Source organism: Thainema salinarum CENA647, assembly GCF_057732415.1.
The window spans coordinates 3,395,439-3,453,109 of record NZ_JBYJZJ010000022.1; the positions used below are offsets into that span (position 1 = coordinate 3,395,439).

The 57,671-nt window shown below is 51.0% G+C and carries 43 protein-coding genes, 1 tRNA gene and 1 pseudogene (2 of these 45 cut by a window edge); 29 read left to right on the forward strand and 16 right to left on the reverse strand.

The annotated features are described in order from the left end of the window. Positions 1-251, reverse strand: partial view of a coiled-coil domain-containing protein gene (locus AC286M_RS21740; RefSeq protein WP_488206383.1) — the 5' portion only. 925 nt of this gene lie to the left of the window's left edge; 251 of the gene's 1,176 nt are visible here — the first part of the coding sequence; its start codon is at positions 249-251; its stop codon lies beyond the left edge, outside the window. 523 nt (positions 252-774) lie between these two features. Here AC286M_RS21740 and AC286M_RS21745 point away from each other — a divergent pair. The 6 genes from AC286M_RS21745 to AC286M_RS21770 all read left to right on the forward strand — a co-directional run bounded on the left by AC286M_RS21745 (position 775) and on the right by AC286M_RS21770 (position 6,049). Continuing rightward, positions 775-1,734 carry a glycosyltransferase family 2 protein gene (locus tag AC286M_RS21745; RefSeq protein ID WP_488206384.1) on the forward strand — a complete coding sequence of 320 codons (960 nt, stop codon included), beginning with the start codon at positions 775-777 and terminating at the stop codon, positions 1,732-1,734. Positions 1,735-1,989: 255 nt separating this feature from the next. Then, entirely contained in the window at positions 1,990-2,976 is a 987-nt protein-coding gene (locus AC286M_RS21750; protein WP_488206385.1) for a glycosyltransferase family 2 protein, read from the forward strand. 257 nt (positions 2,977-3,233) lie between these two features. Further along, a complete protein-coding gene (locus tag AC286M_RS21755) occupies positions 3,234-3,470 on the forward strand; it encodes a hypothetical protein (RefSeq protein WP_488206386.1) in 237 nt (78 codons plus the stop codon). Between the two features lie 187 nt (positions 3,471-3,657). Further along, entirely contained in the window at positions 3,658-4,281 is a 624-nt protein-coding gene (gene hpsU / locus AC286M_RS21760) for a hormogonium polysaccharide biosynthesis acetyltransferase HpsU (protein ID WP_488206387.1), read from the forward strand. Between the two features lie 375 nt (positions 4,282-4,656). Next, positions 4,657-5,358 carry a phosphatase PAP2 family protein gene (locus tag AC286M_RS21765; protein ID WP_488206388.1) on the forward strand — a complete coding sequence of 234 codons (702 nt, stop codon included), beginning with the start codon at positions 4,657-4,659 and terminating at the stop codon, positions 5,356-5,358. 118 nt (positions 5,359-5,476) lie between these two features. After that, positions 5,477-6,049: a hypothetical protein gene (locus tag AC286M_RS21770; protein ID WP_488206389.1), complete on the forward strand. Its 573-nt coding sequence runs from the start codon at positions 5,477-5,479 to the stop codon at positions 6,047-6,049. 137 nt (positions 6,050-6,186) lie between these two features. On the opposite strand, the gene AC286M_RS21775 is transcribed toward AC286M_RS21770, so the two are convergent. Further along, entirely contained in the window at positions 6,187-6,741 is a 555-nt protein-coding gene (locus tag AC286M_RS21775) for a hypothetical protein (protein WP_488206390.1), read from the reverse strand. Between the two features lie 324 nt (positions 6,742-7,065). Between AC286M_RS21775 and acs the strand changes: the two genes are divergently transcribed. Further along, positions 7,066-9,036 carry an acetate--CoA ligase gene (acs, locus tag AC286M_RS21780; RefSeq protein WP_488206391.1) on the forward strand — a complete coding sequence of 657 codons (1,971 nt, stop codon included), beginning with the start codon at positions 7,066-7,068 and terminating at the stop codon, positions 9,034-9,036. A gap of 56 nt (positions 9,037-9,092) precedes the next feature. Here the strand turns inward: acs and recJ are convergent, their stop codons facing one another. After that, the gene (recJ, locus tag AC286M_RS21785) at positions 9,093-12,185 is read right to left on the reverse strand and encodes a single-stranded-DNA-specific exonuclease RecJ (RefSeq protein ID WP_488206392.1); all 3,093 of its coding nucleotides are present in this window, start codon (positions 12,183-12,185) and stop codon (positions 9,093-9,095) included. Between the two features lie 473 nt (positions 12,186-12,658). On the opposite strand from recJ, the gene AC286M_RS21790 reads away from it, so the two are divergent. Next, the gene (locus tag AC286M_RS21790) at positions 12,659-14,071 is read left to right on the forward strand and encodes a NupC/NupG family nucleoside CNT transporter (protein WP_488206393.1); all 1,413 of its coding nucleotides are present in this window, start codon (positions 12,659-12,661) and stop codon (positions 14,069-14,071) included. Between the two features lie 153 nt (positions 14,072-14,224). Here the strand turns inward: AC286M_RS21790 and AC286M_RS21795 are convergent, their stop codons facing one another. Next, a complete protein-coding gene (locus AC286M_RS21795) occupies positions 14,225-15,727 on the reverse strand; it encodes a DUF2927 domain-containing protein (RefSeq protein WP_488206394.1) in 1,503 nt (500 codons plus the stop codon). A gap of 815 nt (positions 15,728-16,542) precedes the next feature. On the opposite strand from AC286M_RS21795, the gene AC286M_RS21800 reads away from it, so the two are divergent. Continuing rightward, positions 16,543-18,354 carry an aspartate kinase gene (locus AC286M_RS21800; RefSeq protein ID WP_488206395.1) on the forward strand — a complete coding sequence of 604 codons (1,812 nt, stop codon included), beginning with the start codon at positions 16,543-16,545 and terminating at the stop codon, positions 18,352-18,354. Between the two features lie 88 nt (positions 18,355-18,442). Here AC286M_RS21800 and AC286M_RS21805 read toward each other — a convergent pair whose 3' ends face one another. From AC286M_RS21805 to AC286M_RS21820, 4 genes are all read right to left on the reverse strand, one after another. Beyond that, the gene (locus AC286M_RS21805; protein ID WP_488206396.1) at positions 18,443-19,339 is read right to left on the reverse strand and encodes a M48 family metallopeptidase; all 897 of its coding nucleotides are present in this window, start codon (positions 19,337-19,339) and stop codon (positions 18,443-18,445) included. Between the two features lie 100 nt (positions 19,340-19,439). Then, positions 19,440-20,162, reverse strand: a complete 723-nt coding sequence (locus tag AC286M_RS21810; RefSeq protein WP_488206397.1) for a cupin domain-containing protein — start codon at positions 20,160-20,162, stop codon at positions 19,440-19,442. Then, positions 20,159-22,507, reverse strand: a complete 2,349-nt coding sequence (locus tag AC286M_RS21815; RefSeq protein WP_488206398.1) for an NACHT C-terminal helical domain 2-containing protein — start codon at positions 22,505-22,507, stop codon at positions 20,159-20,161. The genes AC286M_RS21810 and AC286M_RS21815 overlap by 4 nt, the downstream gene beginning before the upstream one ends. A gap of 223 nt (positions 22,508-22,730) precedes the next feature. Continuing rightward, the gene (locus tag AC286M_RS21820) at positions 22,731-22,859 is read right to left on the reverse strand and encodes a hypothetical protein (protein ID WP_488206399.1); all 129 of its coding nucleotides are present in this window, start codon (positions 22,857-22,859) and stop codon (positions 22,731-22,733) included. Positions 22,860-22,891: 32 nt separating this feature from the next. Between AC286M_RS21820 and AC286M_RS21825 the strand changes: the two genes are divergently transcribed. Further along, positions 22,892-24,313, forward strand: coding sequence for a serine/threonine protein kinase (locus tag AC286M_RS21825; RefSeq protein WP_488206400.1), 1,422 nt, complete (start codon positions 22,892-22,894; stop codon positions 24,311-24,313). A 30-nt stretch (positions 24,314-24,343) separates the two neighbouring features. Continuing rightward, positions 24,344-24,895 carry a glycine-rich domain-containing protein gene (locus tag AC286M_RS21830; RefSeq protein ID WP_488206401.1) on the forward strand — a complete coding sequence of 184 codons (552 nt, stop codon included), beginning with the start codon at positions 24,344-24,346 and terminating at the stop codon, positions 24,893-24,895. Positions 24,896-25,046: 151 nt separating this feature from the next. Here the strand turns inward: AC286M_RS21830 and AC286M_RS21835 are convergent. Next, positions 25,047-25,135: transfer RNA gene (locus tag AC286M_RS21835), tRNA-Thr, on the reverse strand. 359 nt (positions 25,136-25,494) lie between these two features. Between AC286M_RS21835 and AC286M_RS21840 the strand changes: the two genes are divergently transcribed. From AC286M_RS21840 to lepB, 3 genes are all read left to right on the forward strand, one after another. Then, positions 25,495-25,863 carry a hypothetical protein gene (locus tag AC286M_RS21840; protein WP_488206402.1) on the forward strand — a complete coding sequence of 123 codons (369 nt, stop codon included), beginning with the start codon at positions 25,495-25,497 and terminating at the stop codon, positions 25,861-25,863. 9 nt (positions 25,864-25,872) lie between these two features. Beyond that, positions 25,873-26,409: a thermonuclease family protein gene (locus tag AC286M_RS21845; RefSeq protein WP_488206403.1), complete on the forward strand. Its 537-nt coding sequence runs from the start codon at positions 25,873-25,875 to the stop codon at positions 26,407-26,409. A 148-nt stretch (positions 26,410-26,557) separates the two neighbouring features. Next, positions 26,558-27,121: a signal peptidase I gene (lepB, locus tag AC286M_RS21850; protein WP_488206404.1), complete on the forward strand. Its 564-nt coding sequence runs from the start codon at positions 26,558-26,560 to the stop codon at positions 27,119-27,121. Here lepB and AC286M_RS21855 read toward each other — a convergent pair. Both AC286M_RS21855 and AC286M_RS21860 read right to left on the reverse strand, forming a co-directional pair. Next, complete coding sequence (locus tag AC286M_RS21855) at positions 27,085-28,179, reverse strand: sensor histidine kinase (RefSeq protein ID WP_488206405.1); 1,095 nt, start codon at positions 28,177-28,179, stop codon at positions 27,085-27,087. The two genes, lepB and AC286M_RS21855, sit on opposite strands and share 37 nt — an antisense overlap. An 82-nt stretch (positions 28,180-28,261) precedes the next feature. After that, on the reverse strand, positions 28,262-28,978 hold the full coding sequence (locus AC286M_RS21860) for a response regulator transcription factor (RefSeq protein ID WP_488206406.1): 717 nt from the start codon (positions 28,976-28,978) through the stop codon (positions 28,262-28,264). A gap of 345 nt (positions 28,979-29,323) precedes the next feature. Between AC286M_RS21860 and AC286M_RS21865 the strand changes: the two genes are divergently transcribed. The 4 genes from AC286M_RS21865 (at position 29,324) to AC286M_RS21880 (ending at position 34,232) form a co-directional block, all read left to right on the forward strand. Further along, a complete protein-coding gene (locus tag AC286M_RS21865; protein WP_488206407.1) occupies positions 29,324-29,920 on the forward strand; it encodes a hypothetical protein in 597 nt (198 codons plus the stop codon). A gap of 229 nt (positions 29,921-30,149) precedes the next feature. Then, entirely contained in the window at positions 30,150-32,309 is a 2,160-nt protein-coding gene (gene ltrA, locus AC286M_RS21870) for a group II intron reverse transcriptase/maturase (protein ID WP_488206408.1), read from the forward strand. A 169-nt stretch (positions 32,310-32,478) separates the two neighbouring features. Further along, positions 32,479-32,865, forward strand: coding sequence for a hypothetical protein (locus AC286M_RS21875; protein WP_488206409.1), 387 nt, complete (start codon positions 32,479-32,481; stop codon positions 32,863-32,865). Further along, positions 32,862-34,232 carry a hypothetical protein gene (locus AC286M_RS21880; RefSeq protein WP_488206410.1) on the forward strand — a complete coding sequence of 457 codons (1,371 nt, stop codon included), beginning with the start codon at positions 32,862-32,864 and terminating at the stop codon, positions 34,230-34,232. The genes AC286M_RS21875 and AC286M_RS21880 overlap by 4 nt, the downstream gene beginning before the upstream one ends. A gap of 62 nt (positions 34,233-34,294) precedes the next feature. On the opposite strand, the gene istB is transcribed toward AC286M_RS21880, so the two are convergent. Then, complete coding sequence (istB, locus tag AC286M_RS21885) at positions 34,295-35,092, reverse strand: IS21-like element helper ATPase IstB (RefSeq protein WP_488206411.1); 798 nt, start codon at positions 35,090-35,092, stop codon at positions 34,295-34,297. A gap of 379 nt (positions 35,093-35,471) precedes the next feature. Continuing rightward, positions 35,472-36,584, reverse strand: a pseudogene (gene istA, locus AC286M_RS21890) (IS21 family transposase); the annotation flags it as partial. A 132-nt stretch (positions 36,585-36,716) separates the two neighbouring features. On the opposite strand from istA, the gene AC286M_RS21895 reads away from it, so the two are divergent. The 5 genes from AC286M_RS21895 (at position 36,717) to AC286M_RS21915 (ending at position 48,901) form a co-directional block, all read left to right on the forward strand. Next, complete coding sequence (locus AC286M_RS21895) at positions 36,717-39,257, forward strand: CHAT domain-containing protein (RefSeq protein ID WP_488208858.1); 2,541 nt, start codon at positions 36,717-36,719, stop codon at positions 39,255-39,257. Positions 39,258-39,427: 170 nt separating this feature from the next. Beyond that, entirely contained in the window at positions 39,428-44,866 is a 5,439-nt protein-coding gene (locus AC286M_RS21900) for a tetratricopeptide repeat protein (RefSeq protein WP_488206412.1), read from the forward strand. Between the two features lie 38 nt (positions 44,867-44,904). Continuing rightward, positions 44,905-45,786 carry a Uma2 family endonuclease gene (locus AC286M_RS21905; RefSeq protein WP_488206413.1) on the forward strand — a complete coding sequence of 294 codons (882 nt, stop codon included), beginning with the start codon at positions 44,905-44,907 and terminating at the stop codon, positions 45,784-45,786. A 207-nt stretch (positions 45,787-45,993) separates the two neighbouring features. Beyond that, positions 45,994-46,899 (forward strand): tetratricopeptide repeat protein, encoded by a 906-nt coding sequence (locus AC286M_RS21910; RefSeq protein WP_488206414.1) that lies wholly within the window; start codon positions 45,994-45,996, stop codon positions 46,897-46,899. Continuing rightward, positions 46,880-48,901, forward strand: coding sequence for a CHAT domain-containing protein (locus tag AC286M_RS21915; RefSeq protein WP_488206415.1), 2,022 nt, complete (start codon positions 46,880-46,882; stop codon positions 48,899-48,901). Before AC286M_RS21910 ends, AC286M_RS21915 begins: the two co-directional genes overlap by 20 nt. A 9-nt stretch (positions 48,902-48,910) precedes the next feature. Here the strand turns inward: AC286M_RS21915 and AC286M_RS21920 are convergent, their stop codons facing one another. Beyond that, positions 48,911-49,558 (reverse strand): Uma2 family endonuclease, encoded by a 648-nt coding sequence (locus AC286M_RS21920; RefSeq protein ID WP_488206416.1) that lies wholly within the window; start codon positions 49,556-49,558, stop codon positions 48,911-48,913. A 122-nt stretch (positions 49,559-49,680) separates the two neighbouring features. Between AC286M_RS21920 and AC286M_RS21925 the strand changes: the two genes are divergently transcribed. Beyond that, a complete protein-coding gene (locus AC286M_RS21925; RefSeq protein WP_488206417.1) occupies positions 49,681-51,951 on the forward strand; it encodes a caspase family protein in 2,271 nt (756 codons plus the stop codon). Here AC286M_RS21925 and AC286M_RS21930 read toward each other — a convergent pair. Then, on the reverse strand, positions 51,936-52,151 hold the full coding sequence (locus tag AC286M_RS21930; protein WP_488206418.1) for a hypothetical protein: 216 nt from the start codon (positions 52,149-52,151) through the stop codon (positions 51,936-51,938). The genes AC286M_RS21925 and AC286M_RS21930 overlap by 16 nt on opposite strands. Beyond that, entirely contained in the window at positions 52,148-52,444 is a 297-nt protein-coding gene (locus tag AC286M_RS21935; protein ID WP_488206419.1) for a BrnT family toxin, read from the reverse strand. The genes AC286M_RS21930 and AC286M_RS21935 overlap by 4 nt, the downstream gene beginning before the upstream one ends. 24 nt (positions 52,445-52,468) lie before the next feature. On the opposite strand from AC286M_RS21935, the gene AC286M_RS21940 reads away from it, so the two are divergent. From AC286M_RS21940 to AC286M_RS21960, 5 genes are all read left to right on the forward strand, one after another. Beyond that, positions 52,469-52,630, forward strand: a complete 162-nt coding sequence (locus AC286M_RS21940) for a hypothetical protein (RefSeq protein WP_488206420.1) — start codon at positions 52,469-52,471, stop codon at positions 52,628-52,630. Next, positions 52,623-52,883, forward strand: coding sequence for a CHAT domain-containing protein (locus AC286M_RS21945; protein ID WP_488206421.1), 261 nt, complete (start codon positions 52,623-52,625; stop codon positions 52,881-52,883). Before AC286M_RS21940 ends, AC286M_RS21945 begins: the two co-directional genes overlap by 8 nt. A gap of 132 nt (positions 52,884-53,015) precedes the next feature. Further along, positions 53,016-55,709: a CHAT domain-containing protein gene (locus AC286M_RS21950; protein WP_488206422.1), complete on the forward strand. Its 2,694-nt coding sequence runs from the start codon at positions 53,016-53,018 to the stop codon at positions 55,707-55,709. After that, on the forward strand, positions 55,699-56,349 hold the full coding sequence (locus AC286M_RS21955; RefSeq protein WP_488206423.1) for a HepT-like ribonuclease domain-containing protein: 651 nt from the start codon (positions 55,699-55,701) through the stop codon (positions 56,347-56,349). Before AC286M_RS21950 ends, AC286M_RS21955 begins: the two co-directional genes overlap by 11 nt. Before the next feature lie 56 nt (positions 56,350-56,405). Next, positions 56,406-57,671 carry the 5' portion of a S8 family peptidase gene (locus AC286M_RS21960; protein WP_488206424.1) on the forward strand. Its footprint extends 903 nt past the window's final position, so the window shows 1,266 of its 2,169 coding nt (coding positions 1-1,266); the start codon lies at positions 56,406-56,408; the stop codon falls past the right edge of the window.

Sequence of the window (57,671 nt, forward strand, 5' to 3'; positions counted from 1 at the left end):
AGTCGCTCAATTTGAGCCTGTGGCGTTAGATCTCCATTGCGCAGCGGAATACCCCAGCGCAATCGCTTCGTCAGATTTGGCTTATTATCCAGATTGGACAAGCTAGCCAGATCCACGGATGCGTTCGCCCCCAGTTTTCCCTTGTTGGGCTGTATGGCATCAGACGTGACATAGCTCTCGATCCCAAGATTCAAAGAGAGCTGCTGATTACTATCTGCTCCATACTCCGGCATGGGATCAGTTGTGGCCACAGAGACCTCCTAACAATACAAAATGAAGCCTCCGCTGAACCAACTCTAGAGCTGTGTTCAACGCGGCTATCATTATCTTCCAGCCACGTTATCATAACCTCTCCTATTCTGAGCTAAGACTCAGGAAAGAAATAGCAACTCTGGATCAAATTCACGCTGTGCGACACACCTTAACAAAATTTTCGGGTTTGAATCATCGAAACTTAAAGTTGAAATAATTTGAGAACTTGTACAGTGGCTATGTTGGATACGGGAGCATTGGGGTGGGGAGCGGGGGAGTAGGGGAGAAAGGAAGTAGGGGAGCAGGATGATAGTCACGCTATCGATACATCATCATCGATACATTTGATGGCAAATTGGGCAAGCTGAGCATGACGTTTGATTGACGTTTGATTGACATTGGTTGACTGAAAGATGGATCGCAGACTTGACACCCAGTAAGAGCGTGAATGACTGGATTGAGTCGTGCTAACCCTAACCGATAGGTGAATCTGTTGTAATCCTCCACCTGTGCTTAAACTCTATGGCTGACTTATCTGACGTATTGCAAGATTCTCCAGTGTTGATTTCAGCAATTATCTGTACCCATAATCGGGAAGAGTACTTGGGCGCAGCGATTGATAGCTTGCTGAAGCAGCAGTTTGCCGGATTTGAAGTAATCGTGGTGGACAATGCCTCCTGCGATCGCACTTCGGACATCGTCAAAGAACGGTTAGCTGATCCCCGATTACATTACGTCTACGAGCCGAACTTGGGCTTATCGGTGGCGCGAAACACAGGTGCTCAGGCCGCTCAGGGTGAAATTTTGGCCTACCTCGACGATGACGCCGAAGCGAGTCCGACCTGGCTGGAGACAATTTATCAGGCGTATCAGGCCAATGAGAAACTTGCGATCGCAGGTGGAAAAGTGACGCTGATCTGGCCGCCGAATCAGTCTGCGCCAGCCTGGCTGTCAGATGGGCTGGCAGGCAATTTGGGACTATATGACCTGGGCGATCAGCCTATGTCGATTACCGAACCAGGACTGACGCCGCGCGGTTTGAACTATTCGATCCGCCGCTCGTTTCTAGAGCAGATTGGTGGCTTTGACCCCAACTTAGGTCGGGTGGGTAAAAACCTGCTGTCCAACGAAGAGCTACACATGACCGAGCTGGCGCTGACGCTGGGCTGGCAGGTGTTTTACTTACCGGATGCTATCGTCGCGCATAACGTGGCACCGGAGCGCCTACAGCGGGGCTGGTTCCTGCGGCGAGGCTGGTGGCAGGGCATTAGCGAGTGCTACCGGGAGCAGTTAGCCGGGCGCTCAGGCTGGCTACAAATGCGGCAGGGTAGCGAGTACATCCTGCGCGGGCTGTACAAGTCGGTGAAGTATTTCTCTGATCCGGCTGAGCGCTTCGAGAACTTAGTATTTGCCTATGGGCAGGTGGGATATCTGCGATCGGCTGTTGCCGGAATGATGTTTGGCAACGAGAAAAAATCCTAGGGGCGACGCGCTGGGTTGCAAGGGAAATGTATTGGGGCAAAATGGATGTGTCCGTATCGAAATGTACGGCCCAATGCATCGCCCCTACAGATGTCCCGGTATGCAGGTTGTATAAACGTTAGGAAACCATAATCAAATTTCGGAATTTTGTAAAAGTTGCCACCTTGCGTATAGTTTTGCTGCGATCGCGGGAATCTTGGGTAAAGATAAATAACCCAAAGTCCCGTTTTTCTAGCCAACGTTCTAACTGAGATTATGACTGAATCATTTGCCAAGCTCCCGGTTTCTGTGCTGATTCCTGCCAAAAATGAGGAGGAAAATCTCGTCGCTTGCCTAGAGAGCGTCGCTAGAGCCAATGAAGTCTTTGTGGTCGATTCCCAAAGCACCGACGAAACCTGCGCGATCGCAGAACGCTATGGCGCTCAGGTGGTTCAGTTTCACTTCAACGGTCGCTGGCCGAAAAAGAAAAACTGGGCACTCGATAATCTGCCGTTCAGCAACGAGTGGGTGCTGATCGTAGACTGCGATGAGCGAATCACCCCAGAACTGTGGGACGAAATTGCGATCGCAATTCAAAACGAGCAGCACAGTGGTTACTACCTGAATCGCCGCATCTTTTTCCTGGGCACCTGGTTGCGGCACGGCGGACGCTATCCCGACTGGAATCTGCGCCTGTTCCGCCATGCCAAGGGGCGCTACGAGAACCTAAAAACCGAGGAAATTCGCAACACGGGCGATAACGAAGTGCATGAGCACGTTGTACTGGATGGGCCAGTTGGCTATCTGAAGCACGACATGCTCCACGAAGACTATCGGGACATGTACCAGTGGCTGGCACGCCACAATCGCTACTCCAACTGGGAAGCTCGGGTTTATCTCAACCTGCTGACCGGCATGGGTGAACAGGACACAATTGGCGCAAACCTGCTGGGCGATGCGGTGCAGCGGAAGCGCTTCCTGAAGAAGATCTGGGTACGGTTGCCGTTCAAACCGTTTTTACGATTCATCCTGGTGTACATCCTGCAGCGCGGCTTTCTGGATGGCTTTGCGGGCTACACTTATGCGCGGTTGATTAGCCAGTACGAGTACCAAATCGGCGTTAAGCTGTTTGAATTGCGCCAGTTTAATGGCCGCTTGAATGTAACGCCTGGTGGGGCTACCACAGAGGCCACCACAAATGTAGCAGAGTCGATGACACCGAGTTCAGAGGCAGCACCGAGCCAAGCCAACACAGTTTCATAACCATAGGCCCCGAAAAATCTTCATAGGTTAACAGATTCATGTTTTGCGCCTTACGCATTGAGAACTTGAAGGAATGATTTTGCCGCCGCAATGCGGCGGCAAAATCATTCTTCTGGGTTTTGGTGCAAGGTTTGAATAATGTACCTGTGAGGTTTCACATTTAGTTTGGGGAGCAACTGTAAAAAGTGAAAATAGCCAAATTTTCGATTCAGTTGTTGATCCGCATTGTTCTACTGCTTTGGCTACTGTGGTGGTGGTTGGCAGCGAATACGCCTTTTAATGAATACGAGAATTCAATACTAGACTGTAGTACGGATGGTGAATTGGTTGCTGCACTAGGTATGTGGATCATCTGGTTAACAACAGTATTAGTTTTAGGGATAAGTATTCGCCTTAAGTTTTGGCATCAAGCGAAAGCATTATGGGGAATCAATATCATTGCTGTATTAATTTCAGTTGACTGCATGATGAGATATCGCGAACTGATCAAATAAAGTGAACAGCTACAGCAATATTGCAGATGATTTAAATCAGTCTGTAGGTTGGGCAGTGCCCACCCAATCCACATTTGATGAGTCTGTAGGTTGGGTTGAGCAACGCGAAACCCAACGATTGCAAGGGGTTGTTAGATCTCACAAGCTCGACACCAACCTACGAAATCCACTCTACGAGATTGTTCCGATGACTGCTGATCCGTCGCTTTCTTCATCGCAGCGTCCCAAACTGGATGCGCCGCCGCTGGTTGATCTGCGCCAGTATGACCAATCCTGGTTTGATCGGGGTCGCCCCGGCTGGTATATCCTGCTGTGGTGGCTGGTTCAGGCCGTGGTGTTTCCGCTGACTCCGCACTCGGCCCATACGCCGCGCCGCTGGCTGCTGCGCCAGTTTGGAGCCACAATTGGTCAAGGCGTGGCAATTCGGCCTACGGCTCGGTTTACCTATCCTTGGAAAGTGACCATCGGCGACTATTCTTGGATTGGCGATGATGTCGTGCTGTACAGCCTAGACAAGATTTGGATTGGCGCTCACTGCGTGATTTCGCAAAACACCTATCTCTGCACGGGTAGCCACAACAGCCAAGATCCAACCTTTAATTTGGAGACAAGTGCGATCGCAGTTGGCAATGGAGCCTGGATCGCCGCAGATTGTTTTATCGGCCCCGGTGTGGTGATTGGAGCAAATGCCCTGATTGGTGCCAGAAGCACGGTATTCAGCGATCAGCCAGAACAGCAAATCTGCTGGGGCACCCCCTGTCGGCCTCGACAGCTCCGCCAAGTTAACGAAAAGCATGACGTAACGAAATAATTTTCTCTGAACTCTAGGAACCGGGTTTCTGTAGTTGGATGTTTAGTTCTACTGAACACTGAGCACAGAAACCCTTTTTTGATGTCAAGATCACCCCGTACCAAGCAATCGGCACAACTCTTGCGCTTTGAAACCTTCATGTTACTTTTTGGCGGCATGATCGACATTGATCCATCAACTGGAACTGCGATCGCACATAGAGGCCGGAGGTAACTGCCGATGGAAGCTAGTCCTGTACCATGCTAATCACGTGCTGATTGCCATATCGGCAAGGCTTGTGATTAGGGCAAGTCAGATTGTTGCGTCATCGAAAATTAACGATATTCGGTGCAATCAGTAAGCTGACTAACGCTACAGATAGCGGAGGAATCACCCATGCAGCAAAATCTCAGAAAACTGGCCAGGTTGTGGATACATGAAGTGCATCCCCGACTAATGTCCTTTGTGGCAACCGCTGGGTTTGTCTGGTTAGGGATTTGTTTGCTGCTTCTATTCGGATTGGCCAATCTGGCTGAGGAGGTACTGGAACAGGAAGCCTTTGCCTTTGACGAATCAGTTCTACTCTGGATCAACCAGTTTTCTAATCCTGTACTCGATCAGGTGATGCTAGCTGTAACCCGTCTGGGCGATCCTCATGTAGTTGTTCCGCTCACCTGTATCGGGTTTATCTGGTTTTGGTGGCAGTGGCGATGGCGAGTTGCCGTCATCTTTGCCGTCAACTGCTTGGGAGGAGCCGTATTGAGTAATGGGTTAAAGCTATTTTTTAGCAAACCCCGGCCTCAATTGTGGGCTCAGCTCATTACCGAAACCAGTTACAGCTTTCCCAGTGGCCACGCCTTAGGGTCGATGGTTCTCTACGGGTTCTCTGCTTTTCTCCTGGCCCAGCACTTTGCGGAATACAAGCATTTGATTTATGGCCTAGCGGTTTTGCTGATTAGCAGCATTGGCTTCAGCCGTCTTTATCTAGGCGTTCATTGGCCAACCGATGTGCTGGCAGGCTACAGCGTAGGATTCCTCTGGATTAGCGCTTGCATCAGTTTGTTTCAGTTAGCCACCCGGAGGTTAAGCCGCCAGTAGATGCTACCCTCACCCTCACCCAACTAGCTGGTGTAATCTGAATTCGCAGTCGCGTTGTCAACTAGCCGCCTGACTTCTATGTCCCATCTATTGCAAGCTTTCAAGCCTTGTTGTGACGATGACAGAAAATAATTCTCATACGCTTTCTTCACCTCAATTTCAACCACTATCCGTTACTCCACCTGCTCAGTTTGAATCAGCCCTGGGCATTCGCACCTCGGCTCGATGGTTGGGCTTGTACTGGGAGCCACAGCTGAATCAGGTTTGCTATACGGATGGAGACACAGTCAGCACGGGCAATGCCCACGCTTGGCAACTGTTTTGTGCTCATCCCCAGATTCAGCCACTGCTGGCACCTTATCAGCTTGGCGATTATGACCATTCTGCTCAACATGCTTTGCTGCTCGATCGCCAGAATCACCGTTTTTACATTGGTGAGAGTGCTCTAGTTGAAGACTACTTGAAGCATCCAGAAACTCTAAACCTGTTGGCTCAGTTAGATGCACCTACAGATGCGCCTGTGGACTTGCCGTACAGGCTACGCGAAAGGCTCTGGAACTTCCGTTTACCCAATATCAAAAACCGATGGTTGCTGTTTCTAATTGGAGTTCCGGTTGTTGCGATCGCAGTTATCTTGCTCCACGAAGTCGGCGATTTTATCTTCGACCTGTTGGAGTTTTTTGATGACTGATCGGATGAGACGACGGTTTAATGCCGATTTGCACTGGATTAAACACTGGAATACACATAGCGTTTAGATCGTGAAAGAGCGATACACAATGCGTATCGCTCTTTCACTGTTGTTCAAAAGTCAGTTACGAAATAGCGCTAGCTGATTGCACTGCCGACCGCGCCTTTCACGGCTGCGATCGCTTGTTCCAGGCTGCCGATCAGACCCATATCGGGTTCTTTGCCTGCCATTTCACGAGTACCGACGAAGTAGAGAACGCCTTTGAGTACTTCTTGGTGAGCGCGGTTTTCAAAGTTGACTTTGTTCAGCGGCTCCATCGCGTCCTGAAGATCGTCGTTGAGAGATTGAGCGACCTTGTGGATCACCAAACCGTTCATGGTTTGCTGGTGCTTCAGCAGTTCGAGCTGGAAGAACTTGTCATATTCCGTCAGCTCGGAACCGTTAACCATCTGGCCTACTTTTTCCGCGTGCTTTTGGGTAATGTCGCGCGGCTGGGCATTGGTGCCGGACTTGGAAATAGCCTGGTCAATCACGCTCAGATTGTCGCGATCGCTGTCGAGCATGTTGGACAGTCGCTTCCGAATCGTCTCGTCATCGGTTGCCGCCATCAGCTTTTGTTCCATGTCGATTAGGACGTTTTGAAACAGCTTCAGGTCAGCCAGCTTCGTTGCTAAAGTTGTCATGTCAGCCATATTGATTGATATCTCCTATCTAAATCTGAAAATTGAAGCAGTCACGTCTAGGCCATGATTGGTGTAGCGCGGGTAAAACCCTGTATGCCAAACCCTGACCGTCGGGGACTACCAAAATTGTTTTTATGCGATCGCACATTCTTCATGGTTCCGTGAGATCTGGATCGTCTCCTCCCTCATCGGAAGGATTGCCCGGTGAGATTAAAGAGTGAGATCAGATTGGGCAAAAGATTAAGTAACCCATACGACGATGACATTCAGCGCTTCAAAACCAGTAAGGTGGTTTGATGTAGCCTCCTTTGAGTTAGATAAAGGTTTAAAGCAATGACACAACCGGCGATTGAGTCGATTCTGCAAGAAAAGCGTTTATTTAATCCTGCCGCTGACTTTTCCCAGCAGGCGCATATCAAGAGTTTGGCTGAATACGAACAGCTTTATGAGCAGGCCAAGGCCGACCCAGCGGCGTTTTGGGCCAAGCTAGCCGAAGAGGAACTGGACTGGTTCCAAAAGTGGGATACGGTCATGGACTGGCAGCCCCCCTTCGTCAAGTGGTTTGTCGGCGGTAAACTCAACATTTCCCACAACTGCCTGGATCGCCACCTCACGACCTGGCGACGCAACAAAGCCGCGCTGATTTGGGAAGGCGAACCGGGCGACACCCGCACCTACACCTACGCGCAACTGCACTACGAAGTGTGCCAGATGGCGAATGTACTCAAAGGTCTGGGCGTCGGCAAAGGCGATGTGGTGGGCATCTACATGCCGATGATTCCGGAAGCTGCGATCGCAATGTTGGCCTGCGCTCGGATTGGCGCACCCCACACGGTTGTCTTTGGTGGCTTCAGTGCTGAGGCGCTGCGCGATCGGCTGGTGGACGGCAAGGCTAAGCTGGTGATCACCGCTGACGGTGGCTTCCGCAAAGATAAAGAGGTGCCGCTGAAAATTCAGGTAGATCGGGCGCTGGCTGACAATGCTGCACCGACGGTAGAAAACGTGCTGGTGGTGCAGCGCACCAAGCAAGACGTGGAAATGCAGCCGGGACGCGACCACTGGTGGCATGAACTCCAGGCCGACGCCTCGGCAGACTGTCCGGCTGAACCGATGGATAGCGAAGACACCCTGTTTATCCTCTACACCTCCGGCAGCACGGGCAAACCAAAAGGCGTCGTTCACACCACGGGCGGCTACAACCTCTACACCCACATGACCACCAAGTGGATCTTTGACTTGAAAGATACCGATGTCTACTGGTGTACAGCAGATGTGGGCTGGATTACCGGACACAGCTACATTGTCTATGGCCCCTTGTCCAACGGTGCCACCAGCATCATGTACGAGGGTGCGCCCCGTCCCTCCAATCCGGGCTGTATGTGGGACATCGTCGAGAAATACGGCGTCAACATTTTCTATACCGCCCCGACGGCGATTCGGGCTTTCATCAAGATGGGCGATCACCTGCCCAATGCACGCGATTTGTCTTCGCTGCGGGTACTCGGCACCGTGGGCGAACCGATTAACCCCGAAGCCTGGGTGTGGTACCACAAGGTAATCGGCAAAGAGCGCTGCCCCATCGTCGATACCTGGTGGCAAACGGAAACGGGCGGCATCATGATCTCGTCGCTACCGGGCGCAATTCCCACCAAACCGGGTTCCGCCACCAAGCCCTTCCCCGGCATCTTGGCCGACATTGTTGACCTGGAAGGCAATTCGGTGGAGGGCGATCAAGGGGGGTATCTGGTGGTACGTCATCCCTGGCCCAGCATGTTGCGCACCGTCTACGGCGATCCGGATCGGTATCGTCGCACCTACTGGGAGCACATTCCGCCTAAAGATGGTCAGTACCTCTACTTTGCGGGCGACGGCGCACGACGCGACGAAGACGGCTATTTTTGGGTGATGGGTCGCGTAGACGACGTGATTAACGTTTCCGGCCACCGTCTCGGCACAATGGAAATTGAGTCGGCGCTGGTGTCTCATCCAGCAGTGGCCGAAGCCGCAGTCGTGGGTAAACCCGATGAGGTGAAAGGCAGCGAGATCGTCGCCTTTATTACGCTGGAAGGTGACCAAGAACCCACGGATGCGCTGATTGCTGAGCTGAAGCAGCATGTGGTCGGTGAAATTGGTGCGATCGCACGTCCAGGTGATATTCGCTTTGCCGATGCACTGCCCAAAACCCGCTCCGGCAAAATCATGCGGCGCTTGCTGCGGACAATTGCCTCTGGCGAAGAGATCGCAGGCGACACGTCAACGCTAGAGGATCGGTCGGTGTTGGACAAGTTGCGGCAAGGAGCGTAGGTGATAAATAGCGCATTGGTCGCAGGCTGTAACCTGCGACCAATGCGCTATTTGAGTTAAACCCCGTAAATCTCATTAAAAATTCCCTGCTGTTGCGTGGCACCCATGACTAGCGATCGCAACAATTCGAACTGCCACGCATAGAGAAAGCTTTCGGCGTGGGCGGCGGTGTTGCGCAGTTTGCTGATTTGGTCAATGTGGGAAGCAGCGAGGGCTTCTTTTTGCTGGAGCCAGGTTGCGATCGGGTGTTGCCAGTCGGCGATGAACTGCTGAATGAGTTTGTGATCGGCACGATTGATACCAGTGGCTGAAACGGAGCAGTACAGCTTATCTTGAGGAATTTGGCTGCGGTGCTTCAGGCTTTCGTCGCGGAGGGACTGCCATTCTGAGGCCAGGAGCGGCGGCAGCATACCCAGGGTGTATTTTTTCTTGGGGCTGAGCCGCAGGCCGCCGATTTCAGTGCCGCCATTGACCAGCAGGAAGTCCTGCAAATCGCGGAAGAACGGCTGCACGATTTCTCGCTCTACGGCGAAACCCAGTCGCAGACCCGCTTCCGAGTAATCGGCTAGCTGCGAAGTGAAGCCCTCGGTGTGAATCATCATGTAGTTTTTGTGGGCCGCACAGAGATCGCGCTGGCTGCGGTTGTGGAGCTGCCGCCAAATGGCATCTCCGAGCTGCTCTTTCACATTGCGGCGAATTTCGCGCGGATCAAGGTTGGCTCCACTCTGCTCTAGCTGGGTTTGCAGCTCAGCAATATGGGCTTCATGACTGCGGATGGCGCTTTCCTGCATATGCAACTCACTTTGCAGGTTGCGGAACCGCTGCTGCTGAGCGGTCGAAAGCTGGTTGATTTTTTCCTCCAGCAGGGCCAACTGCTGCTGGAGCATATTCACCTGCTTATCTTTTTCGCTGACTAGCTGGTCTTTTTCGAGCAGGATCTGCGTTTTCTGGCGGAGCTGGAGGGCATCCAGCGCGGCCCGAATCAGGTTGAAGTAGTGGGGATGGGAAACATCGACTTCTTTAGCTTCTTCACGTCGCTTACCCAACAGTCCCCGGCGCTGCTGGAGCTGAATCGCAAGTACCTGACCTTCCGGATTGCGGATGCGCAGTTCCTTGGAAGCTGGATTATGGGGGTCAACCTGCGACAAACTGCACTCGTAGTGGCGCTTGTTGTAGTAGAAATCAACCCGCGTCCAGAGCGACTTGCCGTTCTCATCTATGCCGAGATCGGTCAACTCACCGGAATCCAGACCATCTGAAGTTTCGTCGGCATGAATCGTCGGCAACGAGATTTGCAGCGGCTTACTGCCGTTCTTGGCTGAGCTTTTACCCTTGGTTTTCTTTACTGTAGAAGTCGCCTTCGAACCGCTGGTTAGCGCTTGCGGCAACCGGACGCCGACCAGTTCCAGCTCCACCGACTGTCGGCCCTGCCATTCATTCAGCTTTAGCTTATAGGCGATATCTAACTGCGTTGGCAGCGGACAATATTCACCCCAGCGCCATGCGATCGCTTTTATTGAGACTGGCTCAGCTCCTCGCTCATCGCCCTGCGCCACAGTGACTTTTAGATGATCGCGGCTGCGGCCAATTTGCTGCTGCTCAATGATCCGCACGTTGGGCGTCCAAAAAATCGGCTCGGCATTTTCGATGCCGCAGGGATGAAGCTGATCAATTTGCTGATATAAATCCAGCGTCAAATCGGCCAAATCCGCCTGCACATCAATATTCACCAGCGGCTTCAGCAGTTCTGGTTCCAGATACTGATGGGCAAACTTGATCAAGCGCGATCGCACTGCCTCCAGTTGGTCAGCCGCAAAGGTAAACCCGCCAGCCGCGCGGTGGCCACCGTATTTGGTCATCAGGTCATCGCAGAAGTGCAGCGCTTCATAGACGTTGAATTCTGGAATGCCCCGTGCTGAACCGCGAATCTGGGCGGGTTCTCCCTCCTCGCCATCTTCGAACGTGCTGATGAACACGGGCACGCCGTAGCGCTCCACTAATCGCGAGGCGACGATACCGATCACGCCATGATGCCAGCCTTCGTGAACCAGCAGCAGCACCCGATTTTGCTTAATTTGATCTCGGCCCGCTTCGCAAAGTGCGATCGCATCTTGCTCAATTTGTTCGCAAAGGATCTGACGCTGGCGGTTAATCTGTTCACACTGCATGGCCCGCTCTAGCGCCACCCCTTCGTCATCGGTGGTCAGTAGGTCAATCACCACCTGCGGATCGGCGATTCGACCAACCGCATTGATGCGGGGGCCAAGCCGAAAACCAATCGCTTCCGGTTTCAAGCTGCCCTGGGCACCACCCAGTCCTGAAACCTGAATCAGTGCTTGAATACCCGTAATCCGCGACTTGGGCAGCAGACGCAACCCCCGCTGCACCCAGCGGCGATTCACCCCGGTCAGCGGTGCTAGGTCAGCGATCGTGCCCAGTGTGAATAATTCCAATAACGGCGCGGTCAAGTCCGTCGTCTTGCCCATTTCCTGCGCCAGACAGACGGCCAGGATGTAAGCGACACCCACACCCGCCACGCCCCAGTAGGGTGACTCTGGATCGATTAGCTTGGGGTTCAAAACCGCATTGGCTGGAGGAATTTCCGGCGGCACATCGTGGTGATCGGTGATGATTACGTTCAGACCCAGCTCACGCGCCCGCGCAATCGGCTGATAGGCGGCAATGCCGTTGTCCACCGTCAGAATCAGCCGCACCCCTTCCGCGTGGAACTCCTCCACGATCCGCTCGTTGATGCCGTAGCCTTCAGCCATGCGGCTGGGGATGGCGTAATCAACATCGGCACCTAGATATCGCAGTGCTCGGAGCAGAAGAGCCGTACTGGTCATACCGTCCGCATCGTAGTCGCCGCAGATAGCGATTTTCTCCTGATTTGCGATCGCAGTTTGCAGCAGCTCTAAACTCACCACCAGATCCGGAAACTCCTCCAGCGGCGACGGCAGCAGTTGCTTATCGGGATGCAAAAATTCATCGACCGCTTCCCGCGTGGTAAAGCCCCGATTCAGCAGCACCTGAGCCAGCAGCGGCGACAACAGGGCATTTTGCCCCAGCAGATTGGCCTGAGCCAACTGAGGCGGATGAATATGCCAGCGCTGATCGGGCAGCCGCACCGTTTGCTGGGTTGAAGTCATGTCGAGCTTGTCAATCGAACCTACCAATTGTCTGATCCGCTGTGTGATCCGTTGTGTGATTTGTTAAGTAGCTGCACATGAGTAAATGCATATCTAAAAAACCGGGGGAGCGCCCCTCCGGGGCGCTCCCCCGGTTTTAAATGCGTTTATTTATGCCAACCTACTTACTGAGTGAGTTGTTATGTGCCAAACAATATCTGTAAAGTACAAAACATTACAAGCCTAAAGTACAAACTTACTTTTATCTTCTCAGTAAAAGTTGTCCGATTGTACCGAAATCCCTGATTGAGATCGCAACTTGCAACACATGATCACGATTCCACCTTCTCTATCCATCTAAAGACGTATCAAAGTTTTAAAACCTGGTTGCAGTTTGAAAGTCTCAGATTATTGTGGGACTGCGGATCTGAATTTTGCAACAACTTAGCGGACTTGGGATCAGCGCAATCTAACCTCAAAAACGATAGGTTTTTATGCTAAACGCCCTTTCCTTTATTGGCATTTTTGGCCTTTGCTTTGTGGCTTGGCTAGGGTCAGAAGATCGACGTGTCGTCCCCTGGCGGATGATTGCCTGGGGAGTAGGGCTACAGCTTGTGATTGGCGCGTTAGTCTTTCGCATTCCCGGCTCACGAGACATTGTGCTGTATCTGAATGATCTGCTGAATGCAGTCATTGATGCATCGGAGGCCGGATCGCGATTTCTGTTTTCTGATCTGTTTGTCCCCGTACCCGGTAATGCGCCGGGGCCAGTACTGGCCGGACGCTGGATTGCGCGTGCCATTACGCCTGCCTACGTCCCCGTGCCTGGCGATCGGCTCGGAGCCGCAAATTTGAATATGGGCTACATTGTGGCCTTTCGGCTCCTGCCCCAAATTATCTTCTTCTCAGCAGTGATTAGCTTGCTGTATCGGCTACACATCATTCAGCCGATTGTGCGGGTGTTTGCCAAGCTGTTTCGCGGCACACTGCGGATTAGCGGGGCGGAATCGATGGCGGGTGCCGCCAATATTTTTGTCGGGATTGAATCTGCGATCGCAATTAAGCCCTTCTTGGCTGACATGACCCGCAGCGAGCTGTGTGCGATTCTCACCTCTTGCTTTGGCTCGATTGCCTCTACCGTATTGGCGCTCTACGCTAGTTTTTTGCGACCGACGTTTCCAGCCATCACCGGACACTTGATGTCAGCATCGATTTTAACGATTCCAGCCTGCTTTGTAGTCTCCAAAATTCTCGTTCCCGAAAAGGATGTGCCCAAAACGCTGGGCAGCATCCCTGAGGAAGTTGATGACGAAGTTGATCGGCCCAGCCCAATGGATAGTCTGATCCTGGGCGCACTGGACGGCGTCAAGATGGCGGTGGGCATTGCCGCTGTGCTGATCGCAATTTTAGGTCTAGTGGAACTCGTCAACATGCTGTTTGATAGCTTGGCCAACTTATCAAGTAGCCCCGTTGGTGTCTTTCAAGCCATTGGCCAATTCTTCAGCCTCATTACAATTGAAAACATTCTCGGTATGATTTTCTTACCGCTGACGTTCCTAACGGGCGTCTCGCTGGAGTGGCAAGAGCTTTGGACGTCCTCTGTTTTGATTGGTCAGCGGTTGCTACTCACGGCGATTCCGCCATATCAACGGCTGGCTGAGCTATCAGCGGCTGATGCAATTAGCGATCGCGCTATGCTCGTCGTCAGCTACGTGCTCTGTGGATTCGCTCACATTGCCTCGGTGGGCATCTTTGCTGGCGGCTTAGCGGGTCTGGTTCCCTCTCGCCGCAAGGACATTAGCCAGATTGTCTGGAAAGCACTGTGGGCTGGTACGCTAGCCACCTTAATGACAGGCTGCATTGCGGGTATCTACTTCTACGAAGGTGCAGCAGTCCTCGGACAATAATTATGAATTGCTGCAAAGAATGGGGTGGGTAGCCGAAGCTACCCACCCCATTCTTTTGATCTAAATATGATGGAGCATCTGCGGATGCAAACGTTTCAAAAAATAATTGTGTTCTTATACGTAGACTGGGATCAACCAGTGTGTACTGCGTTCCTAGCGGCGGACTGAACTCGGTGAATAAGCATTACCTGCCATATTCGAACCACTGTTCAACGCAGCCGTTACCTGCGCTCTCGACATGCCAGCTTGGATCATTGGGCTGTAGAGTAGCTGAATCACTTTGCGGTCAAGCGCTGTATAAGCCGTCGTATCCGTCCAGCCCTGGTAGAAAATGCTGTCTGGATAGCGATAGGAGTCTTGCAAGAGGCCCATTGCCTGGGTCAATTCTTCGCGAATTAAGTGCGATCGCTCTTGCTGATTGACCCCCGTTGTTGAAATCAAAATACTGGCACTGGAAATCCGGTAGTTATTCCAGCGCACCCAGGCGTAGCCCATGTTCACAGGACGATAGTTCGGTTCATAGCGGCTGAACTGCTGCTCTGGCACAAAATACATTTCGACATTGGGATTTTGATCCACGATTTGCATCCGGATGCTTAAGTTCATGCCGTTGATTTCATCAACGATGCTGCGCAGCGTTTGCAGATCGGCAGCCGTTGGGTTGCCGTTGACTCGAATTCGAATGTCTGATTCCCACTTGCGCACCACTTCTGCACTGTTATTAAACTCAGCCCCCATTGCAATTTCCAAAAAATAATCAATTACAGATGCGTCATACGTAGGCATCACAGGAGACTCCATCCTCGGAGTTGGTCGCACAAACGCGGTTTCTGTTTCTGTAACGCGAGATGGGGACACAGCCGATGGCGCTACTGTGGATACAGTCGTTGTTAGCTCTGACCCTACCCGTTCAGTTGCTTCGGTGGTGACGCGCATCGTACCTGCACGGGGGAAAGATTGGGATGGACGGCTTAAAAGTGCAGCCCCTGGATTAGATTGGTTCCTATAGACTGATTGATTAAAGGTGGTGGGCTGGGAGGCTGTTGGTTGATAGATAGACTGACTAGAGGCTGACGGCTGATAGGTAGGTTGGCGGAGGCCTGATTGATTACCCAATTGACGATAAATGGATTGATTTTGATAGCTCGCCTGATTCTGATAAACAGGAGCTTGATTAACTTGATTTAAGTAGGTCGAATTTTGATCAGTCAGTTGGCCATAGTTTGCCTGACCATAGTCTAGCTGCTCGTAACCGGACTGACTATAACCTTGTGTATAACCGGACTGGCTATAAGCAGACTGGCGGGCAGTCGCTGGATTTTGATAAACCGATTGACCGTAGCCTGACTGATTTTGATCAGTAAAATTTTGATAGCTGGAATTTTGATCAACCGACTGAGATGAAAACTCGCGTAGGCGTTCCCCGCGTTGATATACCGCTGAGTTATAGACCCTTGCCGGGCGTTGCCCTGTAGCGGATGGGTTGCTCTGATAATTAGCTCCGGCAGAGCGGTTGACGGGATTCTGGAAAATAATTTCTCCCCGGTTTTGGAAAAACTGACCGTTAGCGGCAGTTTGGGCGACTGATGGTAAGGCTCCAGCCAATGTTAGGAACGTAGATGATAGTCCAAGTGCGATCGCATAGGTTCGGGTCATCTGTGGGTTGGTCAATATATTCCGGCAAAACTGTCTCACACGGCCCCCTTCTGATTCTGGATATGATTCTGAACAACATGGTTGATTTGAACAGATGCCCCGTTGCAGTGAGTGACGTGAAAACGGGGAATGTTGTGTCCAAATTTTTCACAGGTGGAGGAGCGCAACTATATCGATGCGTGAGACTTCTGCAATTGGTCAGGATTTGAACCTGTTTTACAAAGTATGACGTTGGCCGAAATGGTCGGTAAATCAGGTGTTTCCCTACGGTGATCCGTAATTTCCCTAGGCCGATGTATCGTTAGGGAATTTAGGGGCAATTCTGTTTGTGGCACACAGGTTGGAACAGGCTGGGTACGTTTATCTTTGGCTGGTATCACCCACCTTGGTACATAAAGCCTTGGTACATAAAGATGCTCAGCAGAACTAACAGGATTAGCCGCTGTAGACTCTCATGACGCCATTAATCGCTGATCAATCGCTACTCTGCCACACGGTATCTGGATAAGTGGCCACTTTTTTTGCTCAGATTCCAATATTCCAGTTGGTGTAACGGGATACTTTGCGGGAACATCAAGCTGCTAGTGTGAGTAGCCAGATCGTTAAGATTCGTCAGGTAATGATTGACAGATGAATCTAAACTGCGATCGCAGTTCTACACTATGTACCACTATGTAGCGATGCAAACTGTAAGGAGTTGCAGTGGCTTTGCAAACTATAAAGATGTGAATTACTGCCAAATTGAGGGATTTCGATCTCACCCATCTGGCATGATATGAGGACACGCTCAGACTAACGCAACCTGTTTACTTATCATGGCTATCATTGTCCAAAAATTTGGAGGCACCTCCGTCGGTACCGTCGAACGTATTCAAGCCGTAGCACAGCGAGTCAAACGCACCGCTGACGCAGGCAACACCGTTGTCGTCGTCGTCTCGGCAATGGGTAAAACAACCGATGGCCTCGTTAAACTCGCTAACGATATCTCTGCAAATCCCAGTCGGCGAGAAATGGACATGCTGCTCTCCACCGGCGAGCAGGTTTCGATTGCGCTACTCAGCATGGCGCTGCAGGAAATCGGCCAGCCAGCCATTTCGATGACGGGTGCTCAGGTGGGAATTGTCACCGAAGCTGAACATACCCGTGCCCGCATTTTGAAAATTGAGACGGATCGCCTGACCCAACATCTGAATGAAGGGAAAGTGGTGGTGGTGGCCGGATTCCAGGGAATCAGCAACACGCCCAATTTGGAAATCACCACGCTGGGTCGAGGCGGTTCCGACACCTCAGCTGTGGCACTGGCGGCGGCACTCCAGGCCGACTGTTGTGAAATTTATACCGATGTGCCGGGCATTCTCACCACTGATCCGCGCATTGTGCCAGAAGCACAGTTGATGACTGAAATCACCTGCGATGAAATGCTAGAGCTGGCTAGCTTGGGTGCCAAGGTGCTACACCCTCGCGCAGTGGAAATTGCTCGCAACTATGGGGTTGATTTGGTCGTTCGTTCAAGCTGGAGCGATGATCCGGGAACACGGGTGGTTTCGCCCGTGCCGCAACCGCGTCCCCTAGAGGGCTTGGAGATTACTCATCCAGTTGATGGCGTAGAGTTTGATACCGATCAGGCGAAGGTGGCGCTGCTCCGCATTCCTGACCGACCGGGGGTGGCAGCGCAGCTCTTTGGTGAAATTGCTCAGCAGGATTTAGACGTTGACCTAATTATTCAGTCGATTCATGAAGGCAACACCAACGACATCGCGTTTACAGTCGTACGCAACAACTTGAATCGGGCGGAAGCGGTGGCAGCTGCGATCGCACCTGTTCTGCGCAACTCCACTGATCCGACAAGTGCAGAAGCGGAGGTCATGGTCGATCGGAAGATGGCCAAAGTCAGCATTGCGGGGGCAGGCATGATTGGTCGTCCCGGTGTGGCAGCGCAGATGTTCATCACTCTGGCAGAAGCGGGCGTTAATATTCAGATGATTTCCACCTCAGAAGTGAAGGTAAGCTGTGCGATTGATGTAGCCGATTGCGATCGCGCAATTGCCGCTCTCTGCCAAACCTTTGATGTCAAAAGCTCGTCAATGACGCCGCCGATTGCTCAGTCCACTACTCAGCATCCACCTGTACGAGGAGCTGCACTGGATCTCAAGCAGGCCCGTCTTGCCATCCGGCATGTACCGGATCAACCCGGTATGGCAGCCCGCATCTTTAAACTGCTGGCCGATCGCAACATCAGCGTTGACATGATTATTCAGTCGCAGCGCTGCCGACTAGTGAATGGTATTGCCACCCGCGATATTGCCTGCACTGTAGCCCAGACCGATGCCGAAGAAGCACGTATGGTACTGGTCGATATGGCTACGGAAATGGGCTATGCCGACGTTACTGTCGATGCCGAAATTGCCAAGGTGAGTATCGTCGGCATTGGCATGGTGGGCCAACCAGGGGTGGCCGCAAAAATGTTCCGCGCCCTCGCTGCCGAGCAAATCAACATCCAAATGATTGCCACATCGGAAATTAAGATTAGCTGCGTCGTCAGCGAAATGGACGGAGCCAAAGCACTGAAAGCAATTCACGATGTCTTTGGCCTGTCGGGGAAAACACAAGTTCAAGTACCGGCGTAATACGAGTGAAGGAATGATGTTTTGCCGCGTAAGCTTAACTCACGGACAAAAGCGCAGCGCATTACCTTTTTGGCCTAACGAGGAGAATTTACCAATTGCGCCAACCGCCGGACATTGTGGCGGCATCTGTCTTGTCGTCGCTACGATTCGATTTAACCGTGAGGTCTCGCCGCAGCAGTCGCTCGTAGTCTTGGGTGCTAGCCCAGCGATCGATTTCACGTGCTCGCAGTACCGGAACTGGATGCGTCAAATCACGGGTACGAACTTGCTTCAGCATTTCGCCAATTTCGGATTTGCTGATGTCGTCGTAGGAGCGAGCCTGCTCCAAAAATGCGTCTAAATTGAGCTGAGATGATAGCGTTGGTGAACCACCCGCTAGCTTCATCAGTACTGAGGCGACGACTCTGGAATTTTGAGTGGCAAGCAGAGCCGCGCGATCGCAGGTGAACTCAGCACAGCGCACCCACTCCAAAATACTGGCCTGTAGGTTGTCGGCTAGCAGTCCGCCCCACGGCATCGGTAACTGGCCTGCCGCCAGCGTAATTAAATTAGCTAGCGTCAAATAAACGCTGTGGTCACACTTGAGATGGCCCAGTTCGTGGGCAATCACCGCTTGAGTCTCTTCCGGCGTCAGTAAATCAATCAGCGACGTATGCAGTACCACAAACGGCTGCTTACCCCGCATGGCAAATGTATAGGCATTGGGAACAGGATGCTGCCGCACATACAGTTCGGGTGGCTCTAAATCAAGCGTCTTGCAGGCATCTATCAGCAAATGATGGAGCTGAGGAAGCTGATTCTCACCAACTCGCACTCCAGAGGCTAGGTTTTCAATCTGAAAAACTTGCTCACCCACAGAACCAATCAAGCTGCGAACCAATAAGTCTAGTCCTGGTAGCTGCTTCAGTGAATGGGTGGCTTCTAAATCGAGGGGATGACGAAAATGATCCGCTTTGAGACCCACAAGCGTTGTCTTAGATGGCATAACGATTGCACAAAATAACGTGATAAAGCGCCGCTACGCCTAGTATAGCGATCTCCAACTGATGCAGGTTTAGACTGCACAGCCAAGCAAGTCAATTGATTCAGCATCCTTCAAAGATAGGGGTCTGCAAATGAGGCAAAGCAGAAGCGCTAACACCCTCGACGAGGGTGCGTCGCAGCATGGGATTATCACGATGGGAAAATCCGGCTTCACTATCGGGGTGAAAGACGACAGCCGTTAAGCCCTTGTCGCCTGTACAAAACCGATGCTCATAGTCTGCCGGAATAAAAAAAATATCCCCCGGTGCGATCGCATCACCCCCTTCTGGCGTCTCAACATACCCCTCACCACCCACCACAATGCCGATGCGGTAGCTGGGATGAGTGTGTGCAGTTTGCTCAATTTGAGGTGGCAGATACATGGCGTGCAGGCAAGGCTCTCCCAGCAGGGGCGGCGGAATCAACACGCTATTAGTGCCGCCGTTGATATAGGCCAAGCGTCCCCGCTCTTCAATTGGCCCTCCTAAACTAAACACGCCAGCATAGTCAGGGCACGTAATCACGATTCCGGCTGAGGTGGTGCCGTCGAGAACGCCCGCTGCGGGTAAGCAAAAGTACATGCCAGCTTGCAGGGGAAAAGGTGGCTGAGCTGAGCGATCGCCCCGGTGCAGTTTAGCCTCGCCTTGAAAGACATAGCCAAAATGAGTGCCCGTTGATGAAAGCTGAAGCGTTGTTTGCTGCCAGCTTCTGAGCGTGGCGGGCAAAATACCGTGGCTCAAATCTTGACAGTGGGGACTGTGAACGGAAAAGAGCTTCAATGTCATAACAAATGTTTCGGAGGTTGAGGAGCTGCGATCGGTGCAAATAGCGCTGCCTGCAATTCTCGGCGTCCCTTAGGAGAGAGCATACAGCCATCGCTATTGAGGCATTCCACCAAGAGCTGGGTGGTGTGGTAATACTGTTTGAGCTGTTCTTTCTCGGCGGGGGTGAACTGCCACGATCGCCCGATGTGATGCCGATGTTTGGCGACTTCTCGGGCTTTGTCGGCAATTTCTCTCACGGTTTCATCGTCCTCCGAGTGTCCTTTGAGCCGCTGCAACAGCATTTTCAGGGTGTCGCGTTCGCTGGCATCCAGACTGCGAGAGCCAAGGGCAATATTGATGGCAATTAGCATCACCGCATTGGCCGAAGGGGCTGCCGTAATTTTGGCGGTCGGGTCAGTCACATTCTCATCATAGGCTTGGGTGATGGCAATCGCTTCAGCCAGACTGATTTCATCCATCATGCGGGTGAGAAAGCTAGCGCAAACCAGGCGATTGGCGGTGCGATCAATGGCTAGGGCGACGGTACGGTTTTCATCAATATCAAAATCAATGTCGAAGCAAAAGGCCCGTACTGCAGCGGGTTTGAAGTCAGCAAATTCGGGAGCGGCAGCGCGATCGCACACCTCCTGCAAAAACTGCTGCAACCGCTCTGACCCAGCCAGCAATTGATCAAGCGTCCGCTTTAGCGGCCCCAGCAGCAGCGAGGCGTCGCGCAGCATTTCTGTCGCCAGCAAGATCACTTCGCGCCAGCGCTTGTCAGATCCATGCGCCGCTAGGTTTTGCAGTGCCGTTTCGAGCGATCGGCTGTTCTGCACAATTTCTCGTGCCGTAAAGTACTCATGAAACGTCAGGTGAGAAAAGGAATAAATACCCTTGGCGCGCTCAATTAGCAGCCCATGTTGCGCTTCAATAGAACGCAGGATTATCTCACTATCAATCTGTAGCGTTTCCGGCTCATCGGCTTCAGATAAGTTACAAATATAATCGGCAATATACTGCTCAGTGATCGCTTGTTTGAAGAAATAATCTTTTCTTTGAAAGGTAACGAGAGCGATGTAACTTAATAAGTCTTCTTTACGCAAGTGTGATAGGTTTTTGTACACCTGATCACGCTGAATACCCCGCTTAGCATCCCATTTTTTTAGCAAGGCATCAACGCCTTCTTTATAGAGTTCGAATCGACTATTTGGGAAACCACCCGACTCTTCAAACGCCAGGCAAATCAGCGTTAACAGTAGTGGACTGGTGGCCAGTTGCTTAATCGGAGGATGCTGCTCAAGCTCTCGGAGAAAGCGCTTGGGGGGAATGGTATGTAGCTGAAACCATTTAGACGCGAAGATAGCAATTTGCTCATCATCAAAATCAGCTACCTCCACTTCGGTGAATTTTTCAAAGACGTAGTCCCAGGCGGCGATACGACAGGTTATCAAAAACTGATTGTGGCGAAACTGTTCGGAAAAGCTGCGAATTTCTTTGATCACTCGGGGGTGATCTTCCGATCGCACTTCATCCAATCCATCGAGCAAAATCAAAGCCCTACCCGCTGCAAAGACTTGATAAAAGTCATCTATCCAGTGATCCTGAGCGATCGCGAGATCGGCAGGTAAATAATGATTTAAATCGCGGCTGATATACTCCAAAAAATTAGGTTTACCCTCCGCTTCAGCAAAGTCCTTTAATGTGACAAAAATCGGCAGGCGATCGGGTTCAAATTGCCCTTCATTACACTGAATCGCCAAATGTTTTAAGAACGTGGTTTTACCCGCACCTGGCTTCCCTAAAATAATTAACTTTTTGTAGGTTTTGACGGCATCCAGCGCAGGCACTCGTTCTTCAGCCACCCTACCTAGCCCCAACCGATCAAAATCTTCGGTCTCGCAGGCTTGTAGCAACTCATCTAGGGTTTGGTGGCGGCGTCCAGTGATTTGCTCCAGCACATTCACGCTGGTGTAAATGTCGTTCACCTGAATGGGATATGACATATCCAGCACGCGCATCGTGCCGCAACGCTCTTGCACACTGGCGTACAGCTTTTGGCGCAAGGTTTGCACCAGCGCACTGAGACTACCCAAATCAGAGTTAACGGAGTGGGTTGGGCTAAGGTGCGATCGCGCTACAGAAGGCGGTACCAACCCAGCAATTTCTTGCCAGTTCAGCCCCAATTGTTCGCACACCCGTATAAAGATGTTCTGGGAAACCGCTTCGCCCTGAAAAAACTTGGTAATGGGCTGACGACTGCAACCGACCAGCGCCACGAGATGTTTTTGGGTCCATCCGGCTTTCAGGAGGGCCTGATGGGCAGTCTCAATTCCTGTGGGGGAGGCGGTGAGGGAGGGCTTAGCCATGAAGTCGCGATCAAACGGTAACTCAAACTCTATCTTACTTAGCGCAGCCAAAAGACATGCATTTTCGGCAAATCCATGCCAAAAATAGGCTTTACTCATCATTAACCAGGATTTACTTGACAATCAAATGATAAATAAATAGGATTTACTCATTCATTATTTATCATTCTGGGATAAGAGATATTTTCAGGTCGCAACCATGCTGGTGAAATTCCTCAGCGCTTCAAGCGCCTTGCCCCTGCCAGCTGACGGGTAATCGCGAGTGCAAATTGCACAATGTGCCGCCGTCCATCTCTGGTGCAGTCGTCGTCGCGTAATCGGATCTCAAACGCCTGGTTAGACTCTTTTTCATCTCAACTCCTCACAAAAACTGAGGCTGAAATTATGGAGCAACTCACTCACCAAATTTTCGGCGACCGCTACCAGGTACAGTCTTTATTAGGCCGTCAAGTTGGCAGGCGAACGTTTTTAGCGACTGACTTAGCACAGCAAGAACTAGTCGTTCTAAAACTTCTTTTGTTTGGGCCAGACTTCACCTGGGAAAATCTCAAACTGTTTGAGCGGGAGGCTAATACGCTCAAAGCACTAAACCATCCTGCTATTCCCAAATACCTTGATTCCTTTGATGTTGAGACAGGTATTGGGCGTGGATTTGCTCTAATTCAGAGCTATATTGATGCGCCATCTTTGGAAGCCGTTATTCAGGATGGCCGAAAATTTTCTGAAGCAGACGTCACTGCGATCGCAACCCAACTACTTAAGATTTTGAGCTATCTACATGCTCAAAATCCGCCTGTCATTCACCGCGATATTAAACCCAGTAATCTCTTGATTTCCAATACTTCTGGTCATTCTGTTGGTGATCTTTATTTAGTTGATTTTGGCTCGGTACAAACAGTGGCCCACCAAAATAGCGGCACTATCACGATTGTGGGTAGTTACGGCTATATCCCGCTAGAGCAGTTTGCCGGACAAACCACCACCGCCTCTGATTTATATAGTCTTGGTATGACGTTAATCTATCTGATCACGGGCGTTCATCCGGCTGATTTACCCCAAACAAATGGACGCATTGAATTTCGTCATGACCAAATTAGTCAACGATTTTCTAGATGGTTGGAAAGGATGATTCATCCCCATTTGGATCGACGATTTGACTCAGCTCAGACCGCGTTGGCGGCTTTACAGTCTGAAGACGGCAGCTATGGATACTACCTCAATCTCAAACCCACTATCAGTGATATTGAACTGCATCGCGATCGCGATCGTCTGGAAATCGTCATACCAAAAAGTTCTGATGATCCAGCGGGTTTCGGTTGTTTCTTGCTAATGGGTATGCTGCTCTTTTTGCTTGCCGCAAAATTTTTCATTACTCTATTCTTTCTGCTTCTAGCGAGCCTGTGCTTTTTTGCTAGTAGGCGCAAAAACAGAAAGCTCAAGGAGGTCATTAAGATTGACAGGAATGACAAGATTAGCCAATCTTTGTGTCTCGGATTTAAACAATGGAATTCTCAATCTTCGGCCTTTGAGGACATTCAGCACTTAATTTACAATCCCGGCTACACCTTTGATCGCTATGTTGATGCTAATGGCAAAACTATACGGAGAGGAGAAGTTAAGGTTGCAGCAAAGTTGTCGATTTATGCTAGCAACATAGAATATAAAGTGGGCGATAAACTGTCCTTGACCCAGCCAGAATTATGGTGGCTTGCTCAAGAGTTGAGCGACTTTCTTGATCTGGAAATTAAAGTTATTTACCCCACTCCTAAAGTTCCTCCAGAGCAAACCTGTGGAGGTGGTTGCTGAATTCAAGCGCTGAACTCAAGCGAGGAGAAAATGTTGCCAGAACAAAAAGATTTATACGCCAGGATCAGCCAATTTCAGATAAATGAACCGCACGCCCCATTTCCCTTTTCGGTAAAGCTTGCTTGGGAATACCAGTGGTCAGAAAACTATACCTATCGTGCTATTGAAGAATACAAAAAATTCATGTTTTTGGTGGCAACTACTGATCAAGAACTCTCTCCTTCTACAGTCGTTGACCGAGTTTGGCATCTTCATTTACTTTACACCCACTCTTATTGGAACGAATTTTGCCAAAAGATTATTCAAAAGAACCTTCACCATTATCCAGCGCCAGGAGGTGTCGAAGCGGGTTTGAACTATTACCAGCAATATTGCCAAACCCTAGAGTTCTATCGAGATCATTTTGGAACCCCACCTCCTGACATTTGGAATCAACCAACGTTCAAAAGTGAAGGTGCATTATTTCAGTGGGTTGACCGAGTTCAATACTGGATTATTCCTAAACCTAGCCCTTTGCTGATGCTTCAGGGCATCTGGCAAAAGCCAATCAGTTTATGGAAAACAGCAACGAAAGACAAATAGTGCGATCGCAATTATTCAGGCTTGGACACTGAGCGAGCACAACCTGAACATTCGCCCGATCATAAGGATCTACTTTCCCCGCTGCGGAGACTTGAGACGGTGCCTGGCAGCTAGTCGAGATAGTTGTTTGCTTGATATCAAAACTAAAAGCTGGTGACAAGACTCGAACTTGCGACCGGCTGATTACAAATCAGCTGCTCACAGTTCCTGAGTTTCTTGATTCTAAAGAACTTCGAAGCTTTTTATTTTTAGATTTTTGATTTTTATCTCAATCTTTATCTCAATGTTTATTTATTGGGCTAGTTTGAGCTTTTTGAGTTCAAGTTAGGCTACACGTTCACATACCCAAATAAGACTGTCTTATCGTCCAGGGTCAGCTGTTTTTAAGCCGTGCAGCAGCTGCCACAACATTGGTCGATGTTGTCCATATCTCAGTCTTAATCCTGGCTTAGACTCAGGAACATCTACTGAAATGAGAGGGCTAGCAGGGCCATGACTCATGAACAGAGATTAGAGGATTTGCTCGCAAATCCGGCATTTTCGCAAGGTCTTTCACCACAGGAGGCTGAGATTTTTCAGGCTATGTAGAGCTGAGCGGTTTGGCCGCCCAAATCGCAGGCTCAATCGCGGCTGAAAAGATGAATCAGGCTTCATCTGGGGCAACCGTTGATCTCTTGACGCTTTTCCAGAGTGTCTCTGCTGCTATAGGCAACGACGCTGGGGAAGAGTCGCTGTGGGGGCATTTTCAGGGGCAAATAGCGGAGGCTCAAGCTATTCTGGCTGAAATTTGCCAAGGTGCCGTTTCTGCTAAGGAACTGGATGCTACAAAATGCCAGGTTGAAGCGTTGCTGCAACGGATTGATGAAGTGAGTGAGTCAGGGGTCAAAGATACCAGGCAAAACCGTCATTCCTTCTGGAGCCGGTTACCGAGCCGAGCGAAAGCGGCGCTCTTCTACAAACTCTTTTGAGGAGGATCCATGAAACCACTGTGGAAGCATTTGACGCCGCTGTTGTATGGGTTAGCGTTGTGCTTACCTTTGGGACTCAAGTTGGGAGTTCCTCTAGTGTTGGAGCAAGGAGAACGACTTGGGCTATTAGGGAACTTTTCAGGCGATCGCTCACCCGCCAACCTTTATACGGTTGATAGCATTCAGGGACTACTACTAACAGTTCACCAGCCAAACCAGTCATCAGTCCAGCTTCAATTGGGAGGACTGACGGAACCGGATGAACGGTGGCAGGATGAGGCGACCGGCATTCTCTCGATGCTGGTGCAAGCTTCTCAAAATCAAGTCACGGTCAGTTTTACCGAAGCCAAGCAGCCTGATTTAGCCGCTAACGGACTTGTGCAGCTTCCGTCCGGAGCTTATGTGCAGCAGATTCTGCTCTCAGAAGGTGTCGCCCAGCTCGATCTCACCCAGATCAAGGGGATATCCACCGAGACTATTCAGATGCTTCAACAAGCGGAAGCATCGGCTCGGGCAGAGCACAAGAATATTTGGAGAAAGGGCTAAACCGCGATTGGTCTTATCAGGGCAATCAAGAGTTTGGCCCAAACTGATTCATGCACCAAAGGCTAGAAGATAAGTTCCATTGAGGTTTCCATCCGCTCGGAGTGAGCGAGTATGCCGCCAGGCTGGACAAAACGGTTGGGTCATCACTATGAATGAAACGCCTATATCAGAAGTTCAAGACAAAATAGATTCGTCTAGTTGGATGGCCGCAGCCAGAACACTGGGTGTCGGCATCTTTTTGGCCCTGGGGCTGAGAACCTTTGTGGCGGAAACTCGCTTTATCCCGTCTGATTCGATGGTGCCAACGTTATCGGTAGGAGACCATTTGATTGTCGAGAAGTTGAGCTATCACCTTCATCCTCCCCAGCGCGGGGATGTCGTGGTTTTCAAAGCGCCTCCAGTGCTTCTTAATCAGAACCTCCACGATGACCTCATCAAGCGCATCATCGGTTTACCAGGAGACACCATTCAGGTCGAAGCGGGGCGGGTATTGGTCAACGGCAAAGCGATTTCGGAACCATATTTAGAGGTTGCCCCTAACTATGGGATTGGGCCAATCGCTGTCCCAGATAGTCAGTATTTTGTACTGGGGGACAATCGGAGCCATAGCTACGACTCTCACTACTGGGGATTCGTCCCTGCTGAGAACATCATTGGTCATGCGGTTTGGTGCTACTACCCGTTGACGCATTGGGGTAAAGTCGCCTCTTGATATTGCTCAGGCGTCGCCACAGGTAGGCAGAATCGGAAGGTGGTGCCCTGGCCCAACTGGCTTTCGACCTCGATATGACCGCCCTGGAGTTCTACGAGTCTTTTGGTGATGGCCAAACCAATACCACTGCTGCCGGTGTTAGAGTTGCGGGATTTGTCGCCGCGCCAGAATCGTTCAAAGACCCGAGGCAGGTTTTCGGGGGCAATACCTTCGCCTGTGTCTGTAACGGCTACCCAAAACTCATCAGCCTGTACCCAAAGATTAACTTTGACGGTACCTTCGTCAGCATGAGCGATTGCATTACTGACTAAGTTGATCAGAATTTGCTTGACGCGATCGCAATCGGCGTACACCTCAGGTAAATTATCAGAACTCACTACATCAAGCTGGCATTGAGCCTGATTTACTTGTTCTCTGAACATCGTAAGAACACTGTGCACCACTGGTCGAGGCTGAAAGCTTTCCAAGAACAGGGGAAAATGTCCCGCTTCAACTTTTGAGAGTTCCAGCATGTCACTAATGAGTCGCTGAAGCCGCTCCATTTCACTAAGCATTTGCCGGGAGATGTCCGGCGAAACGACTAGCCCGTCTTCGAACATCTCCACATAGCCGTAGATGACGGTAACTGGTGTGCGCAGTTCATGGGCGAGATCAGCCATCAGTTCCTGTCGCCGTTCTTCCACTCCGTGAAGGCTCTCGATTAGGCTGTTGATACCGAGCGCCAGCCGATGAATTTCAGGAATAGAGCTGGATGGAGCTTTCGTCGTTAAGTCTCCAGCCGCTGCTCGGCGAACTGCTGATTCAATTTTTCCAAGGGGACAGACGATAAGTTGGCCAACAGTGCAACCCCAGGCAGTGAGGACAAGGACGGTAATGACTACTGACAACAAAGTTCCTTGATTGTTGACTTGATGAAATCGAGCCAAGACATCTTGATCTGAGAACGCTTCTTTCTCGCGAATTCCCGTTTCTAGATCAATGCCCTTTTGCAGATGAGCAACCTCACGGGTAAACGCCAGAGATTTGTAGATGTGGGAAATCGCTGTAATTAGACCCACACTGAGTATTCCGACTAATACGTGAGACAGCAGTAGTCGCATCCGTAGATTTGGTGATCGCCTGCAAATGGCAGGCTTGGAGTTAGGCTGCATCAGGAGTGTCATTGAAGCTATATCCCACGCCAGAGACGGTACGGATAAACTGAGGCCGTTTCGCCTCTAAACTAAGTTTTTTGCGGATGCGTTTGATGTAGGAATCCACAATGCGCTCGTCTCCAAAGTAATCGGTGCCCCAAACCTGATCGAGCAGTTGGGTGCGGCTCCAAACACGCCCACTGCTTTTAGCGAGTGTTACCAGTAAGTCAAATTCTATGGCGCTCAAATTGGCAGACTGGGGTTGATCCGAATTCCAACTCACCCAGACTTCTCGTCTGGAAATATCGATCAGAAAGTGGGGCGTTTGAATGCGATCGCATTCCGCTTCCTGCTGTCGCATCTCTCGGCGCAGCAGTGCTCGAATTCGCACGAGCAGTTCACGGGGGCTAAAGGGCTTGGCCAGATAATCATCGACGCCAGTTGAAAAGCCGATGATTCGATCCATTTCATCCGCTTTGGCCGTCAGCATCAGAATGTACGGATCTTTTGGGGTTTTGGACTGGCGAATGCGAGTACAAACTTCCAATCCATCCATACCCGGCATGCGTAAATCGAGGAGAACAACATCTGGCTGATAGGTGTGAAAGGCCGAAAGACCTTGAGAACCACTATGGGTGACGTGGCAGGTATAGCCATCTGATTCCACACACGTTTGAATCATTGAAGCCACATTGACTTCATCTTCAATGACGAGTATTTTCATGCTGTTAAAATTAGTTTGAGGAGTGAGATTGAAGTGAGGTGAAATCCGGATTGTAGGCGCTAACTTTGAGGAGAAACAGCTAATAACCAAAGAGAGGGTTTGAAGCTTCGCAGTTCGCTCAAATAACAGCGGCTATTTGGATTCTGACCTATTTTTTTGATCCCCGAAATCTCATCAGAGTATAAGTTTACAATTTTCAATAATTAGGTCAATTTAGATATCACAGGATTTGCTGCCCGTTTCCATATTTGGGTCACAATAACTTCTTAATCTCTTGAGTGAATCAGGTTGAAACATGATTAATTCCCTGATGTTTTGTTTTGCTCGCTCAATGAGAGATGTTTTATGACTTCAACTTCTATTCCTCTAAACTCCCCTACTTTAAGCGATTCCACTAGCGAATTGTCTTTATTTTACGTATCGTCTTTTACCGATCAATGTAGCGATCCACGTCCTGCCTTAAACCGCCGTTGGAATTTATCTACCCTATTTTCCAGCGCCTTTCGCCAACGGCTAAAAAGACTAGTACCTTGGCTTATTTCAGGTAGCATCCTTGGCTTGGAACTTATTTTGCATCAGCCAGCTTTTATGTTAGGAGTGAGCCTATTTGGTTTAGCCAGTATGACCATCAAGGTTATCCTGCGCAGCAATCCGTTTATCCAACGTCTATTCAAACGGATAGGTTTAAGCGCTCAATCTCTACCCGTACTGTCAATTGCATTTGGAGGTGGAATTTGGCTCAGCGCTGCGACACCGAGTCAGGCATTATTTTTTCAAGCCGCAGAGCAGTTTTTTACCACTCAATTTCCGCAGGCAGCGCCAGCCATTCCCTTAGTTTTTGCTGTTTTGCGAGCGTTGTTTGTTCTCTATATCGGCGTTTCGTTGATTCGCGTTATCAATGCCGTGAGAAATGATGACGATTGGGTGCGAGCCGTTGCCTAGAAACTGGAACTCATCTGAGTTTCAGAGGATTAGGCGCAAGGTCTTTAGACCTTGACAACTGAATGGCCATGTAGGTGTAAGTCCTACCCCGTGGGTGCAACGGTGACAGCACTTCCCCCACTCGTGCGACTGGCTCTCAATCGGGTGAAGCGGGGATGAACGGCAGCCTTTCCGAGAACCGTACTCGGCAATCTGCCTAGCAAGGAATCTATGGGTAGCGAAAGCGAAGATGCGTCAGAACCATCGTTACGTCAAGTGGGCTACGACGGTTAATAGCCCAGGCCAAAACGGCAAGGCAAACGGGAACTGGCGATTCCAGTCTCGACCAGTCTGCACTTCCCATCAACCCGGTGGAGAGCATCACCCTAAGGATTCCAATAATGGTCATTCGGAACGGAATAACCCGCTGAGGCGCTCTCTGGCTCATCCCAGAGTCGGCAGCCAAGCTACAAGCCCTCAGCGGGCGGGATTGTATCAAAAGCAAACGCCTGGGGTAATGCCCAGGATAGGCCAACAGATACACGATGAACTGATGGTAATGAATCAAGTCGCAGTCCAAACGTCTAAGACTGGGGTCAACGCACCCACAGTGGAATGGAAAACCCTCCCCTGGCGACAGCTAGAGGCGAAGGTTTTCAAGCTGCAAACGAGAATTTACCGAGCTGAACAGAATGATGATGTGAAAACCGTTCACAAACTGCAAAAGACCCTGATGCGGTCATGGGCAGCTCGCTGCCTGGCGGTGCGAAAAGTTACCCAGGATAACCGGGGCAAGCAAACAGCCGGGATTGATGGCATCAAATCCCTCCCCCCTGCTCAACGCTTGCAACTGGCCCAAAACCTCTCCTTGAGCGACAAATCAGCCCCGGTTCGACGGGTGCTGATTCCCAAGCCAGGGAAACCGGAAAAACGGCCTCTCGGCATTCCGACTCTGACTGAACGTGCAAGGCAGGCTCTGGTCAAACTGGCCCTAGAGCCCCAGTGGGAGGCCAAATTTGAGCCTCACTCCTACGGGTTTAGACCCGGTCGCTCAGCACAGGATGCCCTCAGGGCCATTCAACAGGCAACCCAGCAGAAAGCTAAATACGTGCTAGATGCGGATATCGCCAAGTGCTTCGACCAAATTGATCAGAGCAAGCTGTTAGATAAGCTCGACACCTTTCCCAGCCTCCGCCGCCAGATCAAAGCCTGGCTGAAAGCGGGGGTGATTGACGGGGCACACTGGTTCCCGACGGAATGCGGCACGCCTCAAGGTGGTGTCATTTCTCCCCTGTTAGCCAACATTGCGCTGCATGGCATGGAGACTTATTTGAAGCAGCAATATCCCCGGCATCACCGCACAATCGACGGGAAATGCCACGATATTCTGACTCCCAAACTGGTTCGATATGCAGATGACCTAGTCGTTCTGCATGAAGACCTGAGCGTTATTCAGGGCTGCCGTGGGGCATTAACGACCTGGCTGCAAGACATGGGGCTGGTTCTCCATCCGGAGAAGACGCGAATCACGCATACCTTGACTCCGGTTGAGGGAAACGTGGGATTCGATTTCCTGGGGTATCACTTTCAACAGCATCCGGTGGGTCAGCATCGTGCTTCCCACGTGATGCAAGGGAACTACCTGAGTGGTGCCACCCGTCGCTCTCTGGGATTCAAGCTCTTTGTTACCCCCAGTCAGGACAGCCTCAAACGGCATATGGCCGCCGTGGGAGCGATCATCAAGCAGCATAGCCACGCGCCGCAAGCGGCACTGATCCACGCCTTGAATCCCGTGATTCGGGGCTGGGCGACCTACTTTGGCTATTTCAATGCGCGTTCTCAACTGGCAAAAGCCGACTTCCTCACTTACCAAAAGCTCCGCGCCTGGGCCGTCAATCGCTGCACTGGACGAGGAGTCCGCAAAGTGGCTGAAAAGTACTGGCAAATCAGAACCAAAGGACACTGGACGTTTGCGGCTGATGACGTGGTGTTGACCCGTCATATCCGGTATCGCACCGCTGTCTACAAGTCCCTGAGAAACCAGAAATCTCCCTATGACGGGGATTGGGCCTATTGGTCACAGCGGCTGGGGCGCTATCCTGGCATTCCCCCTCGGGTAGCCAAGCTGCTCCAGAAGCAAGCCGGTAAGTGTGCGTTCTGCGGACTTCACATCACCTTCCATGACTTAATTGAGGTTGACCATATCCAGCCCCGGTCGCTGGGTGGTCAAGAGACCTTTAACAATCTCCAGTTGCTCCATGGCCACTGCCATGATCTCAAAACGGCAACGGACGGGTCATGCTCAGCTTTCTTTGCGCCGAGTCAGTTCATTGAGGAGCCGGATGAGGGGAAACTCTCACGTCCGGTTTTGAAAGAGAGTTCATCGGAGCAATTCGATGTTCGACTCTAACCAAACAATTGCCCGAACTCCTTTGATGGTGGCGGTTTGCGTGGCTGTGGGTGAGGTACTAACCAACCTAATTATTGTGTAAGCGATTGCATTTCCTGTCAGGGCGGTGGGCATGAATTCTGCGGCCTGCCGCCCGTTTTTTGTCTTGATGTTTTCAAGGAGAGCTTCCATGTCGAGTGAATCTGAATCCTCTCAAAATGAGTTCATTCCGGTGAACCAGGTGCTGAACCTCAAGCCGCGATTGGGGCCGATTCCCGGAGAGCAGGTGTTTCCCTGGGCGGTGATTGCCCTAGTGTCCTATCTTATCTGTCAGGGACTATTGGGCCTAAGCTGGATTGCCACAGGCTTAGTCGCTGGTTGGGGCATCGCCACCTGGTGGGCACTGACGGGTGATGAGAGCTGGCGCTTTTTGAGCAAGTTTCGCGGCGTGCCGGATTGGACGATGGGCAACCTCCAGTACACCAGCCTGCTGGAGCGGCAGACTCACAAGGCCCGTCGCAACACCCAAGCCCGTCGCCGGAAATATGTCCAGGGTCAACGGAGGCGGCAGCGATGAAACCGAAATTGGGCAAGCAAAAGGTCACGATTATTGACCAAGATCGACGCGCCACCGCTATTCAAAGTGCTTTTGAAGATTTCAGTGCCCTGGCTGGATTCGTTCAAATTGAGCTGAAGGGCCGCAATGTAGGAGCCGCGATTCTCCAGCGCAGTAAGCATCGATTCTGCTTTGTCTTTGGCTTCAGCAGTCCAGGCATCCACGACACCCTACGACCGGATCAGGTGCCGCCCGTGCTCAGCAACCTGGAAGCGGCACTCAAGGAACTATCGGCCAATGAGCGGCTGACGATTCACCTCAGTTCGTTTGCCGCTGATGCGGATCGCCAAGTGGAGTTGGATCGGCTGATGCAAACGGCACCCTCTTGGGAACTAAAGCTGTTGTTGATGAGTGAGAAAGCCCGAACCCGAGAGCTGAAGGCGGCGGGCGTCCGTAAAGCCAAGTCGCTGCATTTGTTTGTCACTTACACCATCGAGCCGGATCAAAAGACCACCAAAGAATCGGACTGGATTGAGAAGGCATTGGCCAAGGGGCTGGAGTTGTGGGAGACCTTCAAGGGCGATCGCGAATCGGTTGAAGCCCAGCAGTACGAAGCCATGCTCCAGCGAGCCTTTACCGAAGGCTATCTGCGTTGGGAGCAACTGCTGAATATCAAGATGGGACTGGATGTGACGCCGCTGACGGTGGATGGCCTGTGGAGCAATCTCTGGTCGCGCTTCAACTTATCGCAAGCGCCTGCGGTGCCCCAGCATTTGGTATTGAATGACCAGGGACTTTCCGAAGTGATTACCACTGACAGCCACCCCGCGACGATTTTGGTGCAGGGGGAGCAGGGATTGTCGTCAGTACCCAAGGGCGATCGCCGCTGGCTGAAGATTAAGAACCAGTATATCGGAGCGCTGTCGTTTACGGCTAAGCCGGGTGGGTTCGTGAACACTCGCCAGCAACTGCGCTACCTATGGGAAGTGCTCTGCCGCTCCCATGTGGTGGATACCGAAATCGTCTGTCAGATTACGGCGGCTAACTCCCTAATGGTGAAAACTGACATGCAGCGGATTTTGAAGCAGAGTAATGTTACGGCTCAGAATGCGGCGCAGAAGCTCAGCATCGATGTGGGGGCGCACATCAAGACGAAGCGCTCTGTTGAAGCTCAGGAAAAACTTTACGAGGGGGCAGTGCCGGTGCGGATTGGCATTGTCTTTCTGGCTCATCGCCCCACCCTGCCGGAACTGGATGAAGCCTGCTCGGCTCTCTCCGATTGTTTTCAGCTTCCCGCCAAGGTGATCCGCGAGACTATCAAATGTCAAGCTTTTGGCGTGACGCGACAGCTAGATAGGCGAATCCGTCAGTTGAACCGTTGCCGATGAATAACGGAATGAATAATCGATCATAGCTGTCACGACAGCTATGATCGCTGACCAAATGAGGATTAAGCCTGAGATGAAGCGTGAGCGGAGCGCGTCGCGGCCGACCGTTTGCGATAGCTATCGGCCTGCATTTCAACAATCAGAGCATGATGAACCAGCCGGTCGACAGCGGCAACGGTCATCATGGTGTCGGCAAAGACAGCGTCCCACTGACTGAAGGGCTGGTTCGCGGTAATGAGCAGACTACGCCGCTCATAGCGATGAGCAATCAACTCAAAGAGGACAGAAGTTTCGGCTTCTGACTTTTTGACATAGCCGAGATCATCAATCACCAGCAAGTCAAAGCGGTCGAGTTTCTTGAGCAAAGCGGGCAGTTGCAGTTGTAATTTAGCCTGCTGCAACTGCTGAACCAAGGTGGTTGCGGCAAAGAACTTAGCCCGCTTGCCCAGTTCCACAATGGCGCGAGCGATCGCAGTTGCTAGATGGGTTTTACCCACGCCAGAGGGGCCAAAGATCAAACAGTTTTCGGCTCGCTCCAACCAGCGGGTGTCGGTGGTCAGTTGCATCAAAGGAGCCGGATTGAGCTGGGGAAGATGGCCCCACTCAAAGTTGGAAACCGTTTTGGCCGGGGGCAGTTGGGCCTCTTGTAGGGCGCGTTGGAGGCGCAGGCTCCAGCGCCGCTCCACCTCCAATTCGCACAGTGCCAGCAAGAATTGAGCGTAAGACCACTGGTCTTGCATGGCTTGATGTTCGAGGCTTTCCCAATGCTGGAGCATGTGAGAAAGCCGCAGTTGTTTGAGGTGCAGACTCAGGCTCTGGTAAGGACTGATCGGTGGCGTCGGCTCGGAGGAGTTGGTCATAGTCTTGGAGGTTATGTTGTTGCACCTGGATGTTCGGCAGGACGGACTCGCTCAGGAGTTGAAAGTGTTGACGCAGCGCGCTCAGCGTTACTGTGCCAGCGGCTAATTGCGCGTCTAGATACTGAGCCACTGCCGCTTCTCGGTTTTGCGTAGCCGCAATGTAGAGTGCTTCAACCATTAACCGAGCGGCAGAATCGCGGTCAAAAGACGTCTCCAGTTGGTGCCATAGAGAGCGATAGTGGTCATTGGGCAATAAGTCGTGCTGCCATGTGCAGTAGAGGAAGGCGCGGGGTTTGCGCCTGAGACCTTCGATAACATGGCGATAGTTGACGCACCGGGCGCGCCGTTTATCGTTGGCCGTCACGCGCACCCGTGGCAGTTCCACCACCAACTGGCGCTCCAGGTAGCCACAGATGCGGTCATGATACAGATGCAGTTCGAGCTGACGACCAATTAACCGGGAGGGCACCGTGTAGAGGATGCAGCGCACGTCAATGGTGCTGCGCGTGCTCACGCGGGCGGTGAGGACTTCATAATCAGCCACCCGATGATTGGGCAGGGGCTGTAAATGCTTCTGCTCTTCGGTAAACTTGGCTTGGTGCTGCTGATTGAGCTTATCAACCGAAGCCGCAATGAACGCTTGATAGGCGGCCACATTCTCAAAGTCATGGCTGCCCCGCAGATACAACGCTTGGGTGATGCGGTTTTTCAGATGGCCATGCGGAGACTCAATCGCGCCATTCTCGTGAGCAATCCCTTTGTTATTGCGCGTCGGTTCTAGACGGTAGTGGTGGCACAGGTCATCATACAGGCGAGTCAACGGTTTGCGACCTGTGCCACCGGTATTGCGATAGGCGGCGCTCAGGCTATCGGTGCGATGCTCCTTGGGGGCTCCACCACTGGCAAACAGCGCATTCTGCAACCCTTCCGATAAAGCGATAAAGCTCTCGCCCCCTTGAATCACTTGGGCATAGCGCCAACCGCTATAGGCCAAGCGGTAGTGGTAGAGCAGATGCTCAAACGGTTGACCGTTAATCGTAATCTCAACGCCTTTGAGTTCCGTGAAGTCGGAGATGCCCATCACCCCAGGCTCGTGGCGTAGTTCAAACATCACTTCCGGTGCTTCACCATACAATGCTTTCCACGTTTTCACTCGCCGTTGCAGGGTGCGCAGCACTTGCGGATATTGACCCGGATAGCGCTCTTGTAAGTACTCGAACAACGTCATTGGCTTCAGTCTTGGCTCACGCCGCAACATCGGTTCCAATTCGTCTTCCCATACCCCAGCTAACGGGTCGGCGCTGGTGCGCCAATCCCGCAAGCGACCTCGATTGGGTTGATGCGTCCCTGCTTCAATTCGTTGACCGGTTCGGTCTGAAAAGTCGGCAATCGCAGCTGCATCACTCTGCGTTAGGCCGAGCTCTCGCGCTTTCTTATACACTTTGATTTGATAACTTTGAATAGTTTGTTTGGGCACTGGTGGCTTCCCCACATTCTTGGGAGATGCCTCTAGTGTCTTTTTCTATGACGACAACTGGAACAGGTGATAAAAAATGGTGCTCTCTACCCGGCTGTGTAACTGTCGTCGGCAGGTCTCACCCGCCTATGTCATTGTCGTCTAATAATTGGCTTTATCTACGATCGCCTGGGGAACTACAGCGAGGCCTTAGGCTACTACAAGCGCTCGTTGGCCATCCGCCAAGAGATTGGCGACCGCCGCGGCGAAGGCGTGACGCTCAGCAATATTGGCGGTATCTACGATAACCTGGGGAACTACAGCGAGGCTTTAGATTACTACGAGCGCTCGTTGGCCATCCGCCAAGCGATTAGTGACCGTGCTGGCGAAGGCGTGATGCTCAATAATATTGGCTTTATCTACTCTAGCCTGGGGAACTACAGCGAGGCTTTAGATTACTACGAGCGCTCGTTGGCCATCAGCCAAGAGATTGGCGACCGCCGCGGCGAAGGCGAATCGCTCAACAATATTGGCTTTATCTACTCTAGCCTGGGGAACTACAGCGGGGCCTTAGATTACTACGAGCGCTCGTTAGCTATCAGCCAAGCGATTGGCGACCGTGCTGGCGAAGGCGTGATGCTCAACAATATTGGCGGTATCTACGATAACCTGGGGAACTACAGCGAGGCCTTAGATTACTACGAGCGCTCGTTAGCCATCCGCCAAGAGATTGGTGACCGTGCTGGCGAAGGCCTGACGCTCAACAATATTGGCTTTATCTACTCTAGCCTGGGGAACTACAGCGAGGCCTTAGGCTACTACGAGCGCTCATTGGACATCCGCCAAGAGATTGGCGACCGTGCTGGCGAAGGCGGATTGCTCAACAATATTGGCAGTATCTACGCTCGCCTGGGGAACTACAGCGAGGCCTTAGGCTACTACGAGCGCTCATTGGCCATCAGCCAAGCGATTGGCGACCGTGCTGGCGAAGGCCTGACGCTCAACAATATTGGCTTTATCTACTCTAGCCTGGGGAACTACAGCGAGGCCTTAGGCTACTACGAGCGCTCGTTAGCTATCAGCCAAGCGATTGGCGACCGCCAAGGTGAAGGCGGATCGCTTAACAATATTGGCCTGCTTTTAAATAGCCAAGCGCAATCTGAACTAGCTATTACTTTCCTCAAAGATGCGATTAACACATACGAGAGCATCCGGGATGGCAACCGTGCTCTAGATGCAGACCTACAAGCATCCTATACAGCCACAGTTGAAGACACTTATCGTACCCTCGCCGAACTTCTCCTCCAGGAAGATCGCATTCTCGAAGCCCAAGAAGTCCTTGACCTGCTCAAACTGCAAGAACTCGATGACTACCTGCGCGATATCCGTCGCGGTAGCGACACCCCCGTTCAACAACTTGACTTCTGGCCTGCCGAACAAGCCATCCTCGACCTCTACAACCAGCAGCTCCAAGCCAATTCCTCCTTTAGCTTCATCGACTTCATCAACAGCGCTGAGGTTACCCAACAGGTTGAACAACTGCGCCGCACCGCCACAGGCCAAAACCTCAATCCTGATCAACTAGTACGACTGCAAGACAACCTCCAGCAAGCAGGTAACGCCGCCCTGCTTTATCCCCTCATCCTTGACGATAAAATTGAACTCGTCCTCGTTACCACCTCCGGCCTCATCCGCGAAACCGTCCCCGTCGATCGCGTCGAACTCAATCGCGTCATCACCGCCTTCCGCCGCGACATCACCAATCCGCGCAGTAATTCCGAAGCTAACGCTCAAAAACTCTACCAGTGGCTGATTGCACCCATCGCCCAGCAGCTTGAACAAGCCAACGCCGACACCATCCTCTATGCCGCTGATGGTACCCTGCGCTATATCCCCCTCGCTGCCCTGCACGATGGCGAGCAATGGTTGACTCAGCAGTACACCATCAACCACATCACTGCTGCTTCTCTAACCGATTTCCGCCGCGATCGCACCACTAATCTCAACATCCTAGCCGGAGCCTTCCCTGCCGATACGGGCTACAGCGTGGAGATCAACGGCGAATCTAGGTTCTACCAAGGCTTACCCGCAGCCAAAGCCGAAGTCGAAACCATCCAAGCCGACATCCCCAGCACCAATGCTCTCTTCGACCAGCAGTTTAATCCCGCTGATGTCGTGCTGCAGTTGAGCGACTACAGCATTGTCCATTTTGCCACTCATGCTCAGTTTGTTTCCGGCTTTCCCCACGAGTCGTTTATCCTGTTTGGCAACGGCGAGCGAGTGACTCTGCGCGACATCGGTGAATGGTCACTGCCCAATGCTGAACTGGTTGTGCTCAGCGCCTGCGAAACAGCTGTGAGTGAAGGGCTGGGCAACGGTGAAGAAATTCTCGGCTTTGGCTATCAGATGCAGCGAATTGGAGTAGAAGCTGCGATCGCATCGCTCTGGTCAGTGAGTGATGGTGGGACGCAGGTGTTGATGAATGAGTTCTATAATGCGCTGAATCAGGGCATGGGTAAGGCGGAGGCGCTGCAACTGGCTCAGTCGGCTTTGGTTACAGGAGAGTTTACGGCAGTTGGCAATACGCGCGGAGATGATGGCCGCATTGTTGCCATCAGCACGGCAACTGGCTTACCCACCTCCGTTAGCAACAATCTTGACCATCCCTACTATTGGGCACCGCTTATTTTAATTGGCAACGGATTATAAACGTCGCAATCAAAAATTAACTGGACATTAGCCTTTCAAGAGTTGACAGTGGCTATGCAGTTTTCGGTATAGCGATTGTCGATAAAAAGCGTTTCTTTGAAATGTAAGTTACGTTGGTTGGTTCAGATTTATAGTTTGGTAATCGCTTCTTCTCTTTATTTTGCAAACCTATGCGCGATTTTCTACGAGGCAGCAAAGCCGATCACACGTCACGTTCTTCTCTGTCTTCCTTACTCACAGCAACCCTGCTGCTATCTGCAATTGCACCCTTCACAGTCGAAGCTGTTTTCCAAGGTTCTCGGGCCTGGGCACAGGAAACAGACGTACAACCGTTGACTGGCATAACCCCTGGTAAATTGCTGCAGGAGGGTTTTCAGGATCTCTATACCAGTAATCTACAATCGGCTCTTGCCACGTTTCAGCAGGTGCTCACAACAGCTCAGGCAACGGATGCGCGATCGCTGGAGGCTGAGGCTTTGCTGGGAATGGCTGAAACCTATGCATGGCTGGGTCGCCATGATGAATCATTAGATGCGGCTGAGCAGGCGTTAGCAATTTACCAAGAATTGGCAGATCAGGTTGGAGAAGCCACAGCTTTGCATTGGGTTGGTGAGGCCCATTTGAATGTGAGCGAATTTGATCACGGCTTGGAAGTCTTAGAGCAGGCGCTAAAAGCACAGCGCAGTGTTGGAAATCGACAAGGAGAAGGATATACCCTTGGCGTTTTGGGCGTGGGTCAAGTTAAACAAGGTGATGTTGCTGAAGGGCTGCAAACAATGGAGCAAGCCCTTGAGATTCTGGAAGAATCAGTTGAAGCTCCGCTAGAGCAGTTACAGCAACAGCATAGACAGGGCATTATTCTGGCGTGGATTGGTCGCGCTCATCAACAGCTTGGAGATTCAGAGCAAGCATCGACTTATTGGCAGGAAGCACTTGAGGTAAGCCGTGCCAATAATAATCATACGGTTGAAGCTTTAACACAATTTTTTATTGGTTCATCAGCCAATGATGGAGATCAGCTCGAAACAGCATCGAAAGCCTTTCAACAAGCCGCTGATTTATTTAATCAGGTTGGCAATCGCTTGTCCTACGGTCATACACTATCGTGGCTTGGTACTGTATCTCGGAAGCAGGAGAAATACGAGACTGCGATTGCACTCTATCACCAAGCCGCAATAGTCTATCAGGAAGTTGGCGAAGAAACTAATGCAGCTTGGATGTCTTATCAAATTGGACAAACCTACGGGGAGCAAGAACAATACCCTTCAGCATTAGAGGCATATCAGCAGGCCATTGCTCAGTTTCAGCAACTAGAAGAGGCAAATGGAGAAGCAGATGCTTTGTTTGAGATTGCAGAAATTCATGAAAATCAGCAGCAATATCTAGAAGCATTGCAAGCATTCCAACAAGCGGCTGATCTGTATCATCAAACCGAAAGTCTTATAGGTTATGGCAATTCGCTGGCTCGGCTTGGCCTGGTATCTCGGAAGCAGGAAGAGTATGAGACTGCGATCGCATTTTTCCAGCAAGCCGCAATGGTCTATCAGGAAGTTGATCACGAAACTAATGCAGCTTGGATGTTCTATCAAATTGGGAAAACCTATAGAGAACAAGAAAAACATCCTCAAGCAGCAGAAGCCTACCAACAAGCAAGTGACTTGTTTCAACAACTTGACCAGCTAGTAAACGCCGGAGAAAGTCTAAACTTTGCTGGTCTTTCTTATTATTACGCGAAGCAATATGCACAAGCACTAGACAAGTATAAGCAAGCACTGAGTAGCTACCAACAAGTAGCAGATAAAAGCGCTCGCCTGCAAGGAGAAATATCAACTTTTACCGGAATTAGTTTAGTTTATCGGCAACAAGGACAGTTTGAAAAAGCTTTAGAGCTTAGGCTAAAGGTAATATCCAGATTAAGAGAATTAATTGATCTTAATATTGATGTTGAGAATAATCGCAATCAAGAAGCACAAGAGTTAGTAGGAATTGGGCAATTGCAAGCTGCGCTAAGACAACAAAATGTAGCTTTAGAAAGTTATCAACAGGCATTAGCCATTCTTCAGGAATTAGAAGATCGCAATTCTGAGATGTTTGTTTGGCAAAACATTGGCAACTTGTATCGAGATATTGGTAATTATCCTGAAGCAATTGATGCTTACCAGCGTGCTTTGCAAATTGCTAGAGAAATCGGTGACAGCCGTGAAGAGCGGTTTGCGCTTTTTGGTTTAGGAGATGGCTATAGCTATCAGTCTGATTATACAACAGCCCTTACTTTCTATCAGCAGTCGCTCCAAATTGCTGAGGCCAATCGAGATTTAGACTGGCAAAGTACAGCGTTACGTCGAATTGGTTCAGTTTATGGAAATCAGGGCAATTATCGTCAAGCTCTACAAACTTATCAGCGGGCTTTAGAGATTGAGCAGAATTTAGGGGAAAGTGATAGTCAAAGCTTGGGACAAGCGCTTAGAGATGTTGGTTCAGCTTATCAAAACTTATCTCAGTATCCTAAAGCATTAGATTATTATCAACAGGCTCTTGCTATTTTTCAAAATTTGTCCAACACCTCATCTGCTGCCAACGCTCGTTCTTTAGAAGGCGATCTCCTGAACAACATTGGATTGGTTTATGAAGCGCAGGGACAATATGCTAGAGCAATGGATATGTATCAACAAGCATTGCTCATTGCTCAAGAAACCAATCTAGTAACAAGCCAATATTACATTCTTAATAACGTTGGCCAACTTAACTCTGAACTTGGAAACTACACCGAAGCGCTAGATTTTTATCAGCAGGCAATTGAGATTACTCGTCAAATTGGGGATCGCTCGTCTGAAGCCAGCGTATTAAGTAATATTGCTGTTACATACAACACACTAGGGCGCTATGACGAAGCACTAGACTTGCATCAACAAGCACTGACAATTAGACAAGAAATTGGCGATCGCGCTGGTGAAGCTATTTCCTTCAACAATCTAGCTTCAGTGCTTGGAGATCAAGGCGAGTATTGGCAACAATGGGAGCTTCTCCAGCAATCGCTGATAATTGCTCAAGACATTGGTGATCGCGCCAATGAAGGCATTGTGCTCAGCAACATGGGGTTCAACACCATCACGCGTGGTGATGCGGCTCAAGGGCTTCAGCTTATTCAACAGGCAATGGCCCTTCAGCAAGAGATTGGCAATCGTTCTTCAGAAGGGGCTAGTTTGAATGGCCTGGGATTTACTTATGCTTATCAAGGAGACTTTACAAAAGCATTTGAATCGTTTAACCAAGGATTAGCGATTGCACAAGATATCGGTGATCTACCCCTGGAAGCAAGTATCATCAACAACCGTGGCAAACACTACTATTACAACCAAGCTCAATATGCAGAAGCTTTAGAGGCGTACCAGCAAAGCTTAATAGCCTACCGAGAACTGGGCCAACGGCCAGACGAAGTTGGAGCACTGATCTTCCTAGGTGAGCTGTACAACACGCTGGGGCAATACCCTCAGGCGTTTTCAACCTATCAGCAAGCACTTGCGATCGCACAAGACATCGGTGCTCAACCAATGGAAGGTCAGATCCTCAGCCGCATTGGGGAAGTGTATCAGGCGCAGGGAGACAATGATCAAGCGTTTCAGTTTTATCAGCAGGCACTTGACCTCCAGCAAACTCTCGGCCATCGCTCAGAAGAAACCCGCACCTTGCGGTTCATCGGTAGCTTGTACAGTGCTCAAGGTCGCGCGGCAGAAGCCATTTCAGCTCTAGAAGAAGCGCTGCAAATCGCCACGGACATTGGAGCCAAGCTAGCTGAAATTAAAGCCCAGAATCGCCTAGGTCAAGCCTATGCTCAGCACCAGCAGCCCGAATTGGCGGCGACCACTCTTCAGCAAGCCCTGATCAACAGTTGTGCTGTTGGCGATCGCGCCGAAGAAGCCAGAGCGCTGAGCGCTTTAGGCAACCTGATGGCACTGCAGAATCAGCCAGAGTTAGCCATCGTTTTCTACAAGCAGTCAGTCAATCTCAGAGAAGCCATTCGCCAAGGGCTTCAGAGCCTTGCACCTGAGCAGCAGCAATCCTATGCTGACACCGTTGCGACTACGTATCGTCAGCTTGCAGACCTATTGCTTCAGCAAGATCGGATTCTCGAAGCTCAGCGAGTTCTAGACTTACTGAAAGTGCAAGAACTGGATGACTATCTGCACGATGTTCGGGGCGATGCTGATACGGCTCAGGGAGTCACCAATCGACCCGCTGAGCAGGCCATTCAAACCGAGCATAATGCTCTAATCAATAACGCTGTTCAAATCGGTCAAGCCATTGCTGCGCTGGAGCAGATTCCTGTCCGCGATCGCACTCCGGAACAGCAGCAAGAAATTGTGCAGCTTCGGCAGCAGCAGCGGCAAATAGTGGAACAGTTCAATGCTTTTCTAGAAAATCCGGCCATCCAAACCCAAATTGCTGAACTGCGGCAAGCGACCGGAGGAGCAGGTGTGGATCTAACCAACTTGCGCGATTTGCAAAATAATCTAGCGCAACTGCCAAACGCGGTACTGCTCTATCCGTTCGTGCTAGACGACCGGATAGAGCTGATAGTGGTGACCCCCACTGCGGTTGTGCGGCGTACCAGCAACGTTAGTCGGGAAGAGCTGAATCGTGCGATCGCAACCTTTCGATCGGCTCTCGAAGATCCGCGTAGCGATGCTGTTACGCCCGCTCAACAGCTTTACCAGTGGTTAATTCAGCCCATAGCTGAAGATCTGGCTCAAGTGAATGCGCAAACGATTATTTATTCTCCTGACCGTCAACTACGCTATATTCCACTAGCTGCACTCCATGACGGTCAACAGTGGCTAGCTGAACAGTTCCAAGTCAACAACATTACGGCTGCCAGTTTAACGGACTTAACGCTTCAGCCATCTCAACAGCCGACTGTCTTTGCGGGTGCCTTTACGGAGGGAAATTATACAGTTCAAATGGGCGATCGCAGCGCCACGTTTTCGGGTCTACCCTATGCTGGGAAGGAAGTTGAAGATGTCGCTGAGCGGATTCCTGAGACGAATGCTGTCCTCAATACGGCTTTTAAGCCAGACACGTCTTACCAAATGAACGATTACTCCATTGTGCATCTGGCTACTCATGCTTCGTTCGTGCCAGAAATCCCGCAGAATTCGTTTATTCTATTTGGCGACGGTCAGCCTGTAACCCTAACTGATATTAAGGATTGGGCACTGCCCAATGTCGAACTGGTGGTGCTAAGTGCTTGTGAAACAGGCGTTGGCGATGTTCTTGCCGATGGTCGGGAGATCCTAGGACTGGGTTACCAAATCCAGCAGACTGGAGCACAAGCGGTTATGGCATCTCTCTGGCAGGTGAGCGATGGTGGTACGCAGGTGTTAATGGATGCTTTTTATGCAGCTCTGCAAGATGGCCACTCCAAAGCCGAAGCCATAAGATTAGCTCAAATTTCACTGATTGAGCTTAATTCTGCTGTTCCTGAGGGAGACCGTGGAAATGGTACGGTAGTTGCGTTAGACACGCGCACCAATTTGCCCACTGCTATCAGCAACAATCTTGACCATCCTTACTACTGGGCACCGTTTATCCTGATTGGTAATGGTCTGTAAAATCGGCAATCGGCTTACTCTCTTAGCCAATGAAGGGCATGATGGTATCCAATAGCTACAGCTCTATGCCGCAAGTTGACCCGCCGCGTACGCCACGGGAAGTTTTGCCGACCATGTATGATTTGCCCAGCGAGTCGCCGGAAGAATCTGGATTGCCCGACGAGTTTCACGATCTCCAGCCTCAATTGCTCAGCCGGACGCTGCGCTTGGTGCACTATTCCCAGGAGAATTACTTCACGGCTTCTGATCTGAACGTTTATTACGATGTGCGGCATCCCCTTTGGTTTAAGCGACCAGACTGGTTTTTGGCAGTTGATGTACCGCGCCTCTATGATGGCAACGACCTGCGTCGCAGCTATGTGACTTGGCAAGAGGGTCAAAACCCTTACGTTGTCGTTGAGTTCTTATCACCGGGAACCGAAATGGGCGATTTGGGACGGTTCTACAATCCGGCGGATCAGATTCCTACTTCGGATGAATCTAGCCGCGAGTTCGGTAATAGAGCTGATTCAACTTCGACAGCCAACCCTCCGACCAAGCTAGAGGTGTATGAGCGCTATCTGCGCGTTCCTCATTACATTGTTTATAGCCGCTACACGCAGCGACTGCGTTATTTCAAGTTAGATGGCGGTCGCTATCAGGAGCAATCAATTCAGTCTCAGCGTCCTCAGATTTGGCTGGCCGATTTGGAGATTGGCCTCAGTCTTTGGACGGGTGAGTTCGAAGCGGTGCCGGGAGAGTGGCTGCGCTGGTGCGATCTCACTGATAACTGGATATTGACGGATACGGAACAGGCTCAGGCTCAGGTTATGCAGGCGGCTCGCAATTTGCTGGCGACGGGGATGGAGCTAGAGCAGGTGGTTGAGCTATTGAGCTTGACGGAGGAGCAGGTTCGGCTTATTGATGCGGATATCCCGTAGGGCGGGCGTCTCGCCTGCCGCTCTTTTCCGGGGACAGCCGAGACGGCTATCCTACAGAAATTTCATTCTCATTCTTGTGGGGCGGGCGTTCCGCCTGCCACTTTCCCAGATCCCGTTATGGCCCTGAATAAGCAATCAGAGTTCAGACATATATCCTAGTGTTTACCAATCCAAAACCAAACGAGCCCCATGCGTTTCCTTACTCTGTTGACAACCACTGCTTTCGCGCTGTTCATAGCTGATCTGCCTGGGAAGGATTGGGGCAATGCTGCTCAGATTCCCTTGCACTCTGAGTTTTCTGCAACTAATGACCAGCGTCCTGTGCCGATTCAAGATCAGGCGATGCCATTTCCCCCTGTTCAACCTGAGCGGGAGTCATTGCAGTTGTATACGACTGATACAGCACCACAAGTGCTGGCCCAGGTAGATAATCGTAATGCCAAAGCTGATTGGCTGCTACAACAGGGAATTCACCAGTTTCGATTTGGTCAGTTTCGGGAAGCCTTAGTGACCTGGCAGCAGGTGCTGGAACTCTATCGAGCCGTCGGAAATCGTCAGGGAGAAGCAAATGCATTAGGCAATTTGGGTATTGCCTATTTCAATCTGGATCAATATGAAAAAGCGATTGACCTTTATGAGCGACAGCTAGTGATTGCACAAGAGATTAGATATCGCCAGGGAGAAGGACGAGCCCTAGGCAACTTGGGTAATGCCTATCGTCATTTGGGTCGATATGAAGAAGCGATTGACCTTTATGAGCAAGCGCTAGTGATTATACGAGAGATTAGAGATCATCAGGGAGAAGGAGCAACGCTTGGCAATTTAGGTAATGCCTATCGTCATTTGGGTCAACATGAAGAAGCGATTGACCTTTATGAGCAAGCGCTAGTGATTGCACGAGAGATTAGAGATCGCCAGGGAGAAGGAGCAATGCTGGGCAATTTGGGGATTGCTAATCATAATCTAGGCCGATATGAAGAAGCGATTGACCTTTATGAGCGACAGCTAGTGATTGCACGAGAGATTAGAGATCGCCAGGGAGAAGGAGCAGCGCTGAGTAATCTGGGGATTGCTAATCATGATCTAGACCGATATGAAGAAGCGACTTTATGAGCAAGCGCTAGTGATTACACGAGAAATTGAAAATCGTCAGGGAGAAGGAGCAACGCTGGGCAATTTGGGTAATACCTATCGTCATCTGGGCCGATATGAAGAAGCAATTGACTTTTATGAGCAAGCACTAGTGATTGCTCAAGAGATTGGATATCGCCAGGGAGAAGGAGGAATGCTGGGCAATTTGGGTGTTGCCTACGATAATCTAGGCCGATATGAAGAAGCTTTAGAGCAGTATCGACAAGCAGTAGAACTGTTTCGTCAATTGGGAGTTCGAGACGGCGAAGGTATTTTTCTCAATAACATTGGCAGGCTTCTGAATTCTCAAGATCAAACTGAATTAGCAATTGTTTTCCTCAAAGCCTCTGTTGATGTACGCGAATCCATTCGCGGCGATATTCGCGGTCTCGATACCAATTTTCAACAATCATTTGCCGATACCGTAGCCGACGACTACCGTCTCCTGGCCGATCTCTTACTTCAACAGAACCGCATCATCGAAGCACAGCGGGTGCTGGATTTGCTGAAGGTGCAAGAACTAGATGAGTATCTAGACGATGTGCAGCGCAATGCCCAAACGGAAACCGGGGTCGAGTTCTGGCAGCCGGAAGAAGAAGTCCTAGCACTATATGATGATGTGCTGCTGGCCGGGACAGAACTGGCCCGACTGCAAGAGCGAGATCGCAACAGCCTCACTCCAGACGAGCAAGCCCGCTTAGCCGAACTCACTGCCCAGCAAGATCGAGTCTACACCAGCTTCATCGACTGGCTCGATCACCCAGAGATTATCACCGCCATTGATCAACTCCGGGAGGCTACCCGCAGCCGTACGGTAGATATCGAGAACTTCACCGACCTGCAAGCCCAACTCGCCCAACTGCCCCAGCGCAGCGTGATTCTGTATCCCTTAGTGCTGGAAAATCGGTTGGAACTGGTGCTGGTTTCTGCCGATGCGCCGCCTGTGCGGTATCCAGTGGATGTCGATGCCGTAGAATTGAATCGCACCGTAGTGGCCTTTGGTCAAGCGCTCAAAGACCGCAATATCGATCCGCGTCCCCTGGCGAAACAGCTCTATGACTGGACAATTGCCAATCTAGAAACCGACTTAGCAGCAGTGGGCGCAGAAAACATCATCTTCGCTCCCGATGGCGTATTGCGCTACGTGCCCCTGGCCGCACTCTACGATGGCGAGCAGTGGCTAGCCGAACGGTTCAGCTTCAGCCAAATTACCGCCGCTTCAGAAACCGATTTTGCTGCCCGACCGCGCGATCGCAGAACACTGCTGGCAGCGGCCTGTGCTGACTGTGCTTTTACCGTCAACGTGGGCGACGATGCCTTTAGTTTCGGCAATCTGCCAGCCACACTCCAGGAAGTGGAGCTACTGGCGAATCAAATTCCAGGAGCTGAACTGTTAATCAATGGCGAGTTCACCCCAGCGCGCTTCAAAGGCTTACTGGGCAGTGCAAACTTAATTCATCTGGCCACCCACGGCAAGTTCGTCTCCGGTAATCCTGATGAGTCGTTCATCTTATTTGGTGATCAACAGTCGGTTAACCTGCGGGAAATGCGGCGGGAATGGTCACAGCTCGATGCCGATTTGGTCGTCTTGAGCGCCTGCGAAACCGCATTAGGCAGTCCTGAACTGGGCAATGGCATTGAAGTGTTGGGGCTAGGTTTTCAGCTCCAGCGCGTAGGGGCCAAAGCCGTGATGGCTTCCCTTTGGCAGGTCAGCGACAACGGCACCCAAGCATTGATGGCCGAGTTTTATGATGGGCTAAATCAAGGCATGACCAAAGCCGAAGCCCTGCAAGCCGCTCAGATGGCAATGATTACTAATCAGCCCAGTGAGAGCGCTGGACAAGCCGATCCCTCTGCGATCGCAGATACTGGCTCAGAGGCTGATGGAACGGTGCGAGCCGTCTCCCTGGCAGCTCAGGACATGCCGGGATACAGCCATCCTTACTACTGGGCACCGTTTATCCTAATTGGCAACAGTCTGTAGTTCACGCGCTTAGTCCAAACCCTGAAGATATTGCTCAAACGCTCTCAGTGCCACGCTGGAGCCTTCCGACCATGCTCGTTCCACATAGTCTGGAATCAGTTGCTTTACTGGGATACCCGGAAATAGTGGACTTTCCTCTCGCTCACCGTACCGCTCTCCATCTAGCACATAAATGTGTAGCGTCCGTTCTCGATAGATCCAAACCTCCGGTACACCAATATCCTCGTAATCTTCAATCTGCGTCAGCGACGTTAAATCAATCTCCAGCGCTAAATCTGGCGGTGGGTCATGTTCCAGATCCACTCGGTCTTTGCCCAAAACCGCTTGGCGATTTTGAATATAAAAACACTGATCTGGTTCAATGCCCTTCTGCTGAAACCGCTTCAGCGTAATCGGGTCAAATCCTTCCCAATCTCGGCCCTGATGCTGCAACAAGCACTTTACTAAATCGGTCAGCGTATCGGATCGCTTGCTATGTCCAGGCAGAGGAGCCATGATGCGAATTTCCTCAGTCGTTGCGTTAAACGTCACTTTGAGTGCAGCCTTATCTTGACGCAGTTGAAGCAGCGCTTCGTAATCTGCCCAGGTTTGATGGCGTAGGATCACCTCTCCGCCCGGCGGCAAGTCGATTTCAGTGGGCGTAATCGTTGGCAGCATGGCAACTCATTAAATTTCTGCAAACTTTGGCGTGAATAAGTTCAGTTTCATCAGACATAGAGAGACAGTAGAAACGGTTTACCGTAATTCTACGGAATGTTGAACTCCTACTGAATAACACCATGAAGCGTCGCCACTTTTTGCAATTTGCTGGCTCAACTCTAGCAACAATCGGCCTCAGCCAACTTGACTTTCTGCAACAGGCCAATCAGTATGGCCGCGTCCTTGCCCAAGGCGTACCTAATAGAAAACTGGCTCTGCTCGTTGGCATCAACTCCTATGAAGCAGCCGGGACTAGCTCTCTGGGTGGCTGCCTCAATGATGTCGAACTCCAGAGACAGCTATTGATTCATCGGTTTGGCTTCAATCCTAGCGACATTCTAGAAGTCTCCGACAACAGCAATATCAAACCCACTCGCGACAATATCTTACAGGCATTTAATGAGCATCTGATTCAGCAAGCCAATCCTGGCGATGTGGTCGTCTTTCACTATTCCGGGCATGGCGATTTAGTGGAAGACGTGAGGGCAATTGACACAGCAGAATGTCGCCGGACGAAGGATTGTAATCTGAATGGAACGATCGTACCGAATGACTCTATCGCCAGCGACTCTGGTGATGGAATTGTTGTGCCGGATATCACAGGTCGCACGTTGTTCCTGCTCATGAGTCAGCTTGAAACAGATAACGTCACCGCTATTCTGGATAGCTGCCACTCTGGAGCAGGCACTCGCGGCAGTGCGGTTGTGAGAGCAGCGTCTCGGCTTCGCGGTGCAGCAGATGTGCTTTTACCAAGTGAGGCGGAAAAAGAGTATCAAGAACAGTTGATAAACGACTTGAGGTGGAGCGAAGACGAACTCAATCGTCTCCGCTCCGCAGGTGTCGCCAAAGGAGTTGCAATTGGCTCTGCTCTACGGGATCAGCTTGCAGTCGATGCCCAGTTTGATGGCTTTAAAGCGGGCGGGTTTACCTATCTGCTCACTCGCTATCTCTGGCAGCAGCCTGCTACTGAAACCTATGCCACGGTCTACAACGACATGAAGCGCAGCACCCGTAGCCTATCACTGGCGCAACGGGATGCCGAACAGGTACCGATTTTTGAATATGCACCCAACAGCAATCATGATCAGCAACCCATGTACTTTACGCCGATGATCGGTACAGCGGCTGAAGCTGTGGTGACTCAAGCCGACAGTGCTGAGCAAATTCAGTTTTGGCTTGGTGGGGTATCGTCTCAAAATCTGAATGGTGATGGCATTGGCACCATCTTTACCGGAATTAACAATCAGGCCAATATCAAAATTGAGCAAATTGACCGCGTTGAGGGACTCTATGGAATTGGCAAATTGGTCGCAGGTTCACTGGCTGCTATCCAGCCCGGTATGCTGTTGCGAGAAGAAGTGGTTGGTATCTCACCCAATCCAGTTCTGAAGGTTGGACTCGATAATTCATTTGGTGATGACCTGCCACAGGCCGAAATCGACTTACAGTCAGTCAGCCGCATCGAGATTATCTCAGTAGAGCAGCTAACCGATACAGGGTACATCTTCGGTCGCATGACAGAAAGCTATCATCAAGCACTCAGCGCCGCTGGCGAGGCCGATTTACCATTTATCAACAGCATTGGGCTGTTTACTGCCGATCAGCGTCCAGTCTCAGATAGCTTTGGTCGGATTGGTGAACCTGTTACGGCAGCGGTCAATCGATTGCGATCGCGGTTCAAATCCCTCTTAGCCAACCAAATGCTAGGCCAACTTACAGCAGGAGAATCTTCTCAACTCCAGGTAAGAGCCAGGATCTTTAACCAAGATGCTCCAAGTCAAGGGGTGGAAGTTGCGACAAGGGGAGCTCGCAGCGTCGGGGCAACCCGTTCGGTTGAAATTCCACAGTTTGCCGAAGGCACAACGCTCACGATTGAGGTAGAAAACTTTGAGAGTGAAGCGTTGTATTTGAGCGTACTAGTGATTAATGCCACTGGAACTATCGATGTTCTCTATCCAGCAGACTGGCTTGCTCCAGAAGAGGCAGCACGCATTGATGCAAACGGTCAAATTACAATTCCACGGCCAGGAGATACAACAATTTTTCAAGTTGGTGGTTTGTCTGGCTTTCCTGAAATTTTGATGTTAGTTAGTACACAGCCATTACGTAATGCATTAAGAGGAATGCAAACCATTGCCCGAGGCCAAGGGGCAGAACGAGGTGCAATTAGCCTACAAGATGATGAACCCGTAACAGTTTTAGATGCGATGTTTGGCGATTTAGATGAGCTTACCCGTTCAGCAAATGATGGGAGAGTGGTTGCCATAAATACGGCTGATCCATCAACTGTCAATCTGTACGATACCAATACACTGGCGACGCTTTCGGCAATAATTCAGGTGGGGGGATGAGAAAGAGCTGTTTCGACCAGGGCGATATTCTTCCGCATCCAATCATTGACGATTGTTTCGATGTCGCTGTTGGTCGCGGTCGCCAGTTTTTGCAAAAATTCTGCAACGTCAGGAGCAAGATAAATTGGCTTATCCAACTCAAGATCAGGATGGTAGAACTTACCTCGTTCTCCTTTGGAAAAATCATATTCCTCTTTCATAGTCCCTCCTGGTACTGCGCGCGCTCTCGTCGGGAAGCTTTGCGGACTGAGATAATTCTAATCTCACATTGATTTGAATTAATCTGAATAAAGGTATGGACGATAACCAGCAGCCTACCGCTGGTATCCAACCCTAGCGTAATCCATCGATTTTCATCTTGGCTGTGGTCTTCGTCGAAGATGGACAAGGCATTAGAATCGCGGAAAACAGCGGTTGCTTGATCAAAGCTGACTCCGTGTTTTTGAATATTTGCATTTGCCTTCTGAGAATCCCACTCAAATGTGTAGCGCAACTCTATATCTCACCCCTACATGTAGTGATGATAATTTTATCAACGCTGACTGCGATCGCACTTTACCCGTTCCACGTACAGCCAAGATGGCTATCCTACGAGAAGAATCGCGATCGCAACATTCAACGTCGCAATTCTCACAAGAACGCTTGGGCAGTGCATCGCATCGCTCTGGGCAGTGAGTGATGGTGGGACGCAGGTGTTGATGAATGCGTTCTATGGTGCGTTGCAGGATGGCAATAGTAAGGCCGAGGCGCTGCGGCAGGCGCAGATTGCTCTGATTGAGCGGGATTTTGCTGTGCTTGAAATCCGCGATCGCAGGGATGATGGCACTGTGGTTGCGGTCAATGTTGAGACGGGGTTGCCGCCAGCGGTGAGTAATAATCTAAGTCATCCTTATTACTGGGCACCGTTTATTTTGATTGGTAATGGGCTTTAGGCTGTTGTTGATGAAGAAACCGTAGGGTGAGGGTCTCGCCTGCCACTTTCCCAAAGATTCTCTAAAGCTGAATAAGTGGGGATGAGTCAGAGCTATATGCTGACGTTAACCCCTAGAATTTGGCTTCTGGTTATGCGCCTGCTCACTTTGTTGACGACGACTGCTCTGGCTTTGACGCTGATTCAACTGGCTGGTGGTGGTCAGGTTAATGCGACTCAGAATCTTTCAAAATTGCGAGACGCCAATTCGCAAACGCTAGCGCAGGTTAACAGCGACTCAGAGCGCAAAGCCAAAGCATATCGACTTTTTCAACAGGGAAATCGGCAAGCTCAGATTGGTCAGTTTCGGGAAGCGATCCAGCCATGGAAAAAGGCTCTAGAAATCTATCGCGAGATTGGTAATCCTACAGGCGAAGGATTAACCCTCACCTGTATTGGAGAATCATATAGCAGCCTTGGGCAATACGAGCAGGCGCTGAACTACTACCAAAAGGCTCTTATTGTTGCTTATGACATTGGCCATCGCGCCGGTGAAGCAAGAGTTCTCAACAACATTGGTATTGTGAACGAATCCTTAGGCAACTATCCGACGGCACTGGACTACTACAGGCGGAGTTTGATGCTCACGCGCGAACTAGGTGACCGAGTAGTGGGCGAAGCCCATGCCCTCACCAATATTGGCAATGTGAACCAAGCGTTGGGCAACTATCCGACAGCACTAGAGTATCATCAGCAAAGTCTGGTGATTTCTCGCGAGATTAGCTATCGCTTGGGCGAAGCGACAAGCCTTCTAAATATTGGCAATGTGAACGAATCCTTGGGCAACTATCCAACGGCCTTGGAGTATCATCAGCGAAGTCTAGTGGTTTCCCGCGAGATTGGCGATCGCGCGGGTGAAGCAAGAGCTCTCAACAACATTGGTATTGTGAACGAATCCTTGGGCAACTATCCAACGGCCTTGGAATATTACCAGCAAAGTCTGGTGATTAAACGCGAGATCGGTGATCGCGCGGGTGAAGCAAACACCCTCATAGGCATGGGCACTTTAAGCAGACTACTGGGCAACTATCCAACGGCCTTGGAGTATTACCAGCAAAGTCTGGTGATTAAACGCGAGATCGGCGAGCGTGCAGGCGAAGCGGCAAGCCTCGCCTATCTTGGTGCTCTTCTAATCGCTCAGGGACAGCCCGAACTGGCAATGGTATTCTTGAAAGCCTCAGTGCAAGTCCAGGAATCTATTCGGGATGATAATCGCCAACTGGACATTGCTTTACAGCAGTCCTACACAGATACCGTTGCAGGCCCCTATCGTCTCCTGGCTGATTTACTCTTGGAACAGGGACGTATCCCAGAAGCGCAGCAGGTGCTCGACTTATTGAAGCTGGAAGAATTGCGAGAGTTCACTGATACTCGTGCTGCCTGGAATGGCAGCGAACTAAAATACACTGATCCTGAGCAACAAGTCATTGATACCTACGGCAGCCTGATTGCCCTCAGTGGCGAGGTCATCACCTGTGAAGACACCGACTGTGCCGAACTCAACAGTCTGTATAGCCAGCTTGAAGCTCTCACAGATCAATACAACCAACAGGTTGAACAGTTTCAAGAAACAATCCGCGCTAACCGAGCCGACGACGATATCTTTCAAGATCCGGCCAACCTCAGCGGCGAAGCAGAAGCCTTGCTCACAGCCTATGCTCAGGATGGTCAGCAGGCAGTGCTGATCTATCCGTTTGTTCTAGAAGATAAACTGTGGTTAGTCTGGGCCGCAGCGGGCAACGTCATCGGCAGTGTAGAAGTTCCCGTCACGCAAGCAGAACTCTCGGCCACTGTGCAGCGCTTGGGTGAACTGCTGCAGTCGCCCCAATCCAGCCTGGAGTCCCTGCAAGCTACTAGCCAACAGCTCTATGACTGGATTATCCGTCCCCTCGAAACCGAACTCGCAGCCAATGACATTGACCATTTGATCTTTGTCAATGACCGAGTCACCCGCTACATCCCGATGGCAGCACTATATGACGGAGAGCAGTATTTACTAGAGCGCTACCGCATCTCCACTGTCCTCGCCCCAGGGCTAACCGACACCACCGACCGTCTCACCGAGATTGATCAGTCTCAGGTGCTCGGACTCGGCGTGACCGATGCCGTCGCCGATTTTAATCCCCTGCCTGCGGTTCAAGATGAACTCGATGCCATTGTTCGTAGTGATGCCGCCGATCCAGTTGGGATCTATCCCGGCCAGGTCTTTCTCAATGACGACTTCACCCTCGATGCACTCAAGACCTATGTTCGCGATGCTCGGGTGTTGCATCTGGCCACTCATGCCGCCTTTGTCCCTGGCCGCGCCGATGAGTCGTTTATCCTCTTGGGCAACGGTGATCCCCTCAAGGTCAACGACATTGAAGCCATGCATCGGCGGCTGAGCAACCTGCATATGGTTGTCCTGTCAGCTTGTCAAACCGCATTAGGAGGTCAAGCCGGGGACGGCACCGAAATTGCTGGCATCAGTGCCTACTTTTTAGAAGCCGGACGAGCGGAAACCGTGATTGCATCCCTCTGGTCAGTCAACGACGGCAGCACCAGTCTGCTGATGCAGCGCTTTTACAAACTTTTGGCAACTGGAGAACTCACCAAAGCCGAAGCCCTACGACAGGCGCAGATCGCCTTGATTGAGCAGAACTTTTCTGAAATTGAAATCCGCGATCGCAGCAATGATGGCACCGTTAGTGCCGTTGATCGTGAAACAGGCTTGCCGCCAGCAGTGAGCAACAATCTGAGTCATCCCTACTACTGGGCACCGTTTATCCTAATTGGTAATGGCCTCTAAACCTCTAACCATGCGCCGAGATCAGGTGATTACACTACTCAAAGCCCGCCAGCCTCAGCTTGCAGAGTTTGGTGTTCAGTCTCTGGCGCTGTTTGGTTCAGTCGCACGCGATGAAGCCAAGCCCGATAGCGATGTCGATCTGCTGGTTGAATTTTCTCGCCCGATTGATCTATTTGCATTAGTCCGGCTCCAAACCTATTTAGAAGACGTTTTGCACTGTGCCGTCGATCTCGGTACGCTGGATAGCCTAAAACCACAACTACGTCCTTTGGTTGAACAAGACATTATTCTGATCATGACGCCGCGAGATTGGAAACTGAGAGTGCAGGATATTCTGCAAGCGATCGCAGAAATTCAAACCTTCACGGCTGGGATGACGTTTGAAGAATTCCAGGCGGATACCAAAACCATCCGAGCCGTGATTGCAGACATCACCATCCTCGGTGAAGCCGCAAACAGTATCCCAGCGGACGTGCAAGCCCAATATTCTGAGGTTCCCTGGACTGAAATGCGAGGGATTCGCAACATTGTGGTGCATGAATATTTTCAGGTTCAGCTTGATGTCCTGTGGCGCACGATTCAAGACAGCTTGCCGCCGTTAGTGCCTCAACTACAAGCGATGTTAGAGCAAGCTGAATAAGTCCCAACTCCTCAGACAGATATCTCTCTGAAGCCCATCCTGAGGAGTTGAATTCTATGAAACGCTTCGTCTCTAGCCTAGTATTGACTGGTCTGCTTTGGGGAGCTGCTGACTGTCCCTATCTGTCTTCCATACCAGCCGCTCAAGCTCAGGTTCCCACATCATCGGATGACCTCTACTACTACTTCTACAATCAGCGCATTCCGCTCAATCTGCAAGCCAATCAAATTGCGGTTGCCTTCAAACCTGCTGCGACTAATACTCGCGATCCAGGTGACCTACCGTATCTGCAACTGCAACGTGCGCTCCAGGGTGAACCCAGCAGCAATACCCGCAGCACTCGCTCGGCAACGACTACCCCGCTTAACGTCCAGGTACAGCCTCTCGGTAGCCAGTATGCGCTAATTGAGTTCACTGACAACACCCGCAGCACTCGCGCTGCCGTGCAGGAGCGTCTACAGCAGCCCTATGTGGAAACCACACTACCCGTGCTGACTCGACCGGATAGCGACGACACGATTTTGCTGCCGAATGAGATAGTGCTGAGCTTGGAGCCCAACTTGTCGGAGAGTCAGAAGCAGCTATTGCTGGTTCGCTACGATCTGGAGATTGTTCGATCTCTACGCTTCAGTCGCGATCGCTATTTGGTGCGGTCGAAAACCGCAACGGGTACAGATGTTTTGGCAGTGGCGAATCAGCTCAATGGAGCAGTCGGCATTCAGTCGGCCACGCCCAACTTTGTCCAGTCCATTCCTTATCGCACAGTGACCGATTTACGAGAGATGGCAGCAGCGGATGTTCCTGATGCTCAGGGATTACTAGATACCTTACTCGCCACTCTGCCGCCAGTACAGGACTCACCGTTTCTTTCCAATTTACTACCGCTCCAATGGCATCTGGATAGTACCCCACAGCGGGGACAGTTGTTGCCCCGAACCGATATCCAAGCGGTGGAGGCTTGGCAGAACAGCAATGATGGCGAAGGTGCAGTCGTGGCGGTGATTGACAGCTTAATCCAGTGGGATCATCCAGATTTAGCGGCCAATGTCTATGCGATAGATGAGGGAAGTGAAGCGCTACCAGGTGAGGTGCATGGCTGGGACTTCTCTAATCCGCAGGTGAGCTGTGATGCGGCGGATGTCTGTGTGGCAGGCGATCCGGATACGCGGATTAGTCCAGCGGAGTTAGCGATTTTGCGACCCCATTTTCAGAATACGTTTCAGCTTTCGGATGCAGAACTGTTGCAAGAGTATGAGTCTCTAGCGCAGCGGATTGCCCGATCTAACTCTGACCTGACTCAGCCACAGATTGCGCGAATTCTA

Excerpts from the sequence above, each read along its gene's own strand:
- AC286M_RS21745 (WP_488206384.1), top strand. The coding sequence starts at position 775 with ATGGCTGACTTATCTGACGTATTGCAAGATTCTCCAGTGTTGATTTCA.
- AC286M_RS21750 (WP_488206385.1), top strand. The coding sequence starts at position 1,990 with ATGACTGAATCATTTGCCAAGCTCCCGGTTTCTGTGCTGATTCCTGCC.
- hpsU (WP_488206387.1), top strand. The coding sequence starts at position 3,658 with ATGACTGCTGATCCGTCGCTTTCTTCATCGCAGCGTCCCAAACTGGAT.
- AC286M_RS21765 (WP_488206388.1), top strand. The coding sequence starts at position 4,657 with ATGCAGCAAAATCTCAGAAAACTGGCCAGGTTGTGGATACATGAAGTG.
- AC286M_RS21770 (WP_488206389.1), top strand. The coding sequence starts at position 5,477 with ATGACAGAAAATAATTCTCATACGCTTTCTTCACCTCAATTTCAACCA.
- AC286M_RS21775 (WP_488206390.1), bottom strand. The coding sequence starts at position 6,741 with ATGGCTGACATGACAACTTTAGCAACGAAGCTGGCTGACCTGAAGCTG.
- acs (WP_488206391.1), top strand. The coding sequence starts at position 7,066 with ATGACACAACCGGCGATTGAGTCGATTCTGCAAGAAAAGCGTTTATTT.
- recJ (WP_488206392.1), bottom strand. The coding sequence starts at position 12,185 with ATGACTTCAACCCAGCAAACGGTGCGGCTGCCCGATCAGCGCTGGCAT.
- AC286M_RS21790 (WP_488206393.1), top strand. The coding sequence starts at position 12,659 with ATGCTAAACGCCCTTTCCTTTATTGGCATTTTTGGCCTTTGCTTTGTG.
- AC286M_RS21795 (WP_488206394.1), bottom strand. The coding sequence starts at position 15,727 with ATGACCCGAACCTATGCGATCGCACTTGGACTATCATCTACGTTCCTA.
- AC286M_RS21800 (WP_488206395.1), top strand. The coding sequence starts at position 16,543 with ATGGCTATCATTGTCCAAAAATTTGGAGGCACCTCCGTCGGTACCGTC.
- AC286M_RS21805 (WP_488206396.1), bottom strand. The coding sequence starts at position 19,339 with ATGCCATCTAAGACAACGCTTGTGGGTCTCAAAGCGGATCATTTTCGT.
- AC286M_RS21810 (WP_488206397.1), bottom strand. The coding sequence starts at position 20,162 with ATGACATTGAAGCTCTTTTCCGTTCACAGTCCCCACTGTCAAGATTTG.
- AC286M_RS21815 (WP_488206398.1), bottom strand. The coding sequence starts at position 22,507 with ATGGCTAAGCCCTCCCTCACCGCCTCCCCCACAGGAATTGAGACTGCC.
- AC286M_RS21820 (WP_488206399.1), bottom strand. The coding sequence starts at position 22,859 with ATGAAAAAGAGTCTAACCAGGCGTTTGAGATCCGATTACGCGACGACG.
- AC286M_RS21825 (WP_488206400.1), top strand. The coding sequence starts at position 22,892 with ATGGAGCAACTCACTCACCAAATTTTCGGCGACCGCTACCAGGTACAG.
- AC286M_RS21830 (WP_488206401.1), top strand. The coding sequence starts at position 24,344 with ATGTTGCCAGAACAAAAAGATTTATACGCCAGGATCAGCCAATTTCAG.
- AC286M_RS21845 (WP_488206403.1), top strand. The coding sequence starts at position 25,873 with ATGAAACCACTGTGGAAGCATTTGACGCCGCTGTTGTATGGGTTAGCG.
- lepB (WP_488206404.1), top strand. The coding sequence starts at position 26,558 with ATGAATGAAACGCCTATATCAGAAGTTCAAGACAAAATAGATTCGTCT.
- AC286M_RS21860 (WP_488206406.1), bottom strand. The coding sequence starts at position 28,978 with ATGAAAATACTCGTCATTGAAGATGAAGTCAATGTGGCTTCAATGATT.
- AC286M_RS21865 (WP_488206407.1), top strand. The coding sequence starts at position 29,324 with ATGACTTCAACTTCTATTCCTCTAAACTCCCCTACTTTAAGCGATTCC.
- ltrA (WP_488206408.1), top strand. The coding sequence starts at position 30,150 with ATGCGTCAGAACCATCGTTACGTCAAGTGGGCTACGACGGTTAATAGC.
- AC286M_RS21875 (WP_488206409.1), top strand. The coding sequence starts at position 32,479 with ATGTCGAGTGAATCTGAATCCTCTCAAAATGAGTTCATTCCGGTGAAC.
- AC286M_RS21880 (WP_488206410.1), top strand. The coding sequence starts at position 32,862 with ATGAAACCGAAATTGGGCAAGCAAAAGGTCACGATTATTGACCAAGAT.
- istB (WP_488206411.1), bottom strand. The coding sequence starts at position 35,092 with ATGACCAACTCCTCCGAGCCGACGCCACCGATCAGTCCTTACCAGAGC.
- AC286M_RS21900 (WP_488206412.1), top strand. The coding sequence starts at position 39,428 with ATGCGCGATTTTCTACGAGGCAGCAAAGCCGATCACACGTCACGTTCT.
- AC286M_RS21905 (WP_488206413.1), top strand. The coding sequence starts at position 44,905 with ATGATGGTATCCAATAGCTACAGCTCTATGCCGCAAGTTGACCCGCCG.
- AC286M_RS21915 (WP_488206415.1), top strand. The coding sequence starts at position 46,880 with ATGAAGAAGCGACTTTATGAGCAAGCGCTAGTGATTACACGAGAAATT.
- AC286M_RS21920 (WP_488206416.1), bottom strand. The coding sequence starts at position 49,558 with ATGCTGCCAACGATTACGCCCACTGAAATCGACTTGCCGCCGGGCGGA.
- AC286M_RS21925 (WP_488206417.1), top strand. The coding sequence starts at position 49,681 with ATGAAGCGTCGCCACTTTTTGCAATTTGCTGGCTCAACTCTAGCAACA.
- AC286M_RS21930 (WP_488206418.1), bottom strand. The coding sequence starts at position 52,151 with ATGAAAGAGGAATATGATTTTTCCAAAGGAGAACGAGGTAAGTTCTAC.
- AC286M_RS21950 (WP_488206422.1), top strand. The coding sequence starts at position 53,016 with ATGCGCCTGCTCACTTTGTTGACGACGACTGCTCTGGCTTTGACGCTG.
- AC286M_RS21955 (WP_488206423.1), top strand. The coding sequence starts at position 55,699 with ATGGCCTCTAAACCTCTAACCATGCGCCGAGATCAGGTGATTACACTA.